This is a genomic window from candidate division KSB1 bacterium (genome assembly GCA_034521575.1).
Classification (GTDB): Bacteria; Zhuqueibacterota; Zhuqueibacteria; order Residuimicrobiales; family Krinioviventaceae; genus JAXHMJ01.
Window position 1 is genome coordinate 2,537,543 of sequence record JAXHMJ010000005.1, and the last position, 56,294, is coordinate 2,593,836.

Here is a 56,294-nt window from a genome sequence, read left to right on the forward strand (position 1 = left end):
TGTGCCCGTTTTATGACCAAGTGAATGCTTTTGATATCTTTCAAGGTCGATATGTTGAGTTCAAAAAAGTTTACCCCCATTAACCGCAATCGTGATATCAGAGTTGCAGCAGATAATGACTTGAATGCTGCAATTGTAACTCCCACTCTGGGAACCGAATTCACTGGAACCTCCATTTTGCCGTATTCAGTGTAATGCATTTTTCAGGATCAGGTATAGCCAATTTAACGGTATACTGATTAATCCTGCTATAAAAATCACTTTACGTTCTCTGTCCGATATTAGGATTTGTATGTTTTGTTTGAACCACCATCCTGCTGCTGAATTGAGAGCCCATAAAAGTAAAAGAACGTATAATAAAAAGAACAATGGATTGGTGGTAAAAGCTTCCCAAATGTGTAAATGACTTGATATATACACCGGTTCTCGTGGCGCCGCATGACGGACACGGCAGACCACTCCATTCCTTAAAAAGGCAGGGAGGAATAGAATTAAGCAGGTTGGGTACAAATAAGGACAAACAGAGTCCGAACAGACCGATGAATCCGTAAAAAATACCGGTTTGCACGTCTTTGAAGGTTCGTTTTTTCAGCCGGATTTCCATTTCAGGATTTAGAATGATTCCATCGGAGATTGAGACTCGGTTGATATTTTATTGAAAGGAAAAAATGTTTTGTCTGCCTGGCAACGCTGTTGAGATGATTTGTACATGTTTAAATGATTTTAATATCCCGGCAATTTTTCTAAAATAACGTATCATAAACTTAAATGCAAGAAAAAGGTTAAATCATAAAAAAAATATCTATTTCTTGACATCTAATATATAATTTTGTAACTTTCAATAGAACAGGAGAAATGATGAATCTTGTGAACACACAAAATATTTTGATCAATTGGACCATGTGGTGGGGCTGGTGGTGGGAAACGTGTGTTCACAGTGGGATATAAACGAACAGGTATACGAACTTTGAGCCCGCTGCGATGATAGTTACAGCGGGCTTTTTTTTTGCTGGAATGATTAAATCACTAAAATACACCAAGGAGGATATTTATGGAACAAACCAAGTTTGTGTTGTCTGAAAAGGATATGCCGAGGCAATGGTATAATCTGGCAGCTGATCTCCCGCATCCGCCCCTTCCGCCGCTGGGTCCGGATGGAAATCCGGTTAATCCGGAACAATTGCGACCGGTCTTCCCGGATAATCTGATTGAACAGGAAATGAGCGCCGAGCGCTGGATTGATATCCCGGAAGAAATTCTGGAGATTTATTCCCTGTGGCGTCCTTCGCCTTTATACCGGGCCCGCCGTCTTGAAAAGGCTTTGGGAACACCGGCAAGAATTTATTTCAAGAACGAAGGCGTCAGTCCCGCCGGAAGTCATAAACCGAATACGGCTGTCGCTCAGGCGTATTATAACAAAGAGTTTGGTATCAAACGCCTGACGACCGAAACCGGCGCAGGCCAGTGGGGCAGCGCATTGTCGTTTGCATGTTCGCTGCTTGGCCTGGAGTGCAAGGTGTTTATGGTGCGAATCAGTTTTGAACAAAAACCATTCCGCCGGTTGATGATGCAGACCTGGGGCGGGAATTGTGTTCCCAGTCCCAGTAATGAAACACAATCTGGCCGTGATATTCTTGCAAAAATGCCGGACACGCCGGGAAGTCTGGGAATTGCAATCAGCGAAGCTGTTGAACAGGCCGTCACCGATAAATCCGGGCAAACCCGTTACTCTCTGGGATCCGTACTCAATCATGTGATGCTGCATCAGACCATCATCGGGCAGGAAGCCAAAAAGCAGCTGGAACTGGCCGGCGAAAAAAAGGTGGATGCGGTTATCGGCTGTGCAGGCGGTGGAAGTAATTTTGCCGGATTGTCTTTTCCGTTTATAGCTGACAAAATCAACGGAGCAGAGATCGATATCATTCCTGTGGAGCCCACATCCTGCCCCACGCTGACCAAAGGCCCCTATGCCTATGATTTCGGCGATGTCGCCGGGATGACGCCGCTGCTTGCTATGCATACATTGGGGCATGAGTTCGTACCCCCTCCCATCCATGCCGGAGGTCTTCGCTATCACGGAATGGCGCCGCTGGTCAGCCAGGCTGTAAAACATGGTCTCATGACTCCGCTGGCGCTGGATCAGCTGGAATGTTACGAATCAGCTGTGAAATTTGCCCGCACAGAAGGCTTTATTTCGGCTCCGGAAACCAGTCATGCCGTGGCTGCGACCATCCGGGAAGCGCTCAAGGCAAAAGAGGAAGGCAAGGAAAAAGTCATTTTGTTCAACTGGAGCGGTCACGGATTGATGGACCTCAAAGGTTATGAACTCTTTTTCGAAGGGCATTTGGATAACTATCCGCTGCCGGATGAAGAAATTGCAAAAAGTACGGCATGTCTGAAAGATTTTCCGACACCCGAACTGTAACTTTAAAAACGCTGTCTCCCGGAACGGGAGACAGCGTTATAGGAGCTATACATGATAACGCAGTACGATGAACTCGAGGCAAGATGTCCGCGCCTCGGACATTTGGTAAAATTTCATTATTGCCGAAATGAGCAGGAATCAATGCCCTGCCACCGAATTTACAACTGCTGGTTTCAGCGTATTCCCATACAATCTTTTGTGCAGGCGCATTATGATCACTCTACTGTCGAGGCGCTTACCGCACCTTTGCCGGACAAAGTCGCATCGCTCATTGACTTGATTGAACAGGCTCAGCGGCGCAGTGATAAAGACTGATCGGAAAGCATTTTTGAAACCGTTGTAAGGTATAGCCCCGTGTTTTCATGCTGTCTATAAAGGCGGGCAATATCCGGTGTACCGGGTCCTGTTTTCGTTGTGTATCCAGGTGCATGAGAATAATTCCGCCGTTGGCACCGTACCTGGACTCGTCAAACGCCAAAAGTCGTTCAAGAACCTGTTCTGATGTGTAATAGATCGACGCGGTGGTATCCGAGACCCAGTCCAGAGCGTCCATGGTTTTCCCCTCGGTAATTGTCCATCCGATCTGGGTATAGCCCAGTTCAGCCGCCCATCTCCGGATTTCAGGATTATGTTCACCAAAAGGCGCGCGCCAGTATTTCAGCATGTTATTATCTGTGATTTGTTTGAATTTTTCGGCGGTACGTAAAAGTTCAGTTTGGAGGGTCTTACGGGTTATGGATTCAGCGGTTTTATGAGCGCCATTTTCGGCAAAGGTGGTCAGATGTGGATGGCTCCAGGTGTGATTGCCCACTTTATGCCCGTGCTCTAAAATTTTTCTGACCTGGTCCGGATAGCGTTTGAGAAAGCGGCCGGTGAGAAACATGGTGCATTTTATATTCTTGTCGCTCAGAATGGCTAATATGTCCTGCACAGCGCCATCGCCGGCTCCGCCGTCAAATGTGAGTGCGAGTTGTTTTTGGTTCACCGGGCCGCGGGTTACGTTGCGTGACAAATAGTCCAGTGACGGCGCGCCGTATTCCAGAGTGAGCTTTTCGAGCAGCTTGGTATGCCCGTAGGTGTCCAGCGCCAGCACTGAAATGGTGTTGCTTCCGTAATCGAGAGCGATGTCGTTGAATTGGAATTTACCGTCTTGCGGCAGCGTAACCCGGTCGATGCGGTCGTTGATCCGCAAGGTGATGATGACGCTGTCGGCTGCCGTTCCGCGGATGTCGATTGTGTTCTGCTCCACCATGGATTCCGCCATATGCTCGAGTTCTGCATTGATCCATCCTGGTGTGTCTTTATGTTGAACAAGAGGACGGCGTGCAGACTGTCGGAGGCGGCTCATCCCGGCCTCGCGATTCAGCCTGATGATAGATACAGTAATAATACTGATACTGAACAGAATAAAAACGATAGAGGCTAAAAGTTTTGTGTGCTGGAATACTTGGCGGGAAAATTTTTTTTCACTACCTTTAAAGCCTGCTGCAATTGATTGTATCAGTTCCGATGAAAGACAGGAGGCGGAACAAAAACTGCGACTCAAAAATTTAATTTCACAATCCGGGCAGATATATTTGCCGCAGTGAAAACATTTTGAGCGGGTTTTTACGTCCGGATGGTTATAACAGCTGTGATAAGGTCTCGACATGTTGGCGTTTTGGTACCTGTTACATGAATAAAGGTTTTAATTTTTTTAAAAAAATGCTATTTTAAGATAGAAATTAAATGTTGAAAATCAAGAAAAAAGGGGAGAAGAATTATGAATATTCGCCCGGCATACTGTGCGGGGACATTTTACCCCGCAGATCCTGATGACCTGAAAGGAATGGTGCATACATTTCTGGAGCAGGTCAGTATTAAATCGTCATCGGAACCCGTTGCAGGTCTGATATCACCGCACGCCGGTTATCCATATTCCGGACCGACCGCTGCTGTCGCTTACAGTCAGCTTCAAGGGCGTGAGATTAAAAATGTGCTGGTCTGTTCACCGAGCCATATGACACCGATTACCGGTGTTTCCATATTTGACGGTGATTATTATGAAACCCCGCTGGGGCGTGTACCGGTCAATCAGGAAAAAGCAAAAGAACTTGCAGCTTTTGCTGATGAATTGACCTGCTCTTCGGTCGGCCATTTGGCGGATGCCACGGGCGGAGCTGAACACGCGCTGGAAGTGCAATTGCCCTTTTTGCAGCAGGTCCTGCAAGACTGGACCCTGATTCCTCTGGTCTTTAATGAATACAAATGGAGCAATTGCCGGGTTTTGGGCGAGGCGATTGCATCAGTTTTTGATCCGGATGATACACTCATTGTTGCCAGTTCCGATTTATATCACGGCCATGATTACGATCAGGCCCTGAAAACCGATGAACGTACATTGAATTCGATTGAGGCGTTTGACGCAAAAATGTTTTGCGAACAGTCCGAACAAGAAACAATTATGGCTTGCGGTGCGGGTCCCATTACGGCGCTCATATTTGCCGCAAAGAAATGGAATGCACGGGCGCCGCGCGTGCTGTCTCATACCACATCTGCTGATGCCATAAATCGCACGGGCGGTTATGTCGTCGGCTATGCAGCGGTTGTAATAGAAAAGTAGGCGGTTATGCAGGATTACCATATTCATACAAAACTATGCCGGCATGCCACCGGCGATATCGTAGACTATGCAGAAGCAGCGGTGGCAAAAGGATTCGCGGAAATTGGATTTTCCGAACATATACCGATTCCGAACCTGAAATGATCCCACCGGACGGATGAAAATACAGGATTTTGATACGTATCTTGCAGATATCGAGACGGCGCGCAAACAGTTTCCTCAACTCAATATCAAATTCGGGCTGGAAGCGGATTATATCCCGCAATACATGCCGTTTATACGCTCTTTTGTAGACTCTTATCCGTTTGATTATGTGATCGGTTCGGTGCATTTTGTTGACGAGTGGGATTTTTCCAATACATCACTCATCGACACTATGAAAACCTATGGAGTGAAGCGTCTGTTTACAACGTATTATACGCGGGTTCAGGAGGCAGCGGAAACCGGACTTTATGATATTTTCGGCCACCTTGATCTTCCCAAATTAATTGCCGAACCGCCGTTTGATATCACGGCGCTCATCAAGAGCTCGCTGCAGGCGATACGCGGCCGGGATATGGCCCTGGATATCAATACCTCCGGATGGCGCAAAGGCCTGGACTCCCTGTATCCGGAGCCGGAGATCATTGAATCCGCCTTTGATCTGGGAATTCCTGTTGTTCTGGGCAGCGACGCGCATCGCCCCTCTGACATTGGCTATGATTTTTCCAGAGCGGTCAAGCTTCTGCAGTCCATCGGATACACCGGCAGCTGTTCCTATTCCGGTCGAATTCGTTCACTTGTCCCCTTTCATCAGGATAATGCTAATGACTGTTCGTAAACGCAAAACGCTGGAATCTCAGGAAAACCGCACCCTGATTCCGCTCGCGGCGCGAAGCAGCAAATGGGAGCAGACCCGTTTTCATGCAGAAGAACCGCATCTCTACCGCACAGCCTTCCAGCGCGACCGGGACCGCATCATTCACTCGCGCGCATTCCGCCGGCTGAAGCACAAGCGTCAGGTGTTTTTGGTGACCTATGGAGATCATTATCGAACCCGTCTGACCCATACGCTCGAAGTCTCTCAGCTTTCCCGTACCCTTGCCCGGGCCCTGGGACTGAATGAAGACCTCTGCGAGGCGGTTGCTCTGGGACACGATCTGGGACATACGCCTTTTGGCCATATCGGCGAAGTGGTGCTGCATCGAATTATGAACGGACAAGATAAGCTGAACGGTATCATCTGTTTTGAGAATGCCGGGGGATTCAAGCACAATTACCAGAGCGTACGTATTGTGGACGTGAACGAATCCAAATATGCGTTCAACGGGCTGAACCTGACAGCGCCGGTCCGGGAAGGGATTTTAAAGCACACCCGGCTGAAACGCGACGAATTAAACTATCCTGACTTTATCAGGGACGGCCTGTATTATGATCAGGATGTCTCGATTACGCTGGAAGGACAGATTGTTGCAGTTTGCGATGAGATTGCGCAACGGACACACGATCTGGAAGACGGAATCAGGGCCGGTTATGTCAGCATTGACCAGGTGAGGCAGGTCCCGTTGATTCGATATCTTGAATCCTCGGGTCAGTTGGAACCGATGAAAAACCATGATCCATTTGCATACCGAAATCAGCCTGATTCGCCGGCTGGTTGATTTTTTTATCACGGATGTGATTGAAACCTCTGCAAAACGAATATCTGATGATCAGGGCTCTCATGAGATAAACCGGCAATTGATTTGGTTCAGCCGAAAGGTTGATCCGCTTCAGGATGATCTGGATCAGTTTATTGCTCAACAAATCATTGCCAAAGCCTCTGAACAGCGCAGTGATGAACGGGCGGAAGAACAGATTCGAAAATTATTTTCCATTTTTTATCAATATCCCAATCTGTTGCCGCTCTATCGCCTGGAGCACGCCGCGGATACGCAGATGATTCAGCAAATTTACCAGGCAGACCTGTCCAATAAACAAAATCTCATCCGTACGCTGCAATGTTCAATACGGTTCGCCCGGTCTGTGTGCGATTACGTTGCGGGAATGACGGACCAGTATGCGGAAAATATAGTGCAGAAACTGAATACCTGTTCAACATCCAGGCTGGTCCGTATAAACGGAAATGAACTGGGGGCGGAAATTTGATGCCGTTATCACTGGAATTAAAAAATGTTTCGTTCCGATATGAAGACTGGAGCGAAACGGATGTCTGGGTGTTGAACAAAATCAATCTTTTGTTCGGCGCCAACGAGTGTACCGCCCTGGTCGGTCCCAGCGGCGCCGGCAAAACCACATTGGTCCAGCATTTCACCGGATTGCTCAAGCCTTCCGGCGGGCAGGTATTGTTTGAAAACAAGGATATCTGGAATAAATCGTTTTCGCGTTCCCGATTGTTCAAAGAGATCGGTCTGGTTTTTCAGTTCCCGGAAAGCCAGCTGTTCGAGGAAACGGTTCGTGATGATGTCGCCTATGGTCCGAAAAATTTACAGCTGGACGATGAAACGATAAATCATCGGGTATACGAATCTCTTGAAATGCTCGGTATTGATCCAAAGACGTTTGCCGAACGTTCACCGTTTCAGCTCAGTGAAGGTGAAAAACGTCGGGTGGCCATTGCCGGCATTCTGGCGATGCAGCCGCAAATGATCGTGTTCGATGAACCCACTGCCGGACTGGATCCTGCAGGCGTGCGTCAGTTCGTCTCATTGATTCAAACCCTCATTGCCTCGGGAAAATCCATTGTGATTATCAGTCACAATATGGATTTTGTGGCTCAGGTAGCGGATCGGGTGATTGTTTTGAAATCCGGCAGTGTTCTGTTTGACGGAACCTGTCCCGATTTATTTGATGACGATCATCTGCTGAAAACAGCTGATCTGGAGCGTCCCGGCATTCAAACGGCTGTTCTTGAATTGGGGATTCAATTACCGGTTAAACTCTCTTCTGTTTTGACGCTTCAGGATCTCGAACAGCTTTTATCCCGACTTTGATCCTTTTGCGGTCTGTTTTGCAGCATCCTGTGTGTTCTTTACTTGATTGTTATGTAAAATATAAATAGTTTAGTCCCTGTTTGTAGCGGGATTGTTGTGGGATATGTTGTTTCTATGTTTTTCGGCAAACTCGGCGCCCTGCTTGAAACCTTTCCGGTTCCGCTGACGGGCGGTATTATGGTGCTGTTATTTGGCGTGATCGCCGGCGCGGGAATTAATTTTCTGGTTAAGAAAAGCTGATTTGACGAATGACAGAAATCTGGTGATCGTGGCCGTTATTCTGGTGTTCGGTCTGGGTGATATGGCGCTCGGCCTTGGAGAGTTTCAGCTGGCCGGTATCGGACTGGCCGATGTTGTCGGTGTATTGTTGAATAGGATTATCCCTGTAAACAAAAAATGAAAGGATATCGAGTGAAAAAAAGCGTTTTTCTTGCGTTGTCTTTGATGGTCGTATCCGGGTATTCCCAGATGCTGCAGGTGCATTATGACATGGGCGAGGATCGCGAGTACGTGACCACTACCCTGGAAATGTTCAAGCCCGATGCATTGGGTGCTACCTTTTGGTTTGTAGATATGGATTATAATTCCGCGGATCAAAACAAATCCAATTCTCTCGCGTATTGGGAAATTGCCCGCTATTTCACAACACCGTTTTTGAATGAAAAGCTGTCAGCAACCATCCAGTACAATGACGGCACTGCCACCTGGGGTCCGCTGCACCAGGTGTGGCTCGGTGGTATCAGTTATCCGCTTGATCTGGGATGTATTACGTTACATACGGATCTGCTGTATCGTCATATGGACGTATCGGATTCTCCGGACTGGCAGCTGACATTTGTGTGGTTTAAACCGCTCTTGCAGAGCAAGGTTCATTTCACTGGATTTTTTGATCTCTGGACACAAGATATTCCTCAAGAAAATATGGACGAGAAATTTATTGTTATGGCCGAGCCGCAACTCTGGTATGTGCTGAACAAAACATTTTCGGTCGGTACCGAAGTTGAAATCAGCTATAACTATTTACCTCAGTATGATGAATGGAAAGTCATGCCCACTGTCGCTGTTAAATGGAACTTTTAACGGAGGAACATTATGGAATCATTGTTCAAGCTGAAACAAAATCAGAGCACGGTGAAAACCGAGGTCCTCGCCGGGATTGCCACATTCCTGGCAACCATGTATATTATTGTGGTGAATCCGGGTATTATCCAGAATACCGGCATGTCGTTCAGCGGCGTTCTGGCGGCTACCGTGCTTGTCAGTGCGTTCAGCAGTATTGCCATGGGTATTTATGCGAATAATCCCATTGTATTGGCCCCGGGAATGGGCCTGAATGCCTTCTTTACCTACTCTGTGGTCATCGGTATGGGGGTCAAATGGGAAGTGGCGCTGGGCGCTGTGTTCTGGTCCGGTGTAATTTTTTTAATTTTGTCTGTACTCAATGTCCGAACCGCAATCGTCAAAGCCATACCCCGGCAGTTGCGTTACGCCATTGCCTGTGGAATCGGTTTGTTTATCACCATGATCGGATTTATGAATGCCGGATTTATTACCGCCAGTGAAGCCACTATCGTCACCATGGGCGGTTTGAATTTATCGACTATTACCTTTCTCGTTGGACTCGCGATAACCGCCATTCTGGTGGTCAAACGGGTTCCCGGCGCCCTGATTCTGGGAATTGCCATTACCACCGTCGTGTCCATTCCGCTGGGCCGTCTGTATGGCGATCAGGCCGTGGTCAACTGGCAGGGATTGCTGGCCGCACCCGATTTTGGCGTGTTTTTGAAACTGGATTTCTTCGGATCTTCGTAAATTTGCGCTGTGGCCGGTCATTTTTTCGTTTCTGTTCACCGATATGTTTGACAGTCTGTCCACGTTCATCGGTGTGTCCGAAGCGGCGGAGCTGACCGATGAAGAAGGCGAACCGCGAGCGATCAAACAGTCCCTCATCGTTGATGGTATGTCAACCACAATATCCGGATTGTTCGGGACAAGCTCAGGCACGGCCTATATTGAATCCGCAGCCGGCATCGAGCAGGGCGGCCGGACCGGTCTAACCGCAGTTGTGGCGGGATTGCTGTTCCTGCCGTTCATGTTTTTCTCACCGTTGCTGTCCATTATTCCGGCTATTGCCACGGCGCCGGCTCTGGTGCTGGTGGGTGTGTTTATGATGAAACCTGTAAAGAAAATCAATTGGGATCAGTTTGATGACGCCATCCCTGCGTTTCTGGGTATGTTCCTGATACCATTGACCTATTCCATCACTCAGGGTATTATTTGGGGGTTTTTGAGTTTTACCCTGATCAAATTGTTAACCGGCAAGGCCAATGAAATCAAACCCATGCTCTATGTGATCGATGTGTTTGCCATACTGGCGCTCATTGTCTGAGTGAAAGATATTGAACGGTTGTTTCCAAGGGGGGAACTTGATTTGTGCGGACAGAAAACCGGGAACTCTGTGAAGCGTTAACTTGTTTGATAACCCAAAAGATATATTACCTGATTTTTCGCTTTACAAAGGTCCCGGTCTGCCGATTTTTAACCACGCCCGGCATGCTGTGCAGCATGCCATGCATACTGATATAGATACCCGGATCAATGATCTGGGAGGCATACAGAGCTTCGGTGAAATTCTGCAGAGCATCCGAGTTTTCAAACCCGAACGGCGTCATGGCGCCTGTGAACACAACAGGCGCGGGAACGGGATCCAGTACATTGTACATATACTCGGCTGTCAGTTCCATGGTATCGGTACCGTGCAGAATGACGATAGGTTTCTGTTCTTTCAATAATTGTTGCGTGGTCTGAGTGATTTGTTCGCGGTCCTCATCAGTCATATCCAGCGAATCTTTGTAAAAGAGATCGTGATGCGTAATAGAGGTATAGGGCAGACGCAGCCGTTTCAGCATTTTTTTGAGCTGAGACCCGCGATTGGACAGGCTGCCATCCATTTCATTATATGTTTTTTCGATGGTGCCGCCGGTTGTAATGACAATAATATCGGATTTTTTCATAATCATCCTGTATTCAGATATTTGTGCTTTGTTGTAAAAATAGTTACATTGCTTTCAATAAGCGGTCAACAGAAAAGATACTATTTTTAATACATTTTATCCAGTTTAATTTAAGAGGCGAGCTTTGAAGATACATGTCTTGATTCGGATTTATTTCTTTTTATTCTTCATGTCTGTTTTTACCGGATTTGCAGAGACCGAGATTAACGTCATTCAGGAGAGGATTGATCAATCCGGCGCACAATGGACGGCAGAACCCAATTGGGTGACCCGGCTGCCGCAGCGGGAGAGGCAACAATTGTGCGGTACCGTCATGGGGGTGCATGATCCGCTGGCGGAAAAGGTTGAACTGGAGACGCTGGAATTGCCGTCCTCTTTTGACTGGCGGCAGCATGCCGGGAACTGGGTGAGTGATGTCAAAAATCAGCTGCAATGCGGCAGCTGCTGGGCGTTTTCAGCCGCTGCACAGGTGGAATCCTGGTGGATGATCAAAGAAAAAGATAACAGTCACAATCTGGACCTTTCAGAACAATTTTTGTTGTCCTGCAGCGGCAGCGGTTCCTGCGAAGGCGGTTCACTGGAAGGGGTGTTGTCTTTTATGGCCATGGATGGTGTCCCCTCCGAAACGTGTTTTCCTTATACCGGTGATGACATTGTTTCCTGTGACCAGGCATGCCCGGACTGGCAGACGGAAGCTATAACTATTCCCGGCTGGGGCTATGTGACCCAGGCGGAACCGGTGGTTGAAAATATAACAGGCTGTTTATCGGCACCCGGTGTCTGCCTCTTATATGGTCTATGATGATTTTTACGCCTATTCGGAGGCGTTTACGAGCACGTCTGGGGAGAATCCAACGGCGGTCATGCGATTCTTATTGTCGGCTGGAACGATGAAGAACAGTCCTGGATTTGTAAAAACAGCTGGGGACCGACCTGGGGAGAAAATGGCTATTTCCGGATAAAATGGGGTGACAGCGATATCGGATCTTTTGTGCCGTTTGTCTATGACCAACTCGTGAGTTCGGCTCTTGCCCTGCACACCGGTTCGTTGTCCTTTTCAGTACCGGCAGGGGAAACAGTGGAAGATACATTGATACTTGTCAATCAATCCAGTGAGAGGGTGAGTTATGCCTGTATTGATGAACAAATTCCGCTTGCCTGGCAGATGAATTCGTTTAACGCATTTGACAACAGCAGCTGGTGGTGCGGGGATACCGAGGTGGGTGGATATGATAATCGTCGGCTGCAGTACCTGGATACACCGGTGCTGGATTTGTCAGAAACCGAATCCCCGCAACTCTCTTTTATGACATTTTGGGCGATCGAGTATCCTCAGGGCGCCAAATACCCGTATGACGGTTGGGACGGCAGCAATGTGTGGATATCTGTTGACAGCGGACGAACCTTTCATGTGATCAATCCTCTGTACCCGGATTATTCTTCTCAGAGTCTATGGAGTTTTGGTGAAGCGGTCCAGGGGTGGAATATGGGGTATTGATATACCCGGCTGGACCGGGAAAAGCGGGGGGTGGGTTCCGGCGCTTTTTGATCTCCGTCCTTTTATTTCGGACAAGGTAATTCTCCGGTTTGCGTTTGCGTCGGATATGGGATTTTGCACCCGTGACGATCCCGGGATGAACGGATTTTTCATCGACGAAATCACGGTATCCGACAATGAGAATGTGCTGTTTTACAACAGTGCGGATGAAATGGATGGTATGACAATCACCGGTGACGGATCAGAAAAAGCACGGTGGATTCTGGATGCGTCAGGGCGCCGGTGACTTGCTGGCAGGCCAGACCTTGCCTGTTCCGGTCGTCGTGAATACAGCCGGACTGAAGCCGGGCCGATATCGTGCTAAAATATCTGTTACCTCCAATGATACCAGTCAATCTGAAATAAAGGTTCCTGTCAGTCTGAACGTCAGCGCGCGTCAACAGGATGCATCTGCGCATATACAGAAAAGTGACAGCGTCTGGCTGATGACCAGTCAGCAGAATATACAGGGTTGGGTGGAGAATGTCGGTTTTGAACCGGTCTCTTCTGTGATGGCCGAATGTGCTGTTTTATTAAATTCGGTTCAAACAAGTGCAGATACGGTGACGGTAACCAATCTGGCTGCGGGTGAACGCCGGCCTGTGGAATTTGAACTCCCGGCTCCTGCGGACAGCGGCGTGGTGCTTTGTGTGATGCAGAGTCATCTCGTAGGCGATCAAAATCTGACCAATAATGCAGACACCACAGTGATTGCACTTTCAGATAGGGTCAGTGATTTTGATACTATTGAGTCCCACTGGTCTGTAACAGGCAGCTGGAAGCGGGAATACAAATCTATTGATGGTTCTGTAGAAGCCGTGATGACTATAACCAGCAATGCGCAGTCTCAAACCGGTCCGGCTGTATTGCGTTTCAAATCCCCGCTGAATTTACAAGCTTTGAATTCACTTTTGCTCAATATTAAAGCCTCCTGGTGGCAGTCCACTGAGGAACCGGTGTGCTATATTGATGTCAGTTCGGATACGCTTCATTGGATTACCATCGACTCTCTGGTCGGTTCCACGGACGGATATTCGACGTATTCCACTGACTTGGGTCGCCTGCAGGAAAAAAAGATCTGGTTTCAGCTTCGATACAATCACAATACCCTGGACAATCTGAGAGGGATTTCATTGAACCGGCTCACCCTGACTCTGCAGTATCAGGTGAAAGTGTCAGCACCGGAAACGGTACAGCCGGATCATATTGTCTTGTATCCGAATACACCGAATCCGTTTAATCCGGTCACCACTATTACGTTTTCACTGCCGGCAGACGCTCAGGTGACCCTGGATGTGTTCAATCTGAACGGGCAGCGGGTGGCCAATCTTTTGAACCAAAGATGCCCGTCCGGGTTGTCCCGTGTTCAGTGGAATGCCGAACATTTTTCTTCCGGTCTGTATTTTTACAGCCTGCAGGTCCAGTCGGCAGCCGGACAATGGGTCAAAGTCGGCAAAATGAATCTGGTGCGCTGAGGTTTTTGATGAAAAACATCTTGATTTTTACTCAATTTCCGCGTATTTTATTTAGTTTGACTCTTTAGCAAATTCATTGGTTTGAAACCTATAGATACGAGGATGATTTTATGGCTATTATGAACCGGATGCGTCAGAACACAAAAATTATATTAATGATTCTGGTTTTTGCGTTTATTCTGACCATTATTTTCAGCTGGGGAATGGGAGGTTTTGAAGGTCGCCGGCAAAAAGGTGTTATTGCCGAGGTAAACGGCGACGAAATCTCTGCAAAAGAATACTATGACGCCTATCAGCAACAGGTTGAACAGTTTCGGCAGACAGCAGCAGGGCGCTGAACCCGAAGGCCGGATGCTGGAGCAGATTCAGAATCAGGTATATGAAGGGCTCGTTCAGCAGCGGCTGCTGAGGGATGTGATTGAAAAAATGGGAATTGAAGTGACAAATGAAGAGATTGGTGAAGAATTGTGGACCAATCCGCCGCAGTTTCTGCGGCAAAATCCCAATTTTCAGGATTCAACCGGACAATTCAGCATACAGATTTACCAGGCCGCTTTGCAGGAGCCTTCGGCGGACCGGTTTTGGAACAGTGTGATCATGTATCTGAAAAATTCTCTTCCTGTGCAAAAGTTTGCTGATCTGATGGAAGCTTCCTCCGTGGTGGTAACGGATAAAGACCTGAAACTGGAATATAAAATGAACAACCTAAAAGCCACAGTTGATTATATTTTTTACAACGCGTTTTCATTTACTGATGAAATTCAAGAGCCCACAGAAGAAGAGATCAAGACGTATTATAAAGAACATCAGGATGATTTTGAGGTAGAGGAAAAACGTGTTCTCAATTATGTAAAGATGGACATCCAACCGACTCCCTCGGATTCTGCTGCGGTTTACCAGGATGCCAAAGACTTGATTCAGGATATTGAACAGGGACGCGATTTGCAGAAATGGCGGAAATTTACTCCGAAGACCCCGGGTCCGCTCAAAATGGCGGTGATCTGGGCTATTTCACCCGCTCGCAGATGGTGGCGCCGTTTTCTGATGCTGCATTCAAAGCGTCTGAAGGACAGGTCGTGGGGCCGGTAGAGTCACGCTTTGGATTGCATATTATCAAAGTAGAAGATAAACGTATTCAGGATGGTGAAAGACAAGTCAAGGCCCGGCATATTTTGTTGAAATTTGAAGCCTCTTCGACCACACGCGATGACATGCGCGAAATCATGACCTATGTGTCCGAGGCGGCTCAGGAAGACAGTTTGAGCACGGTTGCGACGGGCAGCTGCTGGTCCGCGGAAACCACACCGCCCTTTACCCGAGACGGCAGTATTCCGGGGATCGGCATTGAAACCAGCATTAATCGTTTTGCGTTTCAGTCGGAGGTCGGCCAGGTGAGTGAATTGATTACCACTCAGGATGCGTTTTATGTACTGGAACTTGCAAAAGTTCAGAACGCACATATACAGCTGCTGGACAACGTAAGGACAAGAATTGTCAATTCGTTGAAAGCCGAAAAACGCATGCAGGCCGCCCGCGAGCATTGTGAAGCAGGGTATGAGCAGTTAAAGCAGGGCGCTTCGTTTGATCAGGTTGCGGCTATGGACAGTCTGAAGGTCAATCAGACCAAACCCTTTACCCTGAGCGGCACCATTCCCGGCGTCGGACGTGAGCCCCGGTTTGCTGGAACCGCATTCGCTCTTGAAGAAGGTGATTTCTCGGAACCGGTTAAAGGCTCGCGCGGATATTATCTGCTGCAGTTGATTGAAAAGGACGAATTTGATGAAAAGGCATTCAATGCCCGGAAAGAAGAACTGGCCACCCGAATCGCTCGGCAGCGCCGCAATCAAATATTCGCAGAATGGTACGAAAATATCAAAGAGCGTGCGACTATTAAAGATTACAGAGATGAAATCATGTAATACTCTTTTGTTTGATTCGAACCCCGGACATCGGTTTAACCCCGGTCTCCGGGGTTTTTTGTTTTAGAGCGCAGCATCCGCGATGCCGTCGTGCAGGGACATCGGGCCCGACATACGGAGGGTGATATATGAGGTTGTCTTGAAAAAAATTAGTCCGGGTTCATCCACAGCAATAGCATCATTGATGACGCTTGTTCTTTTCCCTCCTTTTCCAAGGAGGGACGCTTTGTCAGAAACGGACGCAGTCCGGAATCTGACAAAGCCGGGTGGTCTGTGCAGCGTATCGCCTGCAGGTGGGTCGCCGCCGGCAAACGACGTGCCCGGAATACGCGTTTCCTGCCCAGACGGATGCTTTGGTTTCTGAGCTGCCGGAGTACCTTTGCCCACTGGTGGACTGTGTTCGTCCCTTGGCAATTTTATTCGGATCGGTTGCGCGTGGCGGCGCAGCTGTCACTTGCCCGCAGACCGCCCCGGCATCAACACCGGGGCTCAGAAACGAAAGAGGGCCAGGGCCCCCTGACCCGGTATCGCATCCTGATTCCATCGTTCCGCCTGTCGCTTGCTGAATGCAGTCCGGACACCCGGTTTTTCAAGATCATTCGACTTTGCTTTTCCTTGTATTTACCTGAAATATCATTAAATTACGTTATGTTTATCATGAAAAGGAGGGTAAAATGGCAAAAATTGCTATCGTTGAAAAACCGCCAAGAGAAAAGCTGGGAGACGAAGGCTAAGTCTCATTTGCTTGATGAATGCAAGTAAAGAAGAACAAAAACAAGAGATGCTGACGTTTGTTGAGAAAAAATTTGAGCATCGCTTGACCGAAGAAATCGGCAACGTCAATGAGCGCATGACAGCGGAATTATCCAAGGTTAATGAGCGCATCACTTCAGAAAACAGCAAAACCCGCCCCGACCTCATCAAATGGATGTTCATTTTCTGGATCGGTCAGGTGGGGGCATTATTGGGGATTTTGTTTGCGTTTTTCAAATAAATTTGTTTGTAAATGGCCAACAACGTGTAAAATGTTGTAAAATAAGGTAATAAGGTAGTTGGCACGATGTCTTGCGGCTACTAAGCTTGCAAAGAGAAAAATAAGGTAAATACCCCGGACAGGGTGTAAAAAATGCAAAGCTACAAAATGTCGTGTCCCGTATAAACATCTGCTGCTGTGTGCTGAAATCGTATTATTGAAAGCCTTGTTTCAGCTGTTTTAGCTTGCAGTAATATCGCAAAACCTGTAAAATCAGCACAGCGTACTTCTGCGTATCCACTTGGGGCTAAAGCCCCCCGATAGAGTGTGTTGTGGTGATCTCGTACCCCCCGAGCTAAAGCTCGGGACTATGAAAAATAGCGGCCGGTCAACACCCCGAACAGGAGTACAAGCAATGGTTCGAGTGAAAATCCCCGATTCAGGATCGAGCCGGATCGCGTCGGGGCTGCAGCCCGCTATGTTCTTTGTCGTACAGTATGTGCGAATAAATGCGAGGGGCAGAGGTGTCCGTGAGAATCAATAGCGGAGACCTCGCGAGGTTCAATTATTGTAGAACGCTATAAATTGATAAAACCGCAATGTTGTAAAAAATTGTAATAAAAAGAGGACTGGAATCATTTTACTGGAAATTAATTTGATTTTTCACAAGAAATTCAATATCTTTAATTTTAAACTTTATCTGAAATTATAAATACGTTCCAGAATAATGGGAGCATTATAAATGGCAGAAGTCAAATTAGAAAATCTGATTGAAAAACTGCGCAAAGAGGGCGTTGAGGATGCTCAAAAGCAATCCGACGAAATCATTAAAAAGGCTGAAAAAGAGGCCAAGGAAATCGTCGAAAACGCCCAAAAAAAAGCAGATGAGATTGTTAAAAACGGCCAAAAAGAAGCCGAAAAATTTCAGCAGAACGCAGAACAGTCCATCAAGCAGGCTGCCCGCGACAGCGAGTTGATGCTGAAAGAGATCGAATCACAGAAATGTTTGATGCCCGTGTTCAAACGTGAGGTCTCGGATTCTCTGGATGCGGAATTTCTCAAAGATCTGATCGCAAAAATTATAGAGAAATGGTCGGATCAACCTGAAATTGAAGTGCAGGTGAGTGACGATGACAAGAAAAAGCTGGAAGACCTGCTGTTCAAAAGTTTGAAAAAAGATGTCAAAGAGGGCGTCACACTGAGCACCGGTCGCGATATCTCTGAAGGCTTTCGCATTGGTATGAAGGATGAAAATGTATATTTTGATTTCTCCGATGAAACACTTGCGGACTTTTTAAAGTCTTTTCTCAACGAACGGCTGAATGAAATACTGGATAATTCATAATGGACAAGTATTATTATACAATTGCCCAGCTTCCGATGCTGTTTTTTGACCGGACTCCTGACATTAATTCGGAGATGTTCCTGGAGGAGGCTGGAAAATGGCTCACTCCCCGCGATTACACCGTATTGAGCCAGGCAGGTTACGCAACGATGCAACCCATCAAGCGCGGCCCGGGAGTACTGAAACAATATGTCGAGTTTGAACGCCGTTTCCGTACGGAACTGGTGCAGTGGCGCCGCGCCCAGCGGGAAGGCCAGGATTACAAACCCCGTTCATTTCCCCCGACTTTGGTTAAAGAAGGAAATCCATTGGAAATTGAGCGCAAGATACTGCGCTACCGTTGGGATATGATCACGGAACTGGAGTGGGATCACCATTTCGACCTGGACTTTTTGGTGTTATACTATATTAAACTTCAGATATTGGAACGATTATCCCTGTTCGATAAAGAAAAGGGATTGGAACTTTTTCAAAAAATCAGCAAGGTATCCGTATGAGTCAAATAACTGGATCGATAACAGGTATTAATGGAAATTTGCTCACCGTGGATGTAGACGGCAGTGTCACCCAAAATGAAGTGGCTTATGCGGTGACGGGCGAGCAGCGCCTCAAATCCGAGGTGATCCGAATTCAGGGAAACACCGCATTTATGCAGGTGTTTGAAAATACAAAAGGTTTAAAAGTAGGTGGTACGGTAGAATTCACCGGAGATCTATTATCCGTGCAGCTGGGGCCGGGCTTGATCGGCAGTATCTATGATGGTCTGCAGAATCCACTGTTTGGGTTGGCGGAAAAGCACGGTTTTTTTCTGCCCCAGGGTGATATTCTGGATGCATTGGGCGCTGATACCAAATGGAAATTCACGCCCATTGCCAAAAAAGGCGACAAGCTGCTGCGTGGCAGCCGTCTGGGCAAAGTCCCGGAAACTCAATTCGATCATTTTATCATGGTGCCGTTTGATGCCCAGGGCGAGTGGACGGTCGAGTCCATAGCCAAAGAGGGTGACTATACCATCGAAGACAACATTGCCACATTGAAAAATGAGCGCGGCAACACACTTGAATGCCGTTTGCAGTTCGAGTGGCCGGTCAAATTGCCGATCGACGCGTATAAAACCAAGGTCCTGCCGACCGAACCGCTGACCACCAAGGTCAGAATTATTGATACATTCTTCCCGATTGCCAAAGGCGGCACCTATTGTATCCCGGGTCCGTTCGGCGCCGGAAAAACCGTGCTGCAGCAGATCACCAGCCGTTACGCGGATGTTGACATTGTGATTATTGCCGCCTGTGGTGAACGTGCCGGCGAAATTGTGGAAACCATGCCGCGAATTCCCGGAATTGACGGATCCGCGCACCGGGCGCAGTTTGATGGAACGGACCATCATTATTGCCAACACATCGTCCATGCCGGTGGCCGCGCGTGAAGCGTCGGTGTACACAGCGTCGACATTGGGCGAATACTACCGGCAGATGGGACTGAATGTGCTGCTGTTGGCGGACTCGACATCACGCTGGGCTCAGGCGATGCGTGAGCTGTCCGGCCGTCTGGAAGAAATCCCCGGAGAAGAAGCGTTTCCGGCTTATCTCGAATCCCGTATCGCCGAGTTTTATGAACGTTCCGGAATGGTGGAATTGAATTGGGGCGACAAGGGCAGTTTGACCATCGGTGGAACGGTTTCGCCGGCCGGCGGAAACTTTGAAGAACCCGTGACCCAGTCGACACTCAAGGTGGTCGGCGCGTTTCACGGATTATCCAGGGACCGCGCCAATGCACGCCGGTTTCCGTCCATTGATCCGCTGGACAGCTGGTCGACGTATGAGGGCAAGGTGCCGAAAGAAATGGTCGATCGCGCGCGTGGATTTCTGGAAGACGGCTCCGAGGTCAACCAGATGATGCAGGTTGTCGGTGAAGAAGGAACGTCTATTGAAGATTACATAGTTTATCTGAAATCAGATTTTCTGGATATGGTCTATCTGCAGCAGAATGGTTTTGATCCCGTGGATGCCGCCTGCTCGACGGAGCGTCAAGTCTATGTGTCCAAAGTGATCGACGAAATCCTGCAAAAGAAATACGATTTTGACAGCAAAGATGCGGTGCGTAAATATTTTTACGATTTGCGGCAGATGTTTATTGACTGGAATTATACTGAATTTGAATCCGATGAATTCAAAGATCAAGAAAAGAAGATCAAAGAATTGATAGAAGGAAAGTCAGACCAATGAGACGAGTATACAATAAAATAGAAAGTGTTTCCGGTAATGTGATCACGGTACGCGCCTCTGATGTGACTTATGAGGAGCTGGCCGAAATCACAACGAGGCGCGGAAAATCTTTAGCACAGGTGATAAAGCTGGAAGGAGATCTGGTTTCTCTGCAGGTGTTTGCGGGCAGCCGGGGTGTCTCTACCAACGATGAAGTGCGGTTTTTAGGACATCCCATGCGGGTGTCGTTCTCGGACAATATGCTTGGCCGTGTGTTCAACGGGGCGGGTGAACCCAGAGACGGTGGTCCGGAGATTTCCGAGGAGGTCATCCCGATTGCCGGTCCCTCTGTGAACCCGGCCAAACGGATTATTCCCAGCCGTATGATTCGAACCAATATTCCCATGATCGATGTGTTCAATTCACTGGTTGCCTCTCAGAAACTGCCGATTTTTTCCGCATCCGGTGAACCCTATAACGAACTGCTGGCGCGAATTGCCCTGCAGGCCGAAGTGGACCTGATCATCCTGGGCGGTATCGGACTCAAGTTTGATCAATATATGTATTTTAAAAATACCCTCGAAGAAGGCGGCGCTCTGAATCGCTCCATTTTTTTTATGAATCTGGCCTCCGAGCCGGTGGTGGAAAGTCTGATGGTTCCGGATTTGGCGCTGGCTGTCGCGGAAAAATTTGCACTGAACGGCAAGGAAGTGCTCGTATTGCTGACTGATATGACCAACTTTGCCGATGCTCTGAAAGAGATCGCTATTACCATGGAACAGGTGCCGTCAAACCGCGGTTACCCCGGCGATTTATATTCCCAGCTGGCTGCGCGTTATGAAAAAGCGGTTGATTTTGAAGGTGCCGGTGCGATCACGATCCTGGGTGTGACCAACATGCCCGGCGATGATGTGACGCACCCGGTTCCGGATAACACCGGCTATATCACAGAAGGTCAGTTCTACCTGCGTAACCAGCGTATTGAACCGTTTGGTTCTCTGAGCCGGTTGAAACAGCTGGTCAATGACACAACCCGTGATGATCACCGTGCGATTATGGACGGTATGATTCAGTTGTTTGCCCAATACCGGGAAACCGAGGAGAAACGCTCCATGGGATTTCAGATGAGCGAATGGGACAGCAAGTTGCTCAAATACGGCGAACTCTTTGAAACGAAAATGATGTCTCTTGAAGTGAATATTCCGCTCGAAGAAGCCTTGGACCGGGGCTGGGAGATTTTGGCTCAGTGTTTCGAGCCGCAGGAAACCGGTCTGCGATCGGAACTGATTAAAAAATTCTGGCCTGAAAAATCCAAAGATGAACAAGCAGAGACAAACGATAAGGAAAAGGCTGAAGCAGAACAGGAACAAAAAGCGAAAAACGGCAAAAAAAAGGCCGAACCGGATAAAGAAAAACGCGAGAGTGAAAGTAAAAAGGTAAAGGACGATGGCAAAGATAAAGCTGACCAAAAATGAGTTAAAAACTCAAAAAGATGCTCTCAAGCGCTTTACTCGCTATCTCCCGACACTGGAGCTGAAAAAGAAACAATTGATCATGGAGATCAAAAAGATTAAAAAGCGGGTAAACGAACTGCAGGAGGAAAACAAGCGGATTGAAGGCGAGGTTTCCGACTGGATTGCAGTGTATTCGGATACCTCGGTGGATTTGCAAGAACTCGTACAGGTTGAAGATTTAGAAACCGAAACCGGAAACATTGCCGGTATCGATATACCTGTGTTTAAAAACCTGACCTTTAAAGATATTGAATATGATGATTTTGAAACCCCGCTGTGGGTTGATAAAGGGCTAAATCTGTTAAAAGAACAGATTACTCGCCGGATAGAATGGCAAATTGCCGAGGAACAGCAAGAGTTGATCAGCAAGGAATTGCAGACCACAATCCAACGGATCAAATTGTTTGAAGAGATTAAAATTCCGGAAGCCCGGGAAAATATCCGGAAAATACAGATCTTTCTGGGCGATCAGCAAACCGCGGAAGTGGTGCGCGGAAAAATTGCCAAGAAAAAGATTCAACGCAAGAAAGCAGAGGCGGCCTGATCATGATAGTACCGATGAAACAAATTACACTGCTGGTGAGTGCGCGGGAACGTGAGCAGGCCCTGAACACATTACGCTCATTGGGTGTGCTGCATATCAAATACGTACAACAACCGGTATCCGATGATATCAATGAATTGCGTTCCAAAATCGAACAGGCGGAAAAGGCCGAAGCGGCGCTTGAAAGCGAGAGTACCGCCAAAGGTAACGCTGAAAAGGGTAAAGAACTCACCCGGCATGTCCTGGATCTGCTGGCTCAAAAGGACGAAATTCAGACTCTATTGGATGAAAAACGTGAAACCGATTCCTGGTTTCAGAATTGGGGACATGTTTCTCTCGATTCCCTGGAAAAGCTTCAACAAGCCGGTTTGTATTTAAGATTTTACGTCGCATCTCCCGAACAGTATAATGAGCTTCCGGAAGATGCCGATGTGATGGTGATCGACGCAGATAAAAGCCGGGTTCGATTTCTATATATCAGTCCGGATCCTGACGCGCGGTTGGATGTTCCGGAATATCCCATGCCGGATGCCGAGGTCAGTGATCTCGAGAAAGAAATTGCTGATCTAAAAAAACAACTAACTGACACAGAAAAAGAATTGAAAAAAGCGTCCGCTAAAAAACCGGATATCATCGCGCACAAAGCAGAACTGCAAAAGCAGCTTGAATTTGAAAACGTGCGTCAGAGCATGGCGGAAGAGAAATCTTTTCAGTATCTGGAAGGATTTATCCCTAAAGATCAGGTCGATTCCATAAAAAAAAGCGCCGACAAGGAGGAATGGGCCTATATCATTGATGACCCGGATGATCCTTCTCAGGTTCCGACCCTGCTGCGCAACAAAAAGCCGATCCGTATTATCCAGCCGATTTATGATTTTATGGGCACGCTGCCGGGTTATCACGAAATGGATGTCAGCTTTTTATTCCTGCTGTTCTTTTCCATTTTTTACGCAATGCTGGTCGGTGACGGCGGTTACGGATTGATTTTTCTGGGCGGTACCATTTGGGCGGCAAAAAAATACAAGAACGCCCCGCGCGAACCGTTTATTTTATTTTATGTCTTGAGTATCTGCACCATTATCTGGGGACTGGTGACGGGAACCTGGTTTGGATCCAGGGCTATTGCTGAACTTCCGGCGCTGAACATGTTCGTCGTTGATCAGATTTCAAGTTTTAATGATTCTGAAGCGTCCATGCAATTTATGATGCAGCTGACGTTTATAATCGGTGTGGTTCAGCTGGTTCTGGCGCGGATTTCCGCAGCGCTGAAAAAATTTCCGTCCCTGCCGTTTATTGCCGAGCTCGGATGGGTGCTGATTCTAAGCTGTATGTATTTTGTCGCCAAATTGATGGTGCTTGGACACTCGATGCCTGATTTTGCCCTGCCGCTTCTCATTGCAGGCGCGGTGTTGGTCGGACTGTTTGCCAATTTTCAAAAAAATATCATCAAGGGATTTTTCATTACCCTTGGGAATTTACCGCTTGATATCATCAGCAGCTTTTCGGATATTGTGTCCTATATCCGTCTGTTTGCCGTGGGTATTGCAACTGTGACGGTTGCGGTCAGTTTTAATGAAATGGCCGGCGGTATTATGGCTCCCCTGGTGCTGGTCTTTGGGCACGGATTGAATATCATCCTGGCGCTGATGGCTGTGCTGGTACACGGTGTTCGATTGAATATGCTGGAATTCTCCGGTCATCTGGGTATGGAATGGACCGGACATGAATATAAACCGTTTAAAGAATAAGTGTATTGTTATAAATTGAAAGATGAAAGGAACATGCTATGATCGAAGGATTGGGTGATATGAATCTATCCCTGGCGTTGGCCGCTATCGGATCCGCTCTGGGTACGGGTGTGGCTGGTATTTCTGCCGTGGGAGCATGGAAGAAAGCTTTTTCGCAAAATAAAGCAGCGCCGTTTATTCTTGTAGCATTCGTCGGTGCACCCCTGTCCCAGACTATTTACGGTATGATCTTGAGAAATGCTATTCTGGAAGTCAATGCCGGTCCGGAATCCTACGGATGGATGTGTCTGCTGGGCGGAATCGCCGGTCTCGCTATGGGAATGTCTTCTTATATGCAGGGTAAAGCCGGAGCCAAAGCCTGTGACGCTTTGACGGAAACAGGCAAGGGGTTTGGTAATTATATTATGGTCGTCGGTGTTATCGAGACCGTGGCCCTGTTCGTTATGGTGTTCGCCATGACGGCGCTTCCCGCATAACTCTGTTATCAGATTTTATTTCAAAGGCGGCTTTTGCCGCCTTTTTTTGTTATTGAAATAATTTGGAATGGCTACTTTTAGAAAATGTCATGACTGCATGAACTCGGTGCTTGATCTATGAACCTGTTCGATATCTGGCTGAATTTTATTGGGTTTTTCCATGACAGTATTGTACTCAGCCTCGGAATCCTGCTGTTTTGCGGTTTTTTTATCGGAAAGCTGTTTGAAAAACTAAAGTTACCGGCGTTGACCGGGTATATTGTCTCGGGTCTTTTGCTGGGAGAATCCATTACCGGCGTGATCCACGCCAACATGAGCAGCAATCTGACTCATATCACGGAAATTGCGCTCGGTTTTATCGCCTTGACGATCGGCGGCGAATTCAGTATTGCCAAGATGAAACGCACCGGCACCCGGATTCTGATGCTGACCCTGTTTGAATCGCTGTTCGCCTTTGCCGCGGTCACGGCAGCGATGCTGTTGCTCGGATTCCGGTACGAGATCGCTTTGATCTTGGGGAGTATATCCGCCGCGACGGCCCCGGCGGCTACGGTGGTGATCATTAAGGAACTGCGCGCCCGAGGTGATTTTGTCGATCATTTGTACGGGGTCGTTGCCTTTGACGACGCTGTTTGTGTGATCCTTTTTGGGATTGTTTTCGCGGCCGTTAGTCCGCAGCTCGGCGGCGCTGCGGTGCATGCCAGTGTTTGGATCGGTCTGGCACATGCCTTGTGGGAAGTCATTCTCTCCATACTGCTCGGACTCGCTGGAGGGATTATTACGCATGTCTTGACTATCCGGCGCAAGCACGCCAATGAAATACTGCTGGTGTCACTGGCTCTGATGTTCATTGTTTCGGCTTTGGCCGCTACGCTACATGCATCACCCCTGTTGGCCACCATGGCCATGGGCGCCACGCTGATCAATATATCGCATAAAAATCAGCGTATTTTCAGTTATCTCGAACCTCTGACGCCTCCGATTTTTGCCATGTTCTTTATTCTGGCCGGAACCGAAATGCATGTGCAAGTACTGGCGCACGCTGCGGTAATGGGGGCAGGCTTTGTTTATTTGCTGTCGCGGTTTGCGGGCAAATCAGCCGGAATTTTGACAGCCGGACTGTTGACCCATACACCGGCGCATATTCGCCGGAATTTGGGATTCTGTCTTTTTCCGCAGGCCGGGGTTGCTATCGGCCTGGCGTTGTTTGTACAAAATTCGCCGGTTGCCGTCCAGGCTGCGCCGCACTTGAAAGCATCCTTTATGATGATTGTCAACATCATCCTGTTGAGTGTATTTATCAATGAACTGATTGGTCCGGCCATTTCACGGTTCGGCATTAAACGCGGCATGGACCTTTAAATTCAAACGTTGAGTGAACTATGGATATCATTCAATTTTTAAAACAGGACGCCTGTTCGGTGTCTCTGTCGTCCCGGCATAAAAAAGAATGTGTGCGGGAGTTGGCGCAAATCCTTAGCCGGGTTCTCCCCGACATCCCGGCGGAAAACCTGAACGCGGCGTTTATGGAGCGCGAGGAGCAGGGCTCGACGGCGTTCGAGAACGGCGTTGCCATACCGCATGCCCGTATCAAAGAACTTGATTCATTTTATGTTGGCATTGCGCTGTCCCGAAAAGGGGTCGATTTTCAAAGTATGACGGCAAACGCACGCATCTTTTCTTTTCTCTGGTCGGTCCGCCAGCCCAATCGAATGAGTTTCTCCGCCTGCTCGCGCAGATTTCTCTGGTGGCCAAAAACTCAGGTGCCCGGCGTGACCTGATGCGCGCCAAATCTTCGCTGTCCCTTAAGGAAGTGTTTCTGGAACATATCCCCGGCGGACTGCCGTCACGGCGGCCTGAGGGTAAAAAGAAATTGTTGACGATGGTGCTTTATGAAACGCAGTATCTGGATGATATCAGTGAGATTTTCCTGGAAAATGGTGTGCGCGGGGCTTCGGTGGTGGATTCTGTCGGACTGCGCGGCGTACTGACGCATGTGCCGTTGTTTGCTGATTTTATGAATTTTTTAGGTGATACCTCTGAGGAAAGCAAGACCATCACAACGATTGTCGCTGAAAATCAGCTGCAGCGGATAGTCGACAGTGTGGAACAGCTTTTGGGAGATCTGGGAACCCATAGCGGCGTGATGATCTATACAACAGATATCGATTTTATGAAGGGTAGCCTGGAAGTTTATTAAAAGACGGTCTGAACAGAGGCACATTTTAAGCCCCGGTTCATCCGGATAACAGTGCCGGAATCATGCAAATTATGATGTGCGTTTTCCAGGAACCGGCTGTTTCAGGCGATCCAGACGCAGACGCTGACGCTGGTCAAACAGATAGCGGGAGGCCATCCAGACCGCGGCAATGGTGCCGAATCCCACCGATGATGCAATGAGAAAAAAAATCAAGATCTGATATTTAACCGCTTCCATCGGCGCGTTTCCGGCCAGAATCTGCCCGGTCATCATGCCGGGTAAACTGACAATTCCGGCCACCGCCATAGCATTGACAATAGGAATGAGTCCGCTGTGAATGGCCTCCCGCCGCACATCCTCGATCGCCCGGTTCCAGGTCTGAGCCAGCATCAGCCGATTCTCAATAATGTCACGCTGCTGCCAGGCGCTACTGGTGAGGCGTTCCAGTCCCAGAGAAATCCCGTTCATGGTATTGCCGAGCATCATACCCAGCACCGGCACGGCATAGCGCGGCTCATACCAGGGATCATGTGAAATAATGACGGTCAGGGCGATCAGGGTTACGGTGAATGAGACCACAAACATGGCGCTGCCCCCGAACAACAGCCCCCACAACGCGCGGAATTTTCGTGTTTGACGGCGCACGGCTTCCCGCGAGGCGGTTAACAGCATGACCAGCGCCATCAAAGCGACCCAGATCAGACGGTCGTGTTCGAACAGGGTTTCAAGAACAAAACCGACCAGCAGCAGCTGGGCCAGTGCGCGTGCCGCTGATATCAAGAATTGGCCCGCCCAGCCGCAATCGTAAGGCAAATGTCAACCCGGCATACGGACAGAATGATAAACGCCGCAAGCGCGAGATCGAACGGGGAGAGAGAGATGATTGTCATATCTGCACCTCCCGCCATCGCTTGTCACGGATTTCCCACACCCGATCGGTTAACCGCTGCAGCTGCGCCCGGTCATGACTGACCCACAGACAGACCACCGCGTGTGTCTTTTTATAATCCAGCAACAGCAATTCAACCTTTTCAACAAAACCCGGGTCCAGATTTGAGGTTGGTTCGTCTAACAGCAGAACATCCGGCTGGTTGGCGAGCAGCCGCAACAACGACAGCCGTTTTTTTTCACCGCTGGACAAACGGCTGATACTCCAGCGCATGACATCCGGTGCAAATCCCAATTGCAGAAGCAAATCTTTGTTCCAGGCGCTGAAATGCTCTCCGACACTGTCATGCCACCACTGGCTTTCGGCTGGCAGCAGCCCCACACGTCTGCGCCATTCCGGCGGCTTGTAATCCTGATAGGATACGCCATCGAGATGCATATCACCCTTGAACGGCTCCAGGTCCGCCAGAGACCGCAGCAGACGGGTTTTTCCCGAACCGGACGGTCCGGCAAGTCCCAGACACTGGTGAGGATTCAGGTTCAGAGTGAGCGGCTGAATATCAAAATATTGAAATTGATAAAGTGAAAATTGTGCCATATTGATGTTCCTGTTCAACGATGTATCAATATATAAAATTTTCGGGATATTTTACAAGGAAAAACAGACAATTAGTTGACAGATAAGAAAGGCAGAGTTACTAAATCAGGTCTGATGCTGTTTTGGCCTTTTGATTTGTTACAGAGCAGGGGCGCTTTACGACAAAAATAGGCTCGTCGTACAATTCCCAATTGTGCGACGGTTGCCGTAATTGTTCGGAACGATTTATTTAAAAAAAGCAAACAACAACCCCATAATCGCACCAATCTGACCGATCCAGAAAATAAACATCCACTTGATGAGGTCGGCGCGGGTATGCTCAATTTTGGAGTCAAGGCGTTTTTCTACATCGGCAATTGTCACATTAACCTTGCCGACTTCTTCCGTCATACGCTCATTGACCTTGCCGACTTCTTCCGTCATGCGCTCATTGACTTTGCCGATTTCTTCCGTCAGGCGCTCATTGACCTTGCCGACTTCTTCCGTCAGGCGCTCATTGACCTTGCCGATTTCTTCCGTCATGCGCTCATTGACCTTGCCGATTTCTTCCGTCATGCGCTCATTGACTTTGGATATTTCTATAGTGATCCGATTATCCAGACGCTGTTCTGTTTGAGATATTGCAAGCTTGATCTCTCCTGTTTCTTTAGTGATGCGCTCATTCACATTTCCGGTTTCTGTGGTCAAGCGATGCTCAAATTTTTCCTCAACAAACGTCAGCATCTCTTGTTTTTGTTCTTCTTTACTTACATTCATCAAGTTAATGAGACTTTGAGAGCCTTTTTCACCCAGCTTTTCTCTTAACGGTTTTTCAACGATAGCAACTTTTGCCATTGTACCCTCCTTTATAGGATAAACATTGTGTAATTTAATGATATTTCAGGTAAATGCAAACAAAAAGTCAAGTTGGAAAGGCGCAAGGTTGGAAAGTAAAATTGCCGGTCTTTAATGCGCATCCATTCCATTTCTCATCAGTGTCTCCGCCAGGACTATATGGATTGTTTATGAATTGTAAATAATCCGGTTGTGACAGGGGGCTACTTGGGTAAACACCTGAAACCAGGTTTTCTTTTATTTCTGCATGGAACAGGTGGCGATTCTGAAATAATGTTCTGTGTCCAGGCTTGTTTTGCCAAGGGTCGCGGTTGGTTATTATGACAGGATTTGCAGGATGCTCGGAATCGACAGGCGTATATAGCATTCGCGTTAGAATCTTGCAGCAAAAGAGGAACATGTATTTGGCGAGTTAAACCCCGACCGGACGATGATAGCTATGGTTTATATACATTGTCCGGCTGGTTTTGTTTTCTCAGTATTTTAATTCAATTGCAATCTCGGCCACGCATTCTGTTTTGGTGACAACTGCATTTCTTTTATAATGATCAAAATTGACGAGTATTTTGCTGCCGCCGGGCAGATGGTAGGCAATACCGCTGATCCAGCGGTTGCGTGTGTCATCAACGGCGGTATCAACGGATTCAACATGATCGTGACGCGCGAAAACAGACAGGTTGGTTACGGGCGTATACACATCGGCGAACAGAGAATATCCGGTCATACGGACAGATTGATTGTTGTCATTAATCCAGCTGCCTTTACCGTTGCCCAGACTGTTGAACCAGGTTGCTGTAGTGGTAAATATTCGGTGTTCCATGGACAGGAACAATGAATTCATCTCCCAGTCCGGGGCCAGCGCAGTGTTGCCTTTGCCATAGATGCCGTGATAACTGAATTGAAGACCCGGAATGAAATCAGGCAGAGGCCGCAAGGTGATACGCGATTCCAGAGTCTTGTTGCGGTTTTCTTCGATCGCATGATAACCGCCGCCGTTATAGATACCAAATGATAAAGACCCGTAACGTCCCGGATACGCTGAATTGACATTGTCCTGATACGCTTGATCGATTTCTCCGCCCAGCAGGCTGAACGCTGTTACGCCAAAATCCGCCGAGCTGACAATACCGGCGCGTTCCAAAAACAGCGTGCCCTGCACCCGATAGGGATTAATGTTTTGTTCAAAATCTATCCAGGGGCGATGTGCCACACCGAATTCAATAGAAGGCTGTGTCAAGATACTGACATCATTGAATTTATAACGCAAGTAGCAGTATTTGATGCGCATTTCGATGTCCCCCCGGCCGTCTCCTTCGCCGTCCACAGAGACATCCGGTGTGATCCGGGTGGATAGATGCGCGCTGATCTGTTTTTTAAAATTCAAATAACCCCGCTTCATGGTAAAATAATTATAGGCGCTCCCGTCGGATTCGCCGTTCAGATAGGACAGGAACCACTGTGCGGATATGGACATGCCGTTCAGGGCGGATAATTCCTGTGCGTGTATTCCTGAAACGGCGCCGAATAGACATAGCACAGCAATTAGAATCACGCAGATTCTATTAAAACTCATCATTACCTCGTTTAGGGTATTCAGGTTTCTGCTGTGTAAATATACGAAAATGTTGAATGTTGTTCAAGGGTGGAACGGTTATAGTTGTGGATTATTACTCTGATTATGCTGTTCTCGGTTGCTATTGTGCAAACTGCGGTCATCCGCCGCTGCTGCATTATGATGAAAAGCGTGCAACCCTCTCATTGCTTCGCACAGGGAATCCGGCCCTGGGTTTGTCGGCTCAGAGTGAGTATTCTCAAGACCGCATTTCAATCTCAGCCGGTGACATATTCCTGTTTTACAGCGGCGGCTTGCCAGAAACGGTGGATGCCGATGGCCGCGAATTTTCTCAGGATCAGCTGCAGCGCCTTGTCCTAAGTTACGCGGATCAGGACCCTGAGGAGATTTATTCACATCTGATCATCACAATTGCCCAATACAGATCCGGCAGCGCTCAGCTAAATGATATCACTGTATTAATCACCAAGGTACAGGTCCGGTAACGCGAGTAGATCGCGTTTGCTGGTTCTGCAGACGGTAATTGTCTTTTTATTTATCAATCCACTTGCGAAACTCCGGCATACGCTCGCCGCTGACAATGGCGTATTCTATGGACGGCGCCTGCGGCTGCAAATCGACTTTGTAGCGCGACCGGCTGTAAATGATCATGTCTTTGATGGCGCTGTACTGAATGATCATTTTGCGGTTGATGCGGAAAAACGGGTCCGGGTCCAGAATTTCCTGCAGTTTATCCAGGGTGTAATCGATGATATAGTTTTGCTTTTTGAACGTGGTCAGAAACAAACATTTATCCATTGCATAGAAAAAAGCGGCGTCTTTGGTGTTCACTGTGGTGATGCGGTCGCCGGTTTTGATGAGAAATCGTTTCTTATACTCCGTCTGCGGCCCAAACGCGGCCATGAGTTTGGCCAGGTCCGGCTGCATGATGGTCTGCATGGACCGGTATTTGTCCAGACTTTTTTGAATATCAGCTTTGCGGATGGGTTTGAGCAGATAATCAATGCTGTAGAGTTCGAATGCGCGCATGGCGTATTGATCAAAAGCGGTAGTAAAGATCACCGGGGCCGTGACCTTGATCTGTTCAAAGATGGAAAAACACAACCCGTCGGATAACTGGATGTCCAGAAAGATCAAATCCGTTGTATTTTCTTTGAGCCATTGTACTGATTTTTCCACCGACGGCAGTTTGGCGGCAATATCAGCGCCCGGTTCCACGCTCTGGATCAGTTCTTCCAGACGGTCGGCCGCATGCTGTTCGTCTTCGATAATACAAATGTTCATGATTCATCCGGTTCGATTAATGGCAAATTGACTTGATAATCCTGTTCCGTAATCATGACCTCCGGCAGTTTACCGGCAATCAGATGATAACGGTGCTTTAAATTTTCAAATCCGATTTGTTTTCCTGATGAACTGCCGGACTTGCGCTGCAATGTGTTTACCACCAGCAGTGTGTTGTCCCGGCTGACGATCCGGATCGTCAAAGGCTGTTCATCGGTTACAATATTATGTTTCAATGCGTTTTCCACCAGAACCTGCACCGCCAGCGGCGGCAGCAGACTATGCATTGCATTTTCGTCCGCCTCGATACTCAATCGCACAGCCGAACCGAACCGCTGCTGCTGAAGAAACATATAGGAGCGGATAAAGTCCAGTTCCCGTTCGACCGTCACCAGGGGTTCGTCAATGACATCAAGGGTATAGCGGTAAATCGCTGAAAATTCGTCCACAAAATCCTGAGCAGTTGCTGTATCCCGGTTGATCAGGGACGACAGAACATTGAGACTGTTGAACAGGAAATGCGGATCGAGCTGGCGTTTCAAAAGCTCAAAGCGCATGCCCAGGTTTTCGCGCTCTAATGTTTCTGCCCGCAGTTTTTCTTCCTGGTGCTGTTTGTAAAACAATACGGATTCCAGCACCGCGATCATGATCAGATTGGTCACCGCGCCGATCAGAGCATTGTACAGAAATACTTCACCCAGCGGTTCGGTATAGCCGAACAGGGTTTCAGAGATTGCGGTAAACAATGCACCGAAAAATGCGCCGGAGAGCATGGCGGCAGCCGTTTCTGTCGATATGCGCAGCAGAACGTGTTGCGACCAGTTCAGCCGCGTATTCAGCGACTGGATAATTTTAAGATCCGTCAGCAGAATGACGCTCATGACCAGTACGGTCAGGCCGGTTCCGGTGAGCCAGGTGAGTGCAAATTGAGTCCAGCCCGTTAGCACCACATAGCCGCTGAGATGTTTGTACACGATCAGCGGCAGTGTTAACAGCGAAGAGCCCAGCAGGATATAGGAAAATATACGCAGATAACGTTTTCAAAGTCATGCCTGAATCAATTTGAGAACCTTATCAAATTTGTCAGCTCAATGATACAAAAAAAGACGCAGGTTATCAAGTTAAAAACGTGCAGCGGCTTTCAAACGCTGGTGCAGCAGGTCACCGCATTTTTTCGGTTCCTGGCGCACCAGCTGGTGACCGGAATGCTCAAACCAGAACAAGCGTTTTTCGGGACTTTTGAGAGCATTGAATGCTTTCTCAATCAGGTCTCCGGCGTTCAGAAAGTCATATCGACCGGACAGGAACCAGGCCGGGATGTCCAGTCTTTGAATATCAATCCTGTGATTTAACAGCGCCGGATAGATTCGGCGGTAAAATGAGCGTTTGCGGCGGGCAGGGCCCCGCGCCATCGTACAGCGGTTGTCCCAAACCGACCATTTATCCCGGAGCGGGGTCGCCTGAAACCGGATGTTCGCAGCGGTCTCTTCGAGATAAGAATAGATCAGCCGGTACGAGCTGCCCGACCGCTGAGAATAGGGCGGAGGACCGTTTTGCAGCATTTTCTGAAGAACACACGCCGGTGTCTCAGTGACTGGGCGGTGTTCAGAGCGCTTTGATAAGCGGAATGAACCGTTTCTGCCGGTTTAATGCATTGCCCGATTCCTATATATGAATGATACAGATCAGGCTGCCGGGATGCCGCCGGTAGTGCAAACAGCGAACCGAAAGAATGTCCGACCAGGATGACCGGTTGACGCGCGACCTGTTCACTCAACTGATGAATACAGTGAATGATGTGTTCATAAACCGGTGCCGGTTCCACAGCCAGCCTGTTCATTTGACGGCTGTTATTGCCGGTATACCAGATCATTAAACGGTATTTTGACAGCGTTGGACTCCAGATATCATACAGCCGGCGCAAATAGTACGGCCCGAAATCAATCCACAGCAAAACAGCGGCTGCATCTGTGCGCCCGCATGTCGTGACCCATTCGCTGTTGTTGCAGAGCCTGATTTGTTGATGTTGGCAAACGTTAAATCGCAGTGACATAATATGTGACCCTGAAAGGCCGGCCACATTGGTGGCCGGCTTGGTTAAATTACAATGAATATCTCAGATCCAGTCCGGCGCTTGCGTTTTTGATCAGGTTTGCCGGTGTGCCGATGAGTTCGATCGGGGAACTGTTGCGGTACCCCGTGGTCAAACCGATCTGGAATTGGTCGGACACAGTGATACCGGATACCCAGGCATAATTCCTGAACACCAAACGTCGTCTGGTCGATGATCTCTTCGTGCCAGACTTTATCGTCGCGGTATTCATTGTCATAACGGTAATTGACCAGGCCCTGACCGGTCATCAGTGACAGAGATGCCTGCAGATGACGGGTCAACGGGATCAGGTGTTCGAGAAACAGTCCGCCATACACCAGACCCATGTGATAGGTGCCGTCGTCCACCAGTTTGTTCATCTGATGATCGTAAATCAAACCGGAAGCAGTGAGTCCCAGTACCCAGTTCTCGTGTATGTTGATCCCGGCGCTCACATCCAGATAACCGGCATTTTCAGAAAATACGCTGGAGGCCCGGCCGGATATTCCGATATAACCGTCGAGTCCGTATTGTTCCAGAGGTTGTGCGGCTGCGGTGAAAACGGCTGCAATGAGCAGTACCAGTGTGAGTGAAAGTTGTTTCATTTTAAATCTCCTGAATTGGTTCGTGGTTGTGTTTATTACGCGATAAATATAGGTTGATTTTCCTGTAAAAAGAAATCAGAGACGACGAACACGCAGTCGGAGCGGAAGAACGCGTAAAAAGGAGAGATGAACCGCAGCAGAGTATGAGGTTTTTATTTTTTCTCAGTGTTTTGATAGCGGCTGCCGTGAATGCGGCCGATCTGTCTTTTCCTCTGGTGGATACCGGGCAGAGTATTTGTTATGACGAGAGCCGGGAAATAACCGCACCCGGCGCAGGTGATCCGTTCTACGGCCAGGATGCCCAGATGAACGGCAATCAACCGAATTGCCGGGATAACGATATCTGGCCATCGGATTGATGTGGGATCAGTCCGGAAGCCCGGAGGGCATGAACTGGCAGGAGGCGCTCGTCTGGGTGAAAGACAAAAATGCGGAAAATTATCTGGGTTATTCCGACTGGCGTCTGCCCAATGCCAAAGAACTGCAGAGCATTGTCGATTACGAACGCTCGTCGTCAGAGCCAAGTTCGCCCGCAATCTCTCTATTATTTTCCGTGCCGGTGATTGAGGATGAGGAGGGGAATAAAGATTATCCGTTTTACTGGACCTCGACCACGCATGTGGAAAACCAGGGAGGAAATAAAGCTGTGTATATCAGTTTCGGGCGCGTGCTCGGATTTATGGAAATGCTGGCGGGTTCCGGCAATTATACTCTGACGGATGTGCACGGCGCCGGGGCTCAGCGCAGTGATCCCAAGCAGGGCGATCCTGCCGAGTATCCCTACGGCCACGGACCCCAGGGCGATGTGATCCGCATTTATAATTATGTACGGCCGGTGCGCAATATCAGCAGTACCGCCACCGATGTCGATCAGTCCGCGATCCCGACCGGATTTCGGCTTTATCAGAATGTTCCGAATCCGTTCAATCCGGTCACCACTCTGGCTTTTAATCTGGATCAGAGTGGGCAAACTCGATTGACGATATACAATCTGATCGGGCAAGAGATTGAAATTCTGGTGGATGCCCGGCTGCCGGCGGGCGTGCACCGCTATCGATGGGACGCCGGTAATCAACCGGCCGGGATGTGTTTCTGTCGTTTGAGTTTCGCATCGCAACAGCAGGTCCGGCGTATGCTGCTGGTCAAATAAAGAATCGGGGGCTGTGCATCTGAATGATGCACACATGAATTTGTATTCAAGGGTTTGTTTCAAAAAAACAGCACGCAAAGCCGTTCAGTCCTCCGTGTCTTTGCGTGCCATTTCTGCAAGTCAAACCGGACATCAAGTTGTGCGGAAATCCGGGTGATGACGAGTTTATTATTTCATCTCCAGCACCACCTGCGGGTCCAGGGGATAGCGTCCGAAATTCTCACCATAGATGGCCAGTCCGCCTGGCAGGCTGTCATCCACCTTGAACCGGATGACCAGTTCACCGCTTTGCGCGGCGCGCTGCAGCAGGTCCATTGAAATCCCGGCTTCGACCAGGTACCCGTAGGAACCGGCTTCATGCAGGGTGCGGTCCTGTTTCTGGGCGTGCCAGGAGAGAATGCCGCGGTGATCGGCCGGATCGTCTTTTAAATCAAATATGCCAAGGGACTCGCCGTTGAACTGCAGCGTCACGGCGCCGGGAAATTCATCCGTATCGGTCATGGGATAGGAATTGGGATTGCGGCTGCGATCCACAGCGCCGCCGCCGCGCATGTAATCGCCTTCTACGCCGCCTGCTTCCCGGTCTTTGGTAAACAGCTGTTTGGCCGAGCATTCGGCGCGAAACACGGCGGATGCAATATCGTCCGGATTCAGGTCCTGCGGCCAGGGCAAACGATACTCGAAATACCCGGACCCGGCGCCGTTGACCTTGAGTCCGTCCATGACCTTCCACTGTTTATGCGACCAGACCGCGTCTTTAAAGCGGTCCGGGGCAAACGACAAAATCCTCAGAGGCTTATCTGACCGAACCAGCGTTTCCGGTGTTCCACCGGTCACTCGGAATGACGTGAAATTGCGCTGCAATACGCGGCCGGTCGCGTCGCGCAGCACGAGGCGCAGAATGGCCAGACCCGGTTCATCGGGCAGGGTCAGCTTGAGCGGTGACAGGGCGTGGTTCATCCAGGGGGTGAACGGGACGATTCTATCGGACTGCGGTCGCAGAGATTCCTGTCCCAGCGCATCGCGGAACAGCAGCTGAGTGGACAGGGTCAGAGAATCGGACGCGCAACAGCCGGTCATGAACGAGGCGTAAAGCGGCACCTCGACCGTTTCGCCCGGCCGGGCGTCCCGACAAATATCCTGGCCGGTGGAAATATAAAAGGCACTGTGCCAGTCACGCAGTGACATCCCCGGCACCAGATCGTCCAGTCCGGTGATCTTTGCGCTGCGGTCGTACTGATAATAACCATTCCATTCATTGATCACGTCATGGTGTTCCGTGTAAAGCCAGCCGGCGATCTCGGGATGCCGGCGGAATTCGTTGATCATGCGGTGATAATCGTAACTCCAGTCCACATCGCCGGTGCTGCCCTCATACCCCCACACATTGCCGCATTCGCTGTTGAAATTAGGTTCCACATCCTGTTTGCGTCCCTTGACGTAATTCCATTTTGAGCCCGGATAGGTGTTTTCGCAGATTTTGTCCAGATGCTCTTCCCAGGCATAACCGGGCAGATAAGCGTGCCAGGTATTCAGATCCGTGATCACATGATCTTTTTTGTTCGGGGAATTGTCTTCTACCAGACGCGTGGGATCCAGTTTTTTGGCCAGATGAACCATCTCTGCCACCCAGTTTTGGGTTTCTTTGGTGTACACCCGTTCATCATCCTTTTCCGTTTTGGTAACCAATCCCCAGGTTTCATTGAACAGCACCCAGGAGAATATGGACGGATGATTGAAATCGCGTTTTCAGCATACCGCGCAGGGCAGTGAGAAAGTCCTGCTGCATGGGTTCAGTCGGTTCGCCCCAGCTGTTGGGCACATCCGCCATGATCAGCACGCCCAGCCGGTCGGCCCAGTACAGTTTGCGCGGCGGATCGATTTTGACATGGATGCGCTGACCGTTCAGACCCAGTCGACGGGTGCGCAGAATGTCATTACGTATAAATTCGTCACTGGGATACGTATAATAGCCTTCGGGATGATAGGCCTGATCCAGCGCCATCTGCAGATACACTGGTTCGTTGTTGAGCGCCACATAGGGGAAATCCGTGCCCGGCAGCATTTCCACACTGATTTTGCGCATGCCGAAATAAGTGGACACCCGGTCGGTGGCCTGTTTGGTCAAGAGTTCGACCTCGACGTTGTAAAGAAACGGATTCTCCAGCGTCCACAGCCGCGGATCCTCGATTTTCACAACAAATTCGAACTCTTTTGTGTTTCCTTTGACAGCCCGTCTGACCTCCGGCACGCCGCTGTTCATAAATGTTAAAATCAGACCGGCGCTGCCCTGCAGAGGCCGGGCGAATTCACCCTTGACGGTGACTGTCTCTGTGTCAATATCCGGCGTGAAATGAATATAATCAATGTGCTCCTGCGGCCGCGCTTCCAGATACACGGTCTGCCAGATGCCGCGTGCATTGCCGTAGCCTTGTTTGCCGAACAGCTTGAACTCGTGTTCCGTGTCATCGGCGCGAATCACCAGTTTCTGCGGCGTGCCGAAATAGACGTACGGCGTCAAATCAAGTTCAATCGGCGTATAGCCGCCGCGGTGCTCTCCGATCTTGTGGCCGTCCAGCCAGACCGTGGTGTGCCAGTCCGAGGCGCCGATGATCAGATGCACCTGTTTGCTCTTCCATTTTTGCGGAACCACAATGTCCCGGTGATACCAGCCGATATCCGCCTGATCGGTGATCCCGGACAGGGGCGCGCCCCAGGGAAACGGAACGGTGATCTCCTGTCCAAAGTCCTCCGGGTAGCGGTACCATTGCTCGGAATTGCCGCGGTCCTGCGGATGGAACCGGAAATTCCAGTCGCCGTTCAGATTGATCCACTCGCTGCGCTTGAAATCCGGTCGCGGATGTTCGGGCAGGGGGATGGTTTGGGAATATAATGAGACGATGCAGAGCAGGGTGAGGGATAGTATTATTTTATTCATCAGAACTCCTGTTTCAGGTGATTCAGTTTTATGGTGTGATCATCAGCGGTATGAAAATCATCTGTGCATCCGATAAACCGCTGATTTCAGGCCGTGCCCGGTTGGATATTCACTCCTCTGAAAGACACACCGATGTTTTCGTTTAGCGCCAAAGCGCGTTATGTATTATGCACAAAATTATGCCAATATTCAACAAGTTTTTATTTCAAGATGATATGAATTTCAGCTTTTTTAGTACTGCACACCGGTTTGCCGTCCTGCTGAGAAACGCAGGCCGTCCGCTCGGCTGCCTGTCTTCCGCTTCCCCCTCTGTTTTCATAATGTGCTATGTTTGTATGCATTGCCTAAGAATACTTGTTTGATCTGATTTGCATTCGAGAACCTGTCTTTTCGGATATTGATCTCGGAACGGTTGCTGTTATTATGGTAATTTTCGAGTTCAACCGCACCCTCTCGTGCCAAAACTTCATTTTGGTACGCCATTGCCCGCGAAACTTTGTTTCGTGTCTGTCCTGGGTCTCAGATCATATCTCACGATTGCGTCTGGATTCCACCCCGTCGCGCAGGAGTGTCGAAGGCTCTACCTCTTGAAACGCTGAAACTCATAGCTCTACCTCCGGTTATTAACGGCTTGGAGGCCGTGTAACAGAAGGATTGCTCACAGTAGGATGGGTTTGTAACGAATTTTCATTAAACCCGGATAAACGTCATTACAAACCCATCCTACTCACAAATGGTAATTGCAACATTGCCTCTCTTATGCCCCTGATCCACATAGCGGTGAGCCTCGACTATGTCATTCAGGGAATACGTCCGGTCCAGAACGGGCCTGAGTTTGTTCTGCTCGATCAGGTCTTTGAGAAACAGCAGATCGTTTTCCGTCATTTTTTCAAGATGCGAATTATTGAGAAACACCCCGTTCGTTTTCAATATGGGTTTGCAGCGGCGGCGACTGGATTTCATCACAGCGTCATAGACCACATCGTATCGGTCGCCGGTTTTGGTAAAATCCTCACGGGTATAATCAATGACTTTATCCGCTCCCAGGGATAGAACCAGCTCAAAATTCCCGGCGCTGCACACTGCCGTGACATTGGCGCCATAATATTTGGCCAGCTGAATCGCATAGGTGCCGAGACTGCCGGAGGCGCCGTTGATGAGGATGCTTTGTCCCTTGCGGATATCGGCTTTTTGCAGGTTTTTCAATGCTGTCAGGGCGCCGGCCGGAACCGCAGGCCGCTTGTCGCAGGAGAGATTTCCGGGTTTCAGGGCAATCAGTCCGTTTCGTTCCGGATTTCCGTTTTTCACGGGCAGGCAGCGGTATTCGGCATATCCGCCCAGCCCGAATCCGGTAAAGGCAAACACCGCATCTCCCGGTTTGAATGCGGCCACGTTGTTGCCGACGGATTCAATGATCCCGGCGATTTCCATGCCGGGAATCAGATTCTTTTTCGGTTTGAACAATCCAAAGGCCAGCCGCACCGGAAACGGATCGGCCCGGCGGATACGGGTGTCGCCGATATGGGCGGTGGCGGCGGCTGTTTTGATCAATACTTCGTTGTTGTTCGGGACCGGTTTTTCCACCTGTGTGATTTTCAGGACATCCGGCGGACCGTAGCGGGCGCATATAACGGCTTTCATGTCAAGATTCCCATTACAGATTCAAAATTTGATACATCCATAATCCTCTTCTTGTAACAATTTATTGACTTTCTTTATCAAAATACTTGGGATCAAATTCCCCTCCCAGCCATTCAATGGTGCTTTCATATTCTTTATGATCAGGATCTTTGAGGATGTCCAGCATGTCAGAATAACCGAATGCACCCCCGCAATCCTCCGGCGGACAATTCATCTCACCGTCCAGACAGACAGGATATTGGGTGTCTTCATCAAAGGCAAGTATCTTTTCCAGAACAATATCATGTTCCCAGCCATCGCCAAAGTCATACTCGTAAATGATTTTCTCTTTTTTGTTAATAAATCAGAGAGCCTAATATTTTTATAATCTACTTGAAAATTGTCATCAAAATCAATCTCTGGGGATTTATGTGTAAAAATAACATTGTTTTTGATAAATTGATGCGCTGTCAGCCGTCCCAGTGACCTTCTCTGGGTTCACCGAATCCGGGCAAATCTTTGCGGAACGACATGTAATTGTATTGGTTCTGCATGTCCCGCATCCAGTCGGACCACGCCTTGATGCGCGCCCGTTGTTGCGACGGCACCTGGCGCGGATCGCCGAGCACGATGGGCAGGGTGTTGATCAGGGATTTCAGGGCAAATTCAAACTCGGGATCGTCCAGCGCCTGATTGCCGATGACCAGCGAGCTGGCCGGCAGGGCGGGGGAGCGCCACCAGGCTATGTGACGAACGCGCAGGGGGCCCACCGGCGACGGCGATTCGAAATTGGACAGCCAGTTGACCTCGGCGTGCCTGGCAATGGCGTAATCCATGAGCTGCAGTTTGCCGGCGGTCTCGAACGTACAGTCGATGAACAGCTCCGGCGCCTCGCGGTGCAGATCATCAAACAGTCCCAAAAGACGTTCATAGAACACAATGAACGACTCGCGGTGATCGCGGTAATAGGGGTGATCCGTGGCATAGGACCCGGACAGCGAATCATTGTTCACATAAGCGCTGGTGACCACGGCGAAATCCAGTTTCAGATCCTGATCTCCGGTGTTGATGAACGTGCACACCTCTGCGTATGACCGGCAGTCCCGGATAGGTCAGATAGCGGATTCTCGATCTCGAAATCGGGTTGGGGGAACGCATCCGGCCAGACGCAGACACAGTCCGCTGCCGCCGCTGCTGTCCCGGATGACGGTTTTTCCCAGCAGCCGCCAGCCGCTGAATCCGCTGTAGAGCTTGTCATTGACGCGGAAGGAAAAATTGCGGCTTTTTGTGATAAATTGACTGCAATCGGCGTGCAGGAGCAGGGAAGTTGAGAACAGGCTGTCGTTCTGAAGCGTGAGGGTCCGGGTAATGCGGGCGTTTCCGATTTCATAGTCTGCCGGTGATCCGGTGATCCCGGACACGGGAAGGATAATACATAAAACCGCGAATATGAATGATATCATGGCGTTGCCTGTCTATTACTTTTTACCGGTTTGTAAAACTTGCACTACCGCCACATAAGACCGGTGATCTTTGGGCGTCAGGGTGAGGATGCGCTGCGGTCCCCACCAATCGGTGCCGTCGAAATGATCCCATTCGGGTTCTATGATTGTTTCCTCGCTCCAGGTGCGGGCGGCAACATCCAGCCATTTGACCGAGACTTTTTTTACATACACCCATGGGTCCAGGTGAACCGTGGCCCGGCCGGCGGGAAAATACACTGCATATGTTTTGCCGATATTTGCCAGACAATAGGAATCCACCGAGTTGCCCACGGTTGAGAACGCTTCATAGGGTTCGGCGCTGTAAATATCAAATGTATCCAGGAACATATTAACGGCGCGCAGGGTTTGCTGCGCGCGCTCGGAAAGTCCGATGCCCCAGCCCCAGGCGCCGCTGTCGCGCTGGCCGGTCGGTGAAACCGCGTGGACGCGGCGCCGCCGAAAATATTTCTCCAGAATCGTTCCACCGCTTCCTTTTCGCTCCCCGCTGCGGTATTGAGTCCGACACCCTCGCCATACACTTTGACGTTGTTGATGGGCATCGGCCCCTCGTCGCTCATGGCGATCATTTTTCGCCAAAAAAGCAGGTTTTCCCAATGTTTCTTGCCGACCGGTCCCAGGGCATCCTGGTTGTTCTGGGAAACATCAACAAAACTGAAAACATCCCGCCGGCTCATGACCCGGCGCACGGAAATGTCCGGCGCAAACCGCATGGTGGTCACGTGAATCGTTTTCCCCCGCGCTTTTGCCGCTTTTTTGATATCAGTCGCCCAGTAATTATCCCATTCCATGTCGAGACCGCTTTCATTGCCAATGTTGTAAATAATGTGATTGTATCGCGCCGAGATGGACATGAGACGGTCGACGTAACGATGCTGATAGTCGAGCGCTTTTTGATTTTCATCTTCAAGGGAACCGCCATAGTAATCCCAGGCATTTTCAATGGCGCCCGCTTCCCAGTTGATGTTGTTTTCAGGATTCAGAGGATGTACGGCAAAACGACCGTACACATCGTCGCCCGAAAGATCGAACCAGTCCGAGAGAGTCAGATGAACGATAATGCCGCGTTTTGCGGTCTCGTCGAGAAAAAAGGTTAATTGATCCCAATAAGCCTCGTTCCACTGCTCCAGATCGTAACGGCCGTTGTCGAGTTGTTTGACGGCAAAAATATTGCCTTCACTCCGGTCGCTCATGGTGTTGCGCACATAATTGCCGCCCATTGATTTTATCAGATCAAGATGCTCGATGAGAGCATCGCCGTTCCACTGAAGCAGGTTGTCGTCATCGCTGGCGCCGATGAGCATCATGGGCTTGCCGTCGTATTCCCAGAATACGCAGGAATTGTCGCGCCAGGGCTGAATGGAACCGGCATCGCCGGCCTGTGCATTGCCCGAGGCGGTCAGGAACATTGCGGTAAAAATGGTCATCCATAAAGTATGCGCCAAACGACTGAAAAATTTCTTGTCCATATTCTCCATCCTTTTCTTTTGGAAGTCATTTATTCCACCGGCCGGATCAAAACGACCCACTGATCATCCGACGGCGTCTTTAATACGCCGGGCAGTTCCGCGGTTTGCACATCGCTCCATTGCGACGTCCGGATTTGCAGCCACCTTGTCTCATAGTCACCGGCCGTAACGTCCAGAGTGACGCTGCCCTTGCCGGTAAAATAGACGGCATATTCCACACCTTTATCGGCCAGACAATAGGCTTCATTTTCTTCCCGGTTCATCAATAAATGATTCGCCGGCGTGCTGTTCATAAAATCGAGTTCATCGGTCAACATGCGCATGCTTTTTATGTGATGCCGGGCGACGTGATTCAGAGCCAGACCGTGAGGCGGCCGGTGAAAACGGGCGGATGCGTGTCCGGCAAAAATATTTCTCCAGAATCGCTCCTCGCCATCCTTGTGAAAACCGGTCCAGTATTCACCATCCTGTCCCAGGGTGTTCAGCATGCCGCCGTAAATTTTCACATTGTTAACGGGTCGGGGATGCTTTGAATACCGCACATGATTCCTGACAAACAGCGCGGTGTTGTAATGCACCTCGCCCCGCTGGGCATTGTGATTGGAAATATCGATAAACGAATAGGATTCCGGATCATTGATCGTGTTCGACGGTTTTGCCCACGTGCTCATCTCCGGGTCGGCACTGCTGCATACCATCCGCCCAAACCAGGGCTTTGGTTGACGGCGCCGGCAACCAGGCCGCTGGTGGGGTCCCAGTTGTCCCACATCTCGGTGACGTAAATCTCCTTGCCGGCCGAACAGGCGATGTCCCGGATATAGGCCGACCAGTAGCGGCCCCATTCCGGTCGGGCTTTGGTTTCATTGTCGATGCAATACAGCACATTGGGGTATTGCAGAGCGATGGACATGAGTGTATCGACAAATTTTTGCTGAGTTTCGAGAACCAGCCGATTGTTATCCAGTTTCGGCACCGAGCGGAAAAAGGGATTGTTTTTTTGCTGAGCCGGATAATCGATGTCTTCCGGGAGTCGACTCTGCGAGGCGGAATAGGATCGGTTCAGTTTCGGATTAAAGGGATTTTGCGCCCAGCCCGATTCGCCCCAGTAAAAATCATACGTGGCCCAGAGTTCAACCTGTGCTATAATATCCCGCTGCAACGCGAGCGACAGCAGATGTTCAAAGCGGTTCCAGTAATCGGGATTGGGTTTATCCAGATTGAACAGGCCGTTTTCCCGGACAAAGGGTTTTACGTTGCCGGAATCGCGGCTGCTCAGGGTGCAGCGCACATAATTGCCGCCAACCGAGGCCAGCAGGTCGAGATGTTCTTTTAGATTGTTTATCTGGAAAAGATTGTCATCGACCGTACCGCCGAGCAAAAGCACCGGCGCGCCGTTGTATTGCCAGTAAAGCGGATTCCGGGCGCCGGGCTGAATGTGCCCGATATCCTTGGCGTTGGCTGAACCGCCGGTCATCGTAACTATAAAGACGGCGGTAAAAACGGTCGATATACGACAGCAGGTTTGTTTGATTTCTGAAAACATCTCCAGGCTCCTTTGCTTATTTTTTATGACGCTCAAACCGCCGCCCGCCGCCGGCAGGCCCTATTTCAGCTCCCGCAGTTCAATATCTTTGAACCAGATTTTATTTTGCGAATTTTTATGCAGTTGCAGCGCAATATGTCCGCGCATGCCCACCTTGTACTTTTGGTGCGCATTGTCATCCAGAACGCCGGCGCCGTCGTAATCCGATACCACCACATTATTGACCCGGGTTTTAATGTGCGTCCCCCGGCAAATAATCGTCATATCGTTCCACCCGGTTTCTTCGTCTTCCCAGTAGTAAATCACTCTTTTAGGCGCATACGTTTCCTTGTCAATTTTCCAGTCGGGCAGGGACGGGTGAATCCACCGGCGGGTGTCGCGCGTTTCGTCATAAATAAAACCATTGCGCCATGGATTTTGCGGCTCAATATCCACCTGCGGCCCATCGAGCCAGCCGGCCTGGCCGCCTTCATCCACAACCGCTTTATCATCGTAGCGGCTGCGAATCTGGACGCCGGAATTCCCACGGTGTTGGCGCGAGACTTTGAATTTTAACCGCAATTCAAAATCGCTGTATTCTTTTTCATTTTGCAGCCACACATAGCCATGATCCGTGCTTCCCAGAGAATTGCAATAGATGGCGCCGTCATCCACCGACCAAAACGTTTGATCTTTATCTTTTTCCCGGCATTTGACCTGCCAGCCGTCGAGCGTTTCGCCGTTAAAGAGGCTTTGCCACTCGTGATCAGCCGAAAAAACTTCGATAGAGGTCATGTTGCCGCCGCCTTTATTGGGGCTTCCGGCGGCCGTGTAAATATTATTCTCGTATAAAATGGCGCTGCTGCCATGTCTGCCGATCGACAGCGGCGCTAGCTGTGTCCATGTGCCCGTGCTGAGATCAAGACACTGGGTTTGGTTATAGGCCTGGGCCTGGCTGGCCTCGCCGCCCATATAAATCAGGTTCGTGCCGATACTGACCATGCCGCCGGCCGCGGTGGGAACCGGCAGAGGCTCTTTCAGGGTGAACCATTTTTCCTCTTTAAAATCGTAATAATCCACCTGCGGGACAGTGGCGCTGAAAAAGGCGCCGAAATTATCCGGATGATGCACACTGGTGTTTCTGCCGCCGATGCAATACAGTTTGTCATCCACCACAACCGCCGGGAAATGATCACGGATATGCGGCGCGTCGGTCAGGATGTCCCACTCGCCGGTTTTCAAGTCGTAGCTATCGAAAGAGTTGGTCGTGCCGCTGGTATGCCCGAACTTGATGCCGCCCACCAGATAAATTTTATCGTTGTAAAGAACCGCGCCGGCGCCGCCTCTGCGCCGGTTTTCCGGAATCTCCGCGCCTTGTTTCCAGGTATCGGTCTGCGGGTAATACATCCAGATATGTTGCAGGGGGTGTTCCCTGGGATAGCCGCCGGTCATGGCTCCCATCAAATAGACGGCATCGCCGTAAACCACCGCCTGAAAGTGATGAATTTCCAGGGGCGATTTGCCTTTGGCTTTCCAGGAATGGGTTTGGGGATCGAAAACATTGACCGGATTCACGCCCCGACCTCCCAGTAGATAAAATTTGCCCTGGTATTCGACAAACGCGTTTTCGTGCCGTCCGGTGACCTTGTCCTCATTCTCGGCCTTGATGAGCGTCCAGCGGTAATCCGATAGAGGAGCAGGCTGACCTGTAACGGTCAACGCGGAAAACAAGATGAGGTGAATTGCAATATATAAAATCAGGTGATCGATCTTTAAAGCGCCGCGAATGTCCATCCGTTGCACGAACCGCATGGCGGCGATCATATTGTTTGTTTTCATGAGCTGGTCTCCTTTTGACTGTCATTATTCCGATTGCAGAATCAGCGCCGCCCCATGTCCCGCGCCGGGCGTTTTGAGCTGAAAGAGATTGTCATCGGACGTGCCGCCCAGCAACAACACCGGTTTGTTATTATACTGCCAGTAAGCGGGGTTTTGGTGAAACGGTTGAATGCGCCGGTCATCCTTCGCCGCGAATGCGTCATTGGTTGTTAGAATAATTATCATTGTTGCAACATAGATCGGTGCAAAGTATCGTCGATTGATTTTTATTAACATTTATTCACGTTCGTCTGTCAATTTTCTACCTCTGTATTATCGTTTTAAAAACAAAACCTGGTGGTTATCACTATCTGTATATCTGCAAAAGTTACAATAATAAATTATTTTATCATCTTTTTTCTAATTTTAATAAATTCCCAGGCCCGTAGCAGCCCAGTAAATACCACCATAAATATGGTCGAGAAAATTTTTGTCGCGGAAAAGCGCAGGCATGTGCCCAAACGAAGTATAGAATGATCGTCCACCCTCAAATTCGTGATACCAGGCCAAAGGATGAAAATCGCCCATGGCCGTAAATCGTGTATCATCGCCCCACGTTCTGTCCGGGTCATAGGTTGCTTCATCGGCAGTGACGAGATAATTTAAACCATCAACGAGCTCCGGGCCGAATGAATACAACTCGTCTGTCCAAATCCATTTGTCTGGTAAATGCATGGTTGAAGGATGATTTTTATGGATTACATGCAAAACCGCAGTTTGTTCTTCAGGATGACCTGTAAACACCCGTCCCACCAGTTTCCTGAACCACTCGGGCTCATCCCGGCAAGCCGAAGTGCCATGAATACCGACAAATCCGCCGCCATTTCGTATAAATTTTTTAAAACTTTTTAGTTGTTCTTGCGAAAGGTCTCTAACGGTTGATTGAAGGAAAACAATAACATCAAACTGAGCGAGTGCCTCATCATTAAATCTACTGTTTAAGGCAGTCCAGGTCAGCCCAAAAGCATGTCTTTGAGCCATGTCCTGAAACTCGAGCATAGCAACCGGTTCGGTAAGGTTATGCCAATGATCGGGACTGGTATAAACCAACACCTCGAACTGGTTACGGCTGTGAGGCTGTCGAAAACGGTTGTCAACCTGGGCTTTTGCGTCATTTACACTTGTATAAAAGATGCAAATAAGAATCAAGTACAGATATTTTTTCATTTCAATTTCGTTTTAAAATTATTGAATTTCAATTAACGGAAACTCCCATTCATTCTGGTAATCAGGATAAATGTAAGCGTCGGCTTGATTATCCTGAAACTTTTTGACCTGGCAGATAATCGAGGGTTTTACCGCCTAATCTGCGAAATATTGGCAAGACAGGCCACTTGTATTGCCAGGCTTTCCTTGTCAAATTTAAATTTTATTGCGCCAAAACCAACGCTGCCCACTGCCCGCTGCCGGGTGCATCAAGCGACAGTGTTTCACCGGAAACGCGTTCCGCTTCCAGCCAGGCGCTTTTACTGATGTCCAGCCAACGGATGCTCAATGATGCATTCGAGTCAGAAATATCCAGCAGCACCTCGCCGCCCTCCGGGAAATAGACCGCGTATTGGTGTCCCGGTTCGGCCAGGCAATAGGCCTCGTTATCCTCGCACTCTGTCAGCAGGTCGTTGTGCGGCTCGCAGGTGAACACGGTCATCGCGTCGGTGAGCAGGCGCATGCCGCGGATATGTGTTTGCGCCAGTTCGCTCAGGCCAATGCCGAAAAAGTGTTTCGAAGGCCCGGGACGGTGAAACCGCGAAGACGCAAGTCCGCCGAACAGGTTGCGCCAGAACCGTCGGGTGCCTTCCTCAACGCTGGTGGTCCAACTGCCGATCTTTCCACCGTAAATTTTGATATTGTTGAGCGGTTTGGGATTGTCGGTGAGTTGTGAGCGAATCGACAGAATCTGATCATAATGATGTTGCCCGTTGTTGGCGGTGTTTTGCGAAATTTCGAAAAAATCATAATGCTTCCGGTCGTGCAGCAACTTGACCTGCTCTTCGGACTCGAAATTGGAATTGCGGCGCATATCGGCCAGATAGACGGGTTTGCCCGCCGTTTCGGCCAGGCCGCGGATAAAGCGCGCCCAGTATTTTCCCCATTCCGGCGGCTCGCCGATTTCGTTGTTCATGCAGTACAACACATTCGGATAGTCGAGGGAAATGGACAGCAGCTTTTCGACAAATTTTTCCTGAACCTGCCGGATCAGGGGGACATCCTTTAACGCCGGTACGGTATGAAAAAACAGATGATCGCTCGGTTTGTCGGATGAATAATAATCAATCCCGGTTGCCAGCCCCGATTCCTCGGCTGTATAGTTGATGTTCAGGGCGGGATTGAACGGGCAGCGTTCCCAGCCGACGTTATCCGGGCCGTATCCGAGAGGCGCTTCGGTTTTGAAATAATCCCAGGGATCCCAAATCTCGATTTGAACAATAATGTCGCGTTCGACACACAAATCAAGCAGGTTTGTAAAACGGCTCCAAAATTCATCATCCCACTGGTTCAGGTCGTACAAGCCGTTGTCGAGTTTTTTGAATGCCCAGGGATTGCCGGGATTGCGGCTGCTCATGGTGTTGCGGATATAGTTGCCGCCGCAGGCCGCCAGCGTATCGAGATGCGCCGCCAGTCCAACTGGATGGTTGAACAGATTGTCCTCACGCGAGCCGCCCAGCAGCAGCACGGGGTCGCCTTTGTATTGCCAATAGTACGGATTGGACGCGTACGGGCGTATGGCCGCCTCATTTTTGCCTTGCGGCGCATTGGCTTTTTGGCAGCTTGTGGTTATCATCAAAGTTGACAGGACGAGCACAGAGATCATTGATTGGTTCATGCTTTATCCTTTTCTTTTCGAGTCCGTCCATCAAGTTTTGTACACTGCATTCTTGCCGTCAGATCAATGCGGTATTTTTAACAACTCTATTTTTCGGAATTCAAGCGGTTGACTTTCGGCCTGCAAGGCAATGTACCCCTCGGACAGCGGTCTGCCGTCGTCCGCGCGTCTGAGATTGGTATAGGTCAACACCGTGTCGCCTTGCACCATGTGATGAACAATCGAATCGCCGTACACCGCCACTTCCAGTTGCACCCACTGATCGGCGGGATAGGCTTTCGAGTTCGAGTTCATGTTCCGCTCCGGGGCTTTTGCACCATTGATATCAATAATAGTCCCGATTTGACAGGCATTTGCCGTGACCGCCTCGCCCAATAATTGACATTCGATAGAGAGGGGGAAATGCACGAGAAGGTCCAGATTTTCATCCGTGGGGTCTGCAATGAACGGCATGGTTTCCGGCGCCTGCGCATGAATCATCACACCGCTGTTATTTTCGGTCCACCAGGGACTGTCGGGCAGCTTTTCACCGGTAAAACGGTACTCTAATCTCAAGCGGTAGTGAGAAAACGGTTCTTGATAAAAAAGATGTCCGTATCGGTTCTCGAACAATTCATACTCGTCATAACATACCTTGAGAAGACTGTCCTCGACCCGGAATGTGTTCAAATAGTTTTCGTTCAACTCGCAGCCGCTGAATTTCATGGTCCAGCCGTCAAGGTTGACGCCGTTGAAAAGCGAAATCCATTCCTGTTTTTCAGCATCATGACGGCACGTGATGCTATTGAGAACACCGATTGCAAGAGCCAAAATCAGTAATTTTTTCATGTTTATATGTCCTGGTTTCATGAGAATTTGAATTTAATTCAAAGGTTTTACACATCGAAATCCGTCGGACGGCCAGGCCGCGTACGGATAGGTCCAACCGCGTGTTGCTGAAGTCACCAGGTCTTCATAACGATCATCATGCGCCTTGTACGCTCCTCCGCGTAAAGCTTTTTCAATGCCGAATTCCGGGCCGGTGGGATTTTTGACGGTTTCTTCAGAATAGTGATAGAACCAATTGTTTGTCCACTCGAAAACATTTCCCAACATATCGTATAGACCCCATGGATTTGGTTTTTTTGTCGCGACCGGGTGCGTGGTGTTGTCGCTGTTGCGGGCCCACCATAAATAATCTCCGTTTATTTCATCTCCCAAAAATAGGTGGTCTGCGTGCCTGCCCGGCAGGCATATTCCCATTGAGCTTCGGTGGGCAGCCGGTACCCACTTTTCGAGGGATCGAATTTCAATCCATACAGCATACGGCAGCGACCTTTGACCTCACGGTCTGTTTCTATGCGCGAATAGCTGTATGCCGGTTCCAGACCATCGCGTTCACTGCGCGCGTTGCAAAAGAGCACTGCATCAAACCAGGTCACCTGCTCGACCGGCTTGAGCGGATCGTCGTTATGAAAAGCAGGATTTCTGCCCATTAAACGTTCAAACTCTTTTTGGGTCACTTCGGTTGCGTCCATGTAAAACCCGTCTAAAATGACGTTGTGCTCCGGCTTTTCATATTCTTGTTGTCCCTCTGCTCCCATGATAAATTCACCAGCGGGAATCAAAATCATTTTGGTATCGCCCGGCAAATGAATTTCAGAGTCTTGTGCCTGGACGGCTGAAAAACACAATATGAAAATAGCGTAAAACGTGAATGCGGTTCTTTCAAACTTTTTTGTGCTGTTCACCATTCTCTCCTTGTTTATTTTTAATTTCTGATGTTGGAAATGATCCTGATGCCCGGCAAGCTTGAGTACAGTCAGTAATGCGATCATGTTTTTCATGGCAGCGCTTTTCCGGGAGGGTCTGATTCCTTTAATGATAAGGATCAAATGCATGGCTATTGAGCACAGCTCGACAGTGTGATAGCATGCATGTTGTGACCCTGATTGTGTTGTCAAGAGTTTCCGCAAGTATTTTTTGCATGAGACAATATATAAAATAAAATATTGTTTTGCCATTTACAAGTCTTTTCTGTCAGGGCGGGTGCCGCATAGGATGAAAATTTACAATAACAGCAGCTTGTGTTATGATTTATCCCAATGCGTCAACGCGTGATGGTGACCCTGAGAATGCAATCACATTAACGCTTCGACGGTTGGAATGCATACGTGTATAATATGCGGCACATATAATGAAAGTAAAAATGTCTGTCCAAAACTGGAAAAAATGTCAGCATAAAACCGAGCGCTATCAAGCGTTTGTTGTTTAGAAATAGCCGTATATAGTCCATAGTGTAATAATCCACTGTTATTGACGGCCTTTATCATCCGGGCTTTTGCAGCTCCGGGACAGCGCACGCTGTCCTCCAAGATGGTCTAAAGCCGTTGTCTGTTCGTATCCCTGATTGTAAGAACGGGTTTCAAAATAGGCGAGCCTGCCCCAACAAGTCTTTTTCTTGACGGCACGGCAGCGTCAGCGCCTGCCCTGCGAGGCGCAGGTTATGCAGTAGGGGGAATGCGGCAGATACATTAACCGTTCAAAGGCAATCTCGCTGCCGCAGTGAGCGCATTGACCGAAATCGGCCGCATCAATTTTTGTCAAGGCTTGTTTTAGATTGGAAAACGTGGCTCGCTTGTCGACAAGCGCCGCTTCCGCCACCGCTTTGTTGTTAATGGCGTCCATCCGCGTGAGTCGTCCAATGGCGTTATCCGGCGCTATGGGCGCTGTCGCTTCCTCGAGTAATTCAATATCTTTTTCAATAAGAGACAATTGCTCTAAAATGGCGCTTTTGATTTGTTGTTTCTTGTTCTCGTTCATTCAAACATTCCTTTATTGGTTTCATCCAGCAACAGCGTTTGTGCATTGTGCTCAATAGCCGATAGAAAAGTAACCTGCGGATTATTATCCCCGGCCATCTTTAGCGCGAATTCGGAACCTGCAATAAAAACGAGATTGTTATCTTTGTCCTGATACAGCGAATGTGATCGAAATCGTAACAACTCGGCGATCTCGTCTGCATCATTGTATTGCAGCCAAAAGGCTTTAAACGCCGGCATGGGTTTAAATTCGACCCGTGCTCCATATTCGTTGAGCAAGCGGTATTTTAGCACATCAAGCTGTAGCTCTCCTACAACGCCCACGACCTTTTTATTCCCCTGAGATTGGGTGAACAATTGCGCCAGACCTTCATCCGTCAGCGATTTTATACCCTTTTCCAGTTGTTTTGATTTGAATGGATCGTTGTTATAGACAACGGCGAAAACCTCGGAAGAAAGCGGGGAATGCCCCTGAACATAAACGTATCGCCCTCGGTGAGGGTGTCGCCGATATTAAAAATCCCGGAATCATAAAGTCCGACAACATCGCCGGGAAACGCGGTGTCGAGCAGTGTTTTGTTTTGCGCCATAAATTTGACCGGCGCCGAAAATTTAAGCTGCCGGTTCAAGCGGACATGATGATAAAACGTGTTTTTCTCAAAGCGTCCCGAACACACACGTAAAAAGGCGGTGCGATTTCTGTGTTTCGGGTCAAGGTTGGCGTGTATTTTAAACACAAAACCGCTGAATTTGGTATCCGTAGGCGATACCTCGCCGCCGGTTGTGTTGCGGCTGGTGGGCGACGGCGAAATGTCGATGAATGTATCCAAAAGCTCCCGAATGCCGAAATTATGCAACGCGCTGCCGAAAAATACCGGCGCCAGTCCGCCGCTCCGATAGGTATCGAGACTGAAATTTTCATAAATGCCGTCGACCAGTTCAATATCATGCCTCAAGGAGTCGGCTTGCTCGCCAAAAGCCCTATCCAATTCCAGATCCTGCAGGTCGTCAAACACGCGTATTTCCTCGGAGACATGCTCCTTGTTTGGCCGGTAAAAAATAAACGACTTTTTGTAAATATTGTAAACGCCCTTGAATCGCTTGCCCATGCCCAGAGGATAGGTTAACGGCCTCACCTTTAAGGCAAGCCGGGATTCCAGCTCGTCCAGCAATTCAATCGGTTCTTTGCCGTCCCGGTCAAATTTATTGATAAAAACAATCACCGGTGTGTTGCGCATACGGCAGACCTGCATGAGTTTTTCCGTCTGCTCTTCAACGCCTTTGACGCCGTCAACAACCAGGATAACACTATCCACGGCCGTCAAAGTTCGATAGGTGTCTTCGGCAAAATCTTTATGGCCCGGCGTGTCCAAAAGATTGATCTTGTAATTTTTGTATTGAAACGACAGCACCGACGTGGCGACCGAGATGCCGCGTTGTTTTTCAATCTCTAAAAAATCCGAGGTTGCTGTTTTTTTGATCTTGTTCGATTTGACGGCGCCGGCCACTTGAATGGCTCCGCTGTACAAGAGCATTTTTTCGGTTAATGTTGTTTTACCCGCATCCGGGTGACTGATGACGGCAAAGGTTTTTCGCCGGTTAATCTCGTTATGAGACATATCTTGTCCTGATGTAAAAAGTTATTGAATGATTAGATTAAACAGGTGAGCGCGCTGTCCGTATCCAATCGATACACAGCGCGGACGCGATCTCAAATAGGGGAAAGAATGTCGAATGTCTTTAAAATCATAGCAAAATATACGGAAAAAAATGAGAAAAAAAAAGCAATGATTTTATGGCTCTATGCGGATGCTGATCCTTACCGCCGGTCCAGGCTTTTCCCGAGTGTGATTCAGAGTGGATGGGCGCCCATCAGTTGTTCCTGCAGCCCCTCCCGCGACGTGCTGTTCATATCGCCGTCGACAAACATGCCGCGGAAACTCGAGTGACAGGTATCTCCCGAGCGGTCCAGAGAGGGGATGATGTACAACTCGGGACAATGTTCAATAATCCGTTCATTATTCAATCTTGTCCCATCCCGGTATATCATTGTCTTTGACTTTTGCCATGACCTCATCAAATCCGGACAGTATTTCGTATTTGGAATATCCTTCCCGGATTCTTGAAATAGACTGTCCGGCGTTTATTTTATGGTTTCCCGACGTAGGCGATAAATCTTGAGAGTTTATCTATATCGGTGCTTTCCAACGCAAAATAGCGTGTATTTTTTAATACCAATGCACGCAAAGAAGCAAAGATCGCAGAGAAAAACAACAGCTAATCCATTTGTTTGAACAAATTCTCAACTTTGTTTTCGTCCAGATTTCCGTTTGTACGCAGACCGCTGCAGAGGTCAATGCCGAACGGGCGCACGCGCTGCACTGCGTCTTTGACATTGCCGGGATGCAGTCCGCCGGCCAGATACACCGGGACGGGTACACGCTCGCGGATTTCGCGGCTCAGGTCCCAGTTGTGGGTGCGGCCGGTGCCGCCGAGCTGCTTGACGGCCAGATCGGGATTGCCGCTATCCAGTAAAATCGCGTCCGCGTGTTCAGCCGCTGCCAGGGCTTCGGTCACAGATTGTTCATTTAAAACGTGAACCACCTGTACCAGTCGGATGGCGGGCAGGGCCTCACGCAATACTTGATAGGAGTCCGGTTGCAGTCGGTCCACCAACTGGATAATGTCCGTGCGCGTGGCGCGGTGATGCCGGATAACGGACTCGGGATCGGTTTCCGAGGTCAGCAGAAACGTCGAAACGCCCGGCGGGACTGTGCGCGCAATCTCGTAAATGCGTTCGTCCGGGATGGGGCCCGGCCCGCCGGGCATACGCCCGACCAGTCCCACGGCTGACGCGCCGTGCGCAACGGCGATTTCGGCTTCACGGATGCTGCTGATGCAGCAGATTTTGACGCGGAGGGGCATAAATAGGTCCAAAAAGGATTTAAAAATTTGTGCTCTCGGACAGCGGAGCTGCCGGGTTTGCGTTTATGAAAACTAAGAAATATGGGGGTGATTTGCAAGAAAAAGAGAACCGGTATGAGAAAAGGATGCCCGATGGCGGGCGCAGCATGGGTTTTTTCAATTCCTGTCATAATCGATCGGAAAAAGTTCAAGGACAATGATCGTAAAGACTATTAATAGCAGATATACTGTTTTTTTTTGGCATTCCGCTGCAACCAGTGGTATAAAATAAAAACAATGCACGCAAAGAAGCAAAGATCGCAAAGAAAAACAAGAATCAAACCATATTATGGTTTTGAATGGTTGGGTATACGTATGGGGTTCTATTTGACCATTTATTTTTCCGCAAGACAACCGGGCAGCATGGCCAGAAATGGCAGGCAGCCGGAATCATCCAGTTCGTAATAGTTCACACCAAGATTGATGTTTTCGTAATATTCGGGCCGATGATCCCAATAGTATTTTTCCGATGGAATTTTCCAGAAATGCTCTCCCAGAACCTGACTGATAAACCATTTTTCCAGCAATCGCGCTCCCCGGCCATTGCCGTCAAGAAAGGGGTGGATATGAACGAATATCAAATGAATGAGTGACGCATGATAAAATGTCGCTTCTTCGGATAAATCTGCTTTCAGCAGAGTGGTTATTCCCTGAAAAAATGCATTCATCCGCTCTTTAACCTTTTCGGGTTCAATGGCCAGGTAGACCAACCCGTTTTGATCATAAACCCCCACTTTTTCATCTCTGTATGTTTCTCTTTTGCTTTTGATCAGCAGTGTTTTGGAAAAGAGCGCCTGGCAGGCT

Annotated in this window: 63 protein-coding genes and 6 pseudogenes (2 of these 69 running past the window's edge); 34 read left to right on the forward strand and 35 right to left on the reverse strand. The window is 49.1% G+C overall.

The genetic code is table 11. The features are described 5' to 3' along the window. Positions 1 to 164 carry the 5' portion of a sugar phosphate isomerase/epimerase gene (locus U5R06_24375; protein ID MDZ7725873.1) on the reverse strand. Its footprint begins 688 nt before the window's first position, so only the first 164 of its 852 coding nucleotides appear in the window; it begins with the start codon at positions 162 to 164; its stop codon lies off the left edge, out of view. An 887-nt stretch (positions 165 to 1,051) separates the two neighbouring features. On the opposite strand from U5R06_24375, the gene U5R06_24380 reads away from it, so the two are divergent. After that, complete coding sequence (locus U5R06_24380) at positions 1,052 to 2,425, forward strand: TrpB-like pyridoxal phosphate-dependent enzyme (GenBank protein ID MDZ7725874.1); 1,374 nt, start codon at positions 1,052 to 1,054, stop codon at positions 2,423 to 2,425. A 51-nt stretch (positions 2,426 to 2,476) separates the two neighbouring features. Then, positions 2,477 to 2,740 carry a hypothetical protein gene (locus U5R06_24385; protein MDZ7725875.1) on the forward strand — a complete coding sequence of 88 codons (264 nt, stop codon included), beginning with the start codon at positions 2,477 to 2,479 and terminating at the stop codon, positions 2,738 to 2,740. Here U5R06_24385 and U5R06_24390 read toward each other — a convergent pair. Then, positions 2,694 to 3,773: a polysaccharide deacetylase family protein gene (locus U5R06_24390; GenBank protein ID MDZ7725876.1), complete on the reverse strand. Its 1,080-nt coding sequence runs from the start codon at positions 3,771 to 3,773 to the stop codon at positions 2,694 to 2,696. The genes U5R06_24385 and U5R06_24390 overlap by 47 nt on opposite strands. Before the next feature lie 414 nt (positions 3,774 to 4,187). Between U5R06_24390 and amrB the strand changes: the two genes are divergently transcribed. The 11 genes and pseudogenes from amrB (at position 4,188) to U5R06_24445 (ending at position 10,388) form a co-directional block, all read left to right on the forward strand. Then, the gene (amrB, locus tag U5R06_24395; GenBank protein MDZ7725877.1) at positions 4,188 to 5,027 is read left to right on the forward strand and encodes an AmmeMemoRadiSam system protein B; all 840 of its coding nucleotides are present in this window, start codon (positions 4,188 to 4,190) and stop codon (positions 5,025 to 5,027) included. Between the two features lie 6 nt (positions 5,028 to 5,033). Continuing rightward, the gene (locus U5R06_24400) at positions 5,034 to 5,171 is read left to right on the forward strand and encodes a PHP domain-containing protein (GenBank protein ID MDZ7725878.1); all 138 of its coding nucleotides are present in this window, start codon (positions 5,034 to 5,036) and stop codon (positions 5,169 to 5,171) included. A gap of 10 nt (positions 5,172 to 5,181) precedes the next feature. Next, positions 5,182 to 5,847, forward strand: a pseudogene (locus U5R06_24405) (histidinol-phosphatase HisJ family protein). After that, entirely contained in the window at positions 5,834 to 6,667 is an 834-nt protein-coding gene (dgt, locus tag U5R06_24410) for a dNTP triphosphohydrolase (protein ID MDZ7725879.1), read from the forward strand. Before U5R06_24405 ends, dgt begins: the two are co-directional and overlap by 14 nt. Then, positions 6,621 to 7,154 (forward strand): hypothetical protein, encoded by a 534-nt coding sequence (locus tag U5R06_24415; protein MDZ7725880.1) that lies wholly within the window; start codon positions 6,621 to 6,623, stop codon positions 7,152 to 7,154. Before dgt ends, U5R06_24415 begins: the two co-directional genes overlap by 47 nt. Next, entirely contained in the window at positions 7,154 to 7,999 is an 846-nt protein-coding gene (locus U5R06_24420) for an ATP-binding cassette domain-containing protein (protein MDZ7725881.1), read from the forward strand. The genes U5R06_24415 and U5R06_24420 overlap by 1 nt, the downstream gene beginning before the upstream one ends. A gap of 96 nt (positions 8,000 to 8,095) precedes the next feature. Beyond that, positions 8,096 to 8,239, forward strand: coding sequence for a hypothetical protein (locus U5R06_24425; protein MDZ7725882.1), 144 nt, complete (start codon positions 8,096 to 8,098; stop codon positions 8,237 to 8,239). Between the two features lies 1 nt (position 8,240). Then, a complete protein-coding gene (locus U5R06_24430) occupies positions 8,241 to 8,399 on the forward strand; it encodes a hypothetical protein (protein MDZ7725883.1) in 159 nt (52 codons plus the stop codon). Positions 8,400 to 8,410: 11 nt separating this feature from the next. After that, positions 8,411 to 9,079, forward strand: a complete 669-nt coding sequence (locus U5R06_24435; protein ID MDZ7725884.1) for a DUF5020 family protein — start codon at positions 8,411 to 8,413, stop codon at positions 9,077 to 9,079. 12 nt (positions 9,080 to 9,091) lie between these two features. Next, positions 9,092 to 9,811: an NCS2 family permease gene (locus tag U5R06_24440; GenBank protein ID MDZ7725885.1), complete on the forward strand. Its 720-nt coding sequence runs from the start codon at positions 9,092 to 9,094 to the stop codon at positions 9,809 to 9,811. Between the two features lie 43 nt (positions 9,812 to 9,854). Next, on the forward strand, positions 9,855 to 10,388 hold the full coding sequence (locus tag U5R06_24445; protein MDZ7725886.1) for an NCS2 family permease: 534 nt from the start codon (positions 9,855 to 9,857) through the stop codon (positions 10,386 to 10,388). 106 nt (positions 10,389 to 10,494) lie between these two features. Here the strand turns inward: U5R06_24445 and U5R06_24450 are convergent, their stop codons facing one another. Beyond that, entirely contained in the window at positions 10,495 to 11,013 is a 519-nt protein-coding gene (locus tag U5R06_24450; protein ID MDZ7725887.1) for an asparaginase domain-containing protein, read from the reverse strand. A gap of 313 nt (positions 11,014 to 11,326) precedes the next feature. Between U5R06_24450 and U5R06_24455 the strand changes: the two are divergent. From U5R06_24455 to U5R06_24485, 7 genes and pseudogenes are all read left to right on the forward strand, one after another. Next, a pseudogene (locus U5R06_24455) lies at positions 11,327 to 11,974 on the forward strand (C1 family peptidase). Between the two features lie 30 nt (positions 11,975 to 12,004). Next, complete coding sequence (locus U5R06_24460) at positions 12,005 to 12,511, forward strand: hypothetical protein (GenBank protein ID MDZ7725888.1); 507 nt, start codon at positions 12,005 to 12,007, stop codon at positions 12,509 to 12,511. Next, positions 12,477 to 12,797: an immune inhibitor A gene (locus tag U5R06_24465; protein MDZ7725889.1), complete on the forward strand. Its 321-nt coding sequence runs from the start codon at positions 12,477 to 12,479 to the stop codon at positions 12,795 to 12,797. Before U5R06_24460 ends, U5R06_24465 begins: the two co-directional genes overlap by 35 nt. Beyond that, positions 12,778 to 14,025, forward strand: a complete 1,248-nt coding sequence (locus U5R06_24470; GenBank protein MDZ7725890.1) for a T9SS type A sorting domain-containing protein — start codon at positions 12,778 to 12,780, stop codon at positions 14,023 to 14,025. Before U5R06_24465 ends, U5R06_24470 begins: the two co-directional genes overlap by 20 nt. A 110-nt stretch (positions 14,026 to 14,135) precedes the next feature. Further along, entirely contained in the window at positions 14,136 to 14,363 is a 228-nt protein-coding gene (locus tag U5R06_24475) for a SurA N-terminal domain-containing protein (protein MDZ7725891.1), read from the forward strand. Positions 14,364 to 14,376: 13 nt separating this feature from the next. Continuing rightward, positions 14,377 to 14,529 (forward strand): annotated as a pseudogene (locus U5R06_24480) (SurA N-terminal domain-containing protein). Between the two features lie 446 nt (positions 14,530 to 14,975). Continuing rightward, on the forward strand, positions 14,976 to 15,944 hold the full coding sequence (locus tag U5R06_24485) for a peptidylprolyl isomerase (GenBank protein MDZ7725892.1): 969 nt from the start codon (positions 14,976 to 14,978) through the stop codon (positions 15,942 to 15,944). A gap of 63 nt (positions 15,945 to 16,007) precedes the next feature. Here the strand turns inward: U5R06_24485 and U5R06_24490 are convergent, their stop codons facing one another. Continuing rightward, positions 16,008 to 16,331 carry a hypothetical protein gene (locus tag U5R06_24490; protein ID MDZ7725893.1) on the reverse strand — a complete coding sequence of 108 codons (324 nt, stop codon included), beginning with the start codon at positions 16,329 to 16,331 and terminating at the stop codon, positions 16,008 to 16,010. Positions 16,332 to 16,689: 358 nt separating this feature from the next. On the opposite strand from U5R06_24490, the gene U5R06_24495 reads away from it, so the two are divergent. The 11 genes and pseudogenes from U5R06_24495 (at position 16,690) to U5R06_24545 (ending at position 26,948) form a co-directional block, all read left to right on the forward strand. Then, entirely contained in the window at positions 16,690 to 16,938 is a 249-nt protein-coding gene (locus U5R06_24495; GenBank protein MDZ7725894.1) for a hypothetical protein, read from the forward strand. Positions 16,939 to 17,659: 721 nt separating this feature from the next. Beyond that, positions 17,660 to 18,262, forward strand: a complete 603-nt coding sequence (locus U5R06_24500; GenBank protein ID MDZ7725895.1) for a hypothetical protein — start codon at positions 17,660 to 17,662, stop codon at positions 18,260 to 18,262. Then, on the forward strand, positions 18,262 to 18,759 hold the full coding sequence (locus U5R06_24505; protein MDZ7725896.1) for a DUF2764 family protein: 498 nt from the start codon (positions 18,262 to 18,264) through the stop codon (positions 18,757 to 18,759). The genes U5R06_24500 and U5R06_24505 overlap by 1 nt, the downstream gene beginning before the upstream one ends. Then, positions 18,756 to 20,487, forward strand: a pseudogene (locus U5R06_24510) (V-type ATP synthase subunit A). The gene U5R06_24505 and the pseudogene U5R06_24510 overlap by 4 nt, the downstream one beginning before the upstream one ends. Beyond that, complete coding sequence (locus U5R06_24515) at positions 20,484 to 21,941, forward strand: V-type ATP synthase subunit B (protein ID MDZ7725897.1); 1,458 nt, start codon at positions 20,484 to 20,486, stop codon at positions 21,939 to 21,941. Before U5R06_24510 ends, U5R06_24515 begins: the two are co-directional and overlap by 4 nt. Beyond that, positions 21,913 to 22,524, forward strand: coding sequence for a V-type ATP synthase subunit D (locus U5R06_24520; GenBank protein MDZ7725898.1), 612 nt, complete (start codon positions 21,913 to 21,915; stop codon positions 22,522 to 22,524). The genes U5R06_24515 and U5R06_24520 overlap by 29 nt, the downstream gene beginning before the upstream one ends. A gap of 2 nt (positions 22,525 to 22,526) precedes the next feature. Beyond that, positions 22,527 to 24,272 (forward strand): hypothetical protein, encoded by a 1,746-nt coding sequence (locus U5R06_24525; GenBank protein ID MDZ7725899.1) that lies wholly within the window; start codon positions 22,527 to 22,529, stop codon positions 24,270 to 24,272. 38 nt (positions 24,273 to 24,310) lie between these two features. Continuing rightward, complete coding sequence (locus U5R06_24530; protein ID MDZ7725900.1) at positions 24,311 to 24,748, forward strand: V-type ATP synthase subunit K; 438 nt, start codon at positions 24,311 to 24,313, stop codon at positions 24,746 to 24,748. A 117-nt stretch (positions 24,749 to 24,865) separates the two neighbouring features. Next, positions 24,866 to 26,110: a cation:proton antiporter gene (locus tag U5R06_24535; protein ID MDZ7725901.1), complete on the forward strand. Its 1,245-nt coding sequence runs from the start codon at positions 24,866 to 24,868 to the stop codon at positions 26,108 to 26,110. 20 nt (positions 26,111 to 26,130) lie between these two features. Beyond that, on the forward strand, positions 26,131 to 26,529 hold the full coding sequence (locus U5R06_24540; protein MDZ7725902.1) for a PTS sugar transporter subunit IIA: 399 nt from the start codon (positions 26,131 to 26,133) through the stop codon (positions 26,527 to 26,529). After that, on the forward strand, positions 26,529 to 26,948 hold the full coding sequence (locus U5R06_24545; protein MDZ7725903.1) for a hypothetical protein: 420 nt from the start codon (positions 26,529 to 26,531) through the stop codon (positions 26,946 to 26,948). Before U5R06_24540 ends, U5R06_24545 begins: the two co-directional genes overlap by 1 nt. A gap of 69 nt (positions 26,949 to 27,017) precedes the next feature. Here U5R06_24545 and fetB read toward each other — a convergent pair. The 4 genes and pseudogenes from fetB to U5R06_24565 form a co-directional block, all read right to left on the reverse strand. Continuing rightward, positions 27,018 to 27,838: pseudogene (gene fetB, locus U5R06_24550) on the reverse strand (iron export ABC transporter permease subunit FetB). Further along, on the reverse strand, positions 27,835 to 28,434 hold the full coding sequence (locus tag U5R06_24555; protein MDZ7725904.1) for an ATP-binding cassette domain-containing protein: 600 nt from the start codon (positions 28,432 to 28,434) through the stop codon (positions 27,835 to 27,837). Before U5R06_24555 ends, fetB begins: the two are co-directional and overlap by 4 nt. Positions 28,435 to 28,659: 225 nt before the next feature. Next, positions 28,660 to 29,268, reverse strand: coding sequence for a DUF1640 domain-containing protein (locus tag U5R06_24560; protein ID MDZ7725905.1), 609 nt, complete (start codon positions 29,266 to 29,268; stop codon positions 28,660 to 28,662). 475 nt (positions 29,269 to 29,743) lie between these two features. Then, complete coding sequence (locus U5R06_24565; GenBank protein ID MDZ7725906.1) at positions 29,744 to 30,844, reverse strand: hypothetical protein; 1,101 nt, start codon at positions 30,842 to 30,844, stop codon at positions 29,744 to 29,746. Positions 30,845 to 30,927: 83 nt separating this feature from the next. Between U5R06_24565 and U5R06_24570 the strand changes: the two genes are divergently transcribed. Next, positions 30,928 to 31,326 (forward strand): PP2C family protein-serine/threonine phosphatase, encoded by a 399-nt coding sequence (locus U5R06_24570; GenBank protein ID MDZ7725907.1) that lies wholly within the window; start codon positions 30,928 to 30,930, stop codon positions 31,324 to 31,326. 46 nt (positions 31,327 to 31,372) lie between these two features. Here the strand turns inward: U5R06_24570 and U5R06_24575 are convergent, their stop codons facing one another. The 5 genes from U5R06_24575 to U5R06_24595 form a co-directional block, all read right to left on the reverse strand. Further along, a complete protein-coding gene (locus U5R06_24575) occupies positions 31,373 to 32,125 on the reverse strand; it encodes a LytTR family DNA-binding domain-containing protein (protein ID MDZ7725908.1) in 753 nt (250 codons plus the stop codon). Next, positions 32,122 to 33,099, reverse strand: coding sequence for a histidine kinase (locus U5R06_24580; GenBank protein ID MDZ7725909.1), 978 nt, complete (start codon positions 33,097 to 33,099; stop codon positions 32,122 to 32,124). Before U5R06_24580 ends, U5R06_24575 begins: the two co-directional genes overlap by 4 nt. A 147-nt stretch (positions 33,100 to 33,246) precedes the next feature. Then, positions 33,247 to 33,687 (reverse strand): hypothetical protein, encoded by a 441-nt coding sequence (locus U5R06_24585; protein MDZ7725910.1) that lies wholly within the window; start codon positions 33,685 to 33,687, stop codon positions 33,247 to 33,249. Beyond that, positions 33,630 to 34,178, reverse strand: a complete 549-nt coding sequence (locus tag U5R06_24590) for a hypothetical protein (GenBank protein MDZ7725911.1) — start codon at positions 34,176 to 34,178, stop codon at positions 33,630 to 33,632. Before U5R06_24590 ends, U5R06_24585 begins: the two co-directional genes overlap by 58 nt. A gap of 44 nt (positions 34,179 to 34,222) precedes the next feature. Next, entirely contained in the window at positions 34,223 to 34,822 is a 600-nt protein-coding gene (locus U5R06_24595) for a hypothetical protein (protein MDZ7725912.1), read from the reverse strand. A gap of 143 nt (positions 34,823 to 34,965) precedes the next feature. Between U5R06_24595 and U5R06_24600 the strand changes: the two genes are divergently transcribed. Further along, entirely contained in the window at positions 34,966 to 35,181 is a 216-nt protein-coding gene (locus U5R06_24600; GenBank protein MDZ7725913.1) for a hypothetical protein, read from the forward strand. A gap of 29 nt (positions 35,182 to 35,210) precedes the next feature. Next, on the forward strand, positions 35,211 to 35,972 hold the full coding sequence (locus U5R06_24605; GenBank protein ID MDZ7725914.1) for a DUF1566 domain-containing protein: 762 nt from the start codon (positions 35,211 to 35,213) through the stop codon (positions 35,970 to 35,972). 168 nt (positions 35,973 to 36,140) lie between these two features. Here U5R06_24605 and U5R06_24610 read toward each other — a convergent pair whose 3' ends face one another. From U5R06_24610 to U5R06_24715, 22 genes and pseudogenes are all read right to left on the reverse strand, one after another. Then, a complete protein-coding gene (locus tag U5R06_24610) occupies positions 36,141 to 37,661 on the reverse strand; it encodes a hypothetical protein (GenBank protein MDZ7725915.1) in 1,521 nt (506 codons plus the stop codon). A gap of 10 nt (positions 37,662 to 37,671) precedes the next feature. Further along, entirely contained in the window at positions 37,672 to 38,910 is a 1,239-nt protein-coding gene (locus U5R06_24615) for a hypothetical protein (protein MDZ7725916.1), read from the reverse strand. A gap of 723 nt (positions 38,911 to 39,633) precedes the next feature. Next, positions 39,634 to 40,551 carry an NAD(P)-dependent alcohol dehydrogenase gene (locus U5R06_24620; GenBank protein MDZ7725917.1) on the reverse strand — a complete coding sequence of 306 codons (918 nt, stop codon included), beginning with the start codon at positions 40,549 to 40,551 and terminating at the stop codon, positions 39,634 to 39,636. Positions 40,552 to 40,612: 61 nt separating this feature from the next. Further along, positions 40,613 to 40,891, reverse strand: a complete 279-nt coding sequence (locus U5R06_24625; protein ID MDZ7725918.1) for a plasmid pRiA4b ORF-3 family protein — start codon at positions 40,889 to 40,891, stop codon at positions 40,613 to 40,615. A gap of 109 nt (positions 40,892 to 41,000) precedes the next feature. Beyond that, positions 41,001 to 41,612 (reverse strand): hypothetical protein, encoded by a 612-nt coding sequence (locus U5R06_24630; GenBank protein ID MDZ7725919.1) that lies wholly within the window; start codon positions 41,610 to 41,612, stop codon positions 41,001 to 41,003. A gap of 30 nt (positions 41,613 to 41,642) precedes the next feature. After that, positions 41,643 to 41,993 (reverse strand): hypothetical protein, encoded by a 351-nt coding sequence (locus tag U5R06_24635; GenBank protein ID MDZ7725920.1) that lies wholly within the window; start codon positions 41,991 to 41,993, stop codon positions 41,643 to 41,645. Between the two features lie 15 nt (positions 41,994 to 42,008). After that, positions 42,009 to 42,206, reverse strand: a complete 198-nt coding sequence (locus U5R06_24640) for a hypothetical protein (protein MDZ7725921.1) — start codon at positions 42,204 to 42,206, stop codon at positions 42,009 to 42,011. Beyond that, complete coding sequence (locus U5R06_24645) at positions 42,197 to 43,501, reverse strand: hypothetical protein (protein ID MDZ7725922.1); 1,305 nt, start codon at positions 43,499 to 43,501, stop codon at positions 42,197 to 42,199. The genes U5R06_24640 and U5R06_24645 overlap by 10 nt, the downstream gene beginning before the upstream one ends. A gap of 29 nt (positions 43,502 to 43,530) precedes the next feature. Beyond that, complete coding sequence (locus U5R06_24650; protein MDZ7725923.1) at positions 43,531 to 44,172, reverse strand: hypothetical protein; 642 nt, start codon at positions 44,170 to 44,172, stop codon at positions 43,531 to 43,533. Then, positions 44,169 to 45,044, reverse strand: coding sequence for a hypothetical protein (locus tag U5R06_24655; protein ID MDZ7725924.1), 876 nt, complete (start codon positions 45,042 to 45,044; stop codon positions 44,169 to 44,171). Before U5R06_24655 ends, U5R06_24650 begins: the two co-directional genes overlap by 4 nt. A 60-nt stretch (positions 45,045 to 45,104) precedes the next feature. Then, positions 45,105 to 46,862, reverse strand: coding sequence for a family 16 glycoside hydrolase (locus U5R06_24660; GenBank protein ID MDZ7725925.1), 1,758 nt, complete (start codon positions 46,860 to 46,862; stop codon positions 45,105 to 45,107). A gap of 24 nt (positions 46,863 to 46,886) precedes the next feature. Continuing rightward, positions 46,887 to 47,138 carry a hypothetical protein gene (locus U5R06_24665; GenBank protein ID MDZ7725926.1) on the reverse strand — a complete coding sequence of 84 codons (252 nt, stop codon included), beginning with the start codon at positions 47,136 to 47,138 and terminating at the stop codon, positions 46,887 to 46,889. A gap of 129 nt (positions 47,139 to 47,267) precedes the next feature. After that, complete coding sequence (locus tag U5R06_24670) at positions 47,268 to 48,068, reverse strand: ThuA domain-containing protein (protein MDZ7725927.1); 801 nt, start codon at positions 48,066 to 48,068, stop codon at positions 47,268 to 47,270. Between the two features lie 202 nt (positions 48,069 to 48,270). Next, complete coding sequence (locus U5R06_24675; protein ID MDZ7725928.1) at positions 48,271 to 49,725, reverse strand: hypothetical protein; 1,455 nt, start codon at positions 49,723 to 49,725, stop codon at positions 48,271 to 48,273. A gap of 63 nt (positions 49,726 to 49,788) precedes the next feature. Continuing rightward, on the reverse strand, positions 49,789 to 50,553 hold the full coding sequence (locus tag U5R06_24680; protein ID MDZ7725929.1) for a DUF1080 domain-containing protein: 765 nt from the start codon (positions 50,551 to 50,553) through the stop codon (positions 49,789 to 49,791). A gap of 33 nt (positions 50,554 to 50,586) precedes the next feature. Beyond that, entirely contained in the window at positions 50,587 to 50,925 is a 339-nt protein-coding gene (locus U5R06_24685) for an SUMF1/EgtB/PvdO family nonheme iron enzyme (GenBank protein MDZ7725930.1), read from the reverse strand. Beyond that, positions 50,910 to 51,551 carry a formylglycine-generating enzyme family protein gene (locus U5R06_24690; GenBank protein ID MDZ7725931.1) on the reverse strand — a complete coding sequence of 214 codons (642 nt, stop codon included), beginning with the start codon at positions 51,549 to 51,551 and terminating at the stop codon, positions 50,910 to 50,912. Before U5R06_24690 ends, U5R06_24685 begins: the two co-directional genes overlap by 16 nt. 631 nt (positions 51,552 to 52,182) lie before the next feature. Beyond that, on the reverse strand, positions 52,183 to 52,527 hold the full coding sequence (locus U5R06_24695; GenBank protein ID MDZ7725932.1) for a TraR/DksA C4-type zinc finger protein: 345 nt from the start codon (positions 52,525 to 52,527) through the stop codon (positions 52,183 to 52,185). Then, positions 52,524 to 54,145, reverse strand: a pseudogene (locus tag U5R06_24700) (peptide chain release factor 3). The gene U5R06_24695 and the pseudogene U5R06_24700 overlap by 4 nt, the downstream one beginning before the upstream one ends. A gap of 233 nt (positions 54,146 to 54,378) precedes the next feature. Further along, a complete protein-coding gene (locus U5R06_24705) occupies positions 54,379 to 54,552 on the reverse strand; it encodes a hypothetical protein (GenBank protein ID MDZ7725933.1) in 174 nt (57 codons plus the stop codon). 251 nt (positions 54,553 to 54,803) lie between these two features. Next, positions 54,804 to 55,451 (reverse strand): phosphoribosylanthranilate isomerase, encoded by a 648-nt coding sequence (locus U5R06_24710; GenBank protein MDZ7725934.1) that lies wholly within the window; start codon positions 55,449 to 55,451, stop codon positions 54,804 to 54,806. Positions 55,452 to 55,825: 374 nt separating this feature from the next. Further along, positions 55,826 to 56,294: the 3' portion of a Fic family protein gene (locus U5R06_24715; protein MDZ7725935.1), read on the reverse strand. 299 nt of this gene lie beyond the right edge of the window; the window shows 469 of its 768 coding nt (coding positions 300–768); its start codon lies beyond the right edge, outside the window; it ends in the stop codon at positions 55,826 to 55,828.

Excerpts from the sequence above, each read along its gene's own strand:
- U5R06_24380 (MDZ7725874.1), top strand. The coding sequence starts at position 1,052 with ATGGAACAAACCAAGTTTGTGTTGTCTGAAAAGGATATGCCGAGGCAA.
- U5R06_24385 (MDZ7725875.1), top strand. The coding sequence starts at position 2,477 with ATGATAACGCAGTACGATGAACTCGAGGCAAGATGTCCGCGCCTCGGA.
- U5R06_24390 (MDZ7725876.1), bottom strand. The coding sequence starts at position 3,773 with ATGAGCCGCCTCCGACAGTCTGCACGCCGTCCTCTTGTTCAACATAAA.
- amrB (MDZ7725877.1), top strand. The coding sequence starts at position 4,188 with ATGAATATTCGCCCGGCATACTGTGCGGGGACATTTTACCCCGCAGAT.
- U5R06_24400 (MDZ7725878.1), top strand. The coding sequence starts at position 5,034 with ATGCAGGATTACCATATTCATACAAAACTATGCCGGCATGCCACCGGC.
- dgt (MDZ7725879.1), top strand. The coding sequence starts at position 5,834 with ATGACTGTTCGTAAACGCAAAACGCTGGAATCTCAGGAAAACCGCACC.
- U5R06_24415 (MDZ7725880.1), top strand. The coding sequence starts at position 6,621 with ATGATCCATTTGCATACCGAAATCAGCCTGATTCGCCGGCTGGTTGAT.
- U5R06_24420 (MDZ7725881.1), top strand. The coding sequence starts at position 7,154 with ATGCCGTTATCACTGGAATTAAAAAATGTTTCGTTCCGATATGAAGAC.
- U5R06_24440 (MDZ7725885.1), top strand. The coding sequence starts at position 9,092 with ATGGAATCATTGTTCAAGCTGAAACAAAATCAGAGCACGGTGAAAACC.
- U5R06_24445 (MDZ7725886.1), top strand. The coding sequence starts at position 9,855 with ATGTTTGACAGTCTGTCCACGTTCATCGGTGTGTCCGAAGCGGCGGAG.
- U5R06_24450 (MDZ7725887.1), bottom strand. The coding sequence starts at position 11,013 with ATGAAAAAATCCGATATTATTGTCATTACAACCGGCGGCACCATCGAA.
- U5R06_24470 (MDZ7725890.1), top strand. The coding sequence starts at position 12,778 with ATGCGTCAGGGCGCCGGTGACTTGCTGGCAGGCCAGACCTTGCCTGTT.
- U5R06_24475 (MDZ7725891.1), top strand. The coding sequence starts at position 14,136 with ATGGCTATTATGAACCGGATGCGTCAGAACACAAAAATTATATTAATG.
- U5R06_24485 (MDZ7725892.1), top strand. The coding sequence starts at position 14,976 with ATGGCGGAAATTTACTCCGAAGACCCCGGGTCCGCTCAAAATGGCGGT.
- U5R06_24500 (MDZ7725895.1), top strand. The coding sequence starts at position 17,660 with ATGGCAGAAGTCAAATTAGAAAATCTGATTGAAAAACTGCGCAAAGAG.
- U5R06_24505 (MDZ7725896.1), top strand. The coding sequence starts at position 18,262 with ATGGACAAGTATTATTATACAATTGCCCAGCTTCCGATGCTGTTTTTT.
- U5R06_24515 (MDZ7725897.1), top strand. The coding sequence starts at position 20,484 with ATGAGACGAGTATACAATAAAATAGAAAGTGTTTCCGGTAATGTGATC.
- U5R06_24520 (MDZ7725898.1), top strand. The coding sequence starts at position 21,913 with ATGGCAAAGATAAAGCTGACCAAAAATGAGTTAAAAACTCAAAAAGAT.
- U5R06_24525 (MDZ7725899.1), top strand. The coding sequence starts at position 22,527 with ATGATAGTACCGATGAAACAAATTACACTGCTGGTGAGTGCGCGGGAA.
- U5R06_24530 (MDZ7725900.1), top strand. The coding sequence starts at position 24,311 with ATGATCGAAGGATTGGGTGATATGAATCTATCCCTGGCGTTGGCCGCT.
- U5R06_24535 (MDZ7725901.1), top strand. The coding sequence starts at position 24,866 with ATGAACCTGTTCGATATCTGGCTGAATTTTATTGGGTTTTTCCATGAC.
- U5R06_24540 (MDZ7725902.1), top strand. The coding sequence starts at position 26,131 with ATGGATATCATTCAATTTTTAAAACAGGACGCCTGTTCGGTGTCTCTG.
- U5R06_24545 (MDZ7725903.1), top strand. The coding sequence starts at position 26,529 with ATGCGCGCCAAATCTTCGCTGTCCCTTAAGGAAGTGTTTCTGGAACAT.
- U5R06_24555 (MDZ7725904.1), bottom strand. The coding sequence starts at position 28,434 with ATGGCACAATTTTCACTTTATCAATTTCAATATTTTGATATTCAGCCG.
- U5R06_24560 (MDZ7725905.1), bottom strand. The coding sequence starts at position 29,268 with ATGGCAAAAGTTGCTATCGTTGAAAAACCGTTAAGAGAAAAGCTGGGT.
- U5R06_24565 (MDZ7725906.1), bottom strand. The coding sequence starts at position 30,844 with ATGATGAGTTTTAATAGAATCTGCGTGATTCTAATTGCTGTGCTATGT.
- U5R06_24575 (MDZ7725908.1), bottom strand. The coding sequence starts at position 32,125 with ATGAACATTTGTATTATCGAAGACGAACAGCATGCGGCCGACCGTCTG.
- U5R06_24585 (MDZ7725910.1), bottom strand. The coding sequence starts at position 33,687 with ATGCTGCAAAACGGTCCTCCGCCCTATTCTCAGCGGTCGGGCAGCTCG.
- U5R06_24590 (MDZ7725911.1), bottom strand. The coding sequence starts at position 34,178 with ATGTCACTGCGATTTAACGTTTGCCAACATCAACAAATCAGGCTCTGC.
- U5R06_24595 (MDZ7725912.1), bottom strand. The coding sequence starts at position 34,822 with ATGAAACAACTTTCACTCACACTGGTACTGCTCATTGCAGCCGTTTTC.
- U5R06_24600 (MDZ7725913.1), top strand. The coding sequence starts at position 34,966 with ATGAGGTTTTTATTTTTTCTCAGTGTTTTGATAGCGGCTGCCGTGAAT.
- U5R06_24605 (MDZ7725914.1), top strand. The coding sequence starts at position 35,211 with ATGAACTGGCAGGAGGCGCTCGTCTGGGTGAAAGACAAAAATGCGGAA.
- U5R06_24615 (MDZ7725916.1), bottom strand. The coding sequence starts at position 38,910 with ATGAATAAAATAATACTATCCCTCACCCTGCTCTGCATCGTCTCATTA.
- U5R06_24620 (MDZ7725917.1), bottom strand. The coding sequence starts at position 40,551 with ATGAAAGCCGTTATATGCGCCCGCTACGGTCCGCCGGATGTCCTGAAA.
- U5R06_24635 (MDZ7725920.1), bottom strand. The coding sequence starts at position 41,993 with ATGATATCATTCATATTCGCGGTTTTATGTATTATCCTTCCCGTGTCC.
- U5R06_24645 (MDZ7725922.1), bottom strand. The coding sequence starts at position 43,501 with ATGGACAAGAAATTTTTCAGTCGTTTGGCGCATACTTTATGGATGACC.
- U5R06_24650 (MDZ7725923.1), bottom strand. The coding sequence starts at position 44,172 with ATGAGCACGTGGGCAAAACCGTCGAACACGATCAATGATCCGGAATCC.
- U5R06_24655 (MDZ7725924.1), bottom strand. The coding sequence starts at position 45,044 with ATGTTTTCAGAAATCAAACAAACCTGCTGTCGTATATCGACCGTTTTT.
- U5R06_24660 (MDZ7725925.1), bottom strand. The coding sequence starts at position 46,862 with ATGAAAACAAACAATATGATCGCCGCCATGCGGTTCGTGCAACGGATG.
- U5R06_24665 (MDZ7725926.1), bottom strand. The coding sequence starts at position 47,138 with ATGTTAATAAAAATCAATCGACGATACTTTGCACCGATCTATGTTGCA.
- U5R06_24670 (MDZ7725927.1), bottom strand. The coding sequence starts at position 48,068 with ATGAAAAAATATCTGTACTTGATTCTTATTTGCATCTTTTATACAAGT.
- U5R06_24675 (MDZ7725928.1), bottom strand. The coding sequence starts at position 49,725 with ATGAACCAATCAATGATCTCTGTGCTCGTCCTGTCAACTTTGATGATA.
- U5R06_24680 (MDZ7725929.1), bottom strand. The coding sequence starts at position 50,553 with ATGAAAAAATTACTGATTTTGGCTCTTGCAATCGGTGTTCTCAATAGC.
- U5R06_24690 (MDZ7725931.1), bottom strand. The coding sequence starts at position 51,551 with ATGAAAAACATGATCGCATTACTGACTGTACTCAAGCTTGCCGGGCAT.
- U5R06_24695 (MDZ7725932.1), bottom strand. The coding sequence starts at position 52,527 with ATGAACGAGAACAAGAAACAACAAATCAAAAGCGCCATTTTAGAGCAA.
- U5R06_24710 (MDZ7725934.1), bottom strand. The coding sequence starts at position 55,451 with ATGCCCCTCCGCGTCAAAATCTGCTGCATCAGCAGCATCCGTGAAGCC.